Origin of the sequence: Enterobacter cloacae complex sp. SHL022, from assembly GCF_049237785.1 — a bacterium.
GTDB lineage: Bacteria > Pseudomonadota > Gammaproteobacteria > Enterobacterales > Enterobacteriaceae > Enterobacter > Enterobacter hormaechei_C.
Window position 1 is genome coordinate 50,979 of the sequence record NZ_JBMKJH010000008.1, and the last position, 57,671, is coordinate 108,649.

The 57,671-nt window shown below is 56.7% G+C and carries 53 protein-coding genes and 1 other annotated feature (2 of these 54 cut by a window edge); of the genes, 28 read left to right on the plus strand and 25 right to left on the minus strand.

The genetic code is table 11. The annotated features are described in order from the left end of the window. The 3 genes from ACOTZD_RS16865 to fimZ all read left to right on the plus strand — a co-directional run. Positions 1-201: the 3' portion of an EAL domain-containing protein gene (locus tag ACOTZD_RS16865; protein ID WP_032608685.1), read on the plus strand. The gene continues 462 nt to the left of window position 1, outside the view; only the last 201 of its 663 coding nucleotides appear in the window; its start codon lies off the left edge, out of view; it ends in the stop codon at positions 199-201. A gap of 24 nt (positions 202-225) precedes the next feature. Next, the gene (locus ACOTZD_RS16870; protein WP_022650524.1) at positions 226-942 is read left to right on the plus strand and encodes a helix-turn-helix transcriptional regulator; all 717 of its coding nucleotides are present in this window, start codon (positions 226-228) and stop codon (positions 940-942) included. Positions 943-1,751: 809 nt separating this feature from the next. Further along, positions 1,752-2,384, plus strand: coding sequence for a fimbria biosynthesis transcriptional regulator FimZ (gene fimZ / locus ACOTZD_RS16875; RefSeq protein ID WP_003858901.1), 633 nt, complete (start codon positions 1,752-1,754; stop codon positions 2,382-2,384). A gap of 50 nt (positions 2,385-2,434) precedes the next feature. On the opposite strand, the gene sfmF is transcribed toward fimZ, so the two are convergent. The 6 genes from sfmF to fimA all read right to left on the minus strand — a co-directional run bounded on the left by sfmF (position 2,435) and on the right by fimA (position 8,441). Further along, a complete protein-coding gene (gene sfmF / locus ACOTZD_RS16880; protein ID WP_003858902.1) occupies positions 2,435-2,956 on the minus strand; it encodes a fimbria assembly protein in 522 nt (173 codons plus the stop codon). A 9-nt stretch (positions 2,957-2,965) separates the two neighbouring features. After that, complete coding sequence (fimH, locus tag ACOTZD_RS16885; RefSeq protein WP_003858903.1) at positions 2,966-3,973, minus strand: type 1 fimbria D-mannose specific adhesin FimH; 1,008 nt, start codon at positions 3,971-3,973, stop codon at positions 2,966-2,968. Then, a complete protein-coding gene (locus ACOTZD_RS16890; RefSeq protein ID WP_100397239.1) occupies positions 3,966-6,524 on the minus strand; it encodes a fimbrial biogenesis usher protein in 2,559 nt (852 codons plus the stop codon). The genes fimH and ACOTZD_RS16890 overlap by 8 nt, the downstream gene beginning before the upstream one ends. Positions 6,525-6,538: 14 nt before the next feature. Then, positions 6,539-7,231: a type 1 fimbria chaperone FimC gene (gene fimC / locus ACOTZD_RS16895; protein WP_022650522.1), complete on the minus strand. Its 693-nt coding sequence runs from the start codon at positions 7,229-7,231 to the stop codon at positions 6,539-6,541. Between the two features lie 34 nt (positions 7,232-7,265). Then, entirely contained in the window at positions 7,266-7,808 is a 543-nt protein-coding gene (gene fimI / locus ACOTZD_RS16900; protein ID WP_003858910.1) for a type 1 fimbrial protein subunit FimI, read from the minus strand. A gap of 69 nt (positions 7,809-7,877) precedes the next feature. Then, positions 7,878-8,441 carry a type 1 fimbrial major subunit FimA gene (gene fimA / locus ACOTZD_RS16905; protein ID WP_003858911.1) on the minus strand — a complete coding sequence of 188 codons (564 nt, stop codon included), beginning with the start codon at positions 8,439-8,441 and terminating at the stop codon, positions 7,878-7,880. 309 nt (positions 8,442-8,750) lie between these two features. On the opposite strand from fimA, the gene folD reads away from it, so the two are divergent. The 5 genes from folD to ACOTZD_RS16930 all read left to right on the plus strand — a co-directional run bounded on the left by folD (position 8,751) and on the right by ACOTZD_RS16930 (position 13,266). Further along, the gene (folD, locus tag ACOTZD_RS16910) at positions 8,751-9,617 is read left to right on the plus strand and encodes a bifunctional methylenetetrahydrofolate dehydrogenase/methenyltetrahydrofolate cyclohydrolase FolD (protein ID WP_006809817.1); all 867 of its coding nucleotides are present in this window, start codon (positions 8,751-8,753) and stop codon (positions 9,615-9,617) included. A 2-nt stretch (positions 9,618-9,619) separates the two neighbouring features. Then, positions 9,620-9,832, plus strand: a complete 213-nt coding sequence (gene ybcJ / locus ACOTZD_RS16915; RefSeq protein ID WP_022650521.1) for a ribosome-associated protein YbcJ — start codon at positions 9,620-9,622, stop codon at positions 9,830-9,832. Positions 9,833-10,065: 233 nt separating this feature from the next. Further along, the gene (locus tag ACOTZD_RS16920) at positions 10,066-11,565 is read left to right on the plus strand and encodes a PTS transporter subunit EIIC (RefSeq protein ID WP_003858916.1); all 1,500 of its coding nucleotides are present in this window, start codon (positions 10,066-10,068) and stop codon (positions 11,563-11,565) included. A gap of 83 nt (positions 11,566-11,648) precedes the next feature. Further along, the gene (malI, locus tag ACOTZD_RS16925) at positions 11,649-12,665 is read left to right on the plus strand and encodes a Mal regulon transcriptional regulator MalI (protein WP_022650520.1); all 1,017 of its coding nucleotides are present in this window, start codon (positions 11,649-11,651) and stop codon (positions 12,663-12,665) included. A 73-nt stretch (positions 12,666-12,738) separates the two neighbouring features. After that, the gene (locus ACOTZD_RS16930) at positions 12,739-13,266 is read left to right on the plus strand and encodes a metal-dependent hydrolase (protein ID WP_174402102.1); all 528 of its coding nucleotides are present in this window, start codon (positions 12,739-12,741) and stop codon (positions 13,264-13,266) included. Between the two features lie 89 nt (positions 13,267-13,355). On the opposite strand, the gene cysS is transcribed toward ACOTZD_RS16930, so the two are convergent. After that, positions 13,356-14,741 carry a cysteine--tRNA ligase gene (cysS, locus tag ACOTZD_RS16935; RefSeq protein WP_022650518.1) on the minus strand — a complete coding sequence of 462 codons (1,386 nt, stop codon included), beginning with the start codon at positions 14,739-14,741 and terminating at the stop codon, positions 13,356-13,358. 175 nt (positions 14,742-14,916) lie between these two features. On the opposite strand from cysS, the gene ppiB reads away from it, so the two are divergent. The 5 genes from ppiB (at position 14,917) to mnmH (ending at position 18,984) form a co-directional block, all read left to right on the plus strand. Next, complete coding sequence (ppiB, locus tag ACOTZD_RS16940) at positions 14,917-15,411, plus strand: peptidylprolyl isomerase B (protein WP_000256009.1); 495 nt, start codon at positions 14,917-14,919, stop codon at positions 15,409-15,411. 3 nt (positions 15,412-15,414) lie between these two features. Then, entirely contained in the window at positions 15,415-16,137 is a 723-nt protein-coding gene (lpxH, locus tag ACOTZD_RS16945) for a UDP-2,3-diacylglucosamine diphosphatase (protein ID WP_174402103.1), read from the plus strand. A 118-nt stretch (positions 16,138-16,255) separates the two neighbouring features. Further along, entirely contained in the window at positions 16,256-16,765 is a 510-nt protein-coding gene (gene purE / locus ACOTZD_RS16950) for a 5-(carboxyamino)imidazole ribonucleotide mutase (protein ID WP_174402104.1), read from the plus strand. Further along, a complete protein-coding gene (gene purK, locus ACOTZD_RS16955; RefSeq protein ID WP_003858922.1) occupies positions 16,762-17,829 on the plus strand; it encodes a 5-(carboxyamino)imidazole ribonucleotide synthase in 1,068 nt (355 codons plus the stop codon). Before purE ends, purK begins: the two co-directional genes overlap by 4 nt. Positions 17,830-17,913: 84 nt before the next feature. Beyond that, a complete protein-coding gene (gene mnmH, locus ACOTZD_RS16960) occupies positions 17,914-18,984 on the plus strand; it encodes a tRNA 2-selenouridine(34) synthase MnmH (RefSeq protein WP_032608677.1) in 1,071 nt (356 codons plus the stop codon). A 125-nt stretch (positions 18,985-19,109) separates the two neighbouring features. Here mnmH and ACOTZD_RS16965 read toward each other — a convergent pair whose 3' ends face one another. The 3 genes from ACOTZD_RS16965 to ybbA form a co-directional block, all read right to left on the minus strand. Further along, entirely contained in the window at positions 19,110-20,255 is a 1,146-nt protein-coding gene (locus ACOTZD_RS16965) for a porin (RefSeq protein ID WP_022650515.1), read from the minus strand. 182 nt (positions 20,256-20,437) lie between these two features. Then, on the minus strand, positions 20,438-22,852 hold the full coding sequence (gene ybbP, locus ACOTZD_RS16970; RefSeq protein WP_174402105.1) for a putative ABC transporter permease subunit YbbP: 2,415 nt from the start codon (positions 22,850-22,852) through the stop codon (positions 20,438-20,440). After that, positions 22,849-23,535, minus strand: coding sequence for a putative ABC transporter ATP-binding protein YbbA (gene ybbA, locus ACOTZD_RS16975; protein WP_003858931.1), 687 nt, complete (start codon positions 23,533-23,535; stop codon positions 22,849-22,851). The genes ybbP and ybbA overlap by 4 nt, the downstream gene beginning before the upstream one ends. On the opposite strand from ybbA, the gene tesA reads away from it, so the two are divergent. From tesA to ACOTZD_RS16990, 3 genes are read left to right on the plus strand one after another with little or no spacing between them, the layout of a single operon-like run. Continuing rightward, positions 23,506-24,138, plus strand: coding sequence for a multifunctional acyl-CoA thioesterase I/protease I/lysophospholipase L1 (gene tesA / locus ACOTZD_RS16980; protein WP_003858933.1), 633 nt, complete (start codon positions 23,506-23,508; stop codon positions 24,136-24,138). The two genes, ybbA and tesA, sit on opposite strands and share 30 nt — an antisense overlap. Beyond that, entirely contained in the window at positions 24,119-24,928 is an 810-nt protein-coding gene (locus ACOTZD_RS16985; protein WP_006809829.1) for an SDR family oxidoreductase, read from the plus strand. Before tesA ends, ACOTZD_RS16985 begins: the two co-directional genes overlap by 20 nt. 58 nt (positions 24,929-24,986) lie before the next feature. Then, entirely contained in the window at positions 24,987-25,841 is an 855-nt protein-coding gene (locus tag ACOTZD_RS16990; protein ID WP_003858935.1) for a co-chaperone YbbN, read from the plus strand. A 51-nt stretch (positions 25,842-25,892) separates the two neighbouring features. On the opposite strand, the gene fetB is transcribed toward ACOTZD_RS16990, so the two are convergent. Together fetB and fetA are read right to left on the minus strand one after the other, a co-directional pair. After that, on the minus strand, positions 25,893-26,675 hold the full coding sequence (fetB, locus tag ACOTZD_RS16995; RefSeq protein WP_017383223.1) for an iron efflux ABC transporter permease subunit FetB: 783 nt from the start codon (positions 26,673-26,675) through the stop codon (positions 25,893-25,895). Further along, positions 26,668-27,339, minus strand: a complete 672-nt coding sequence (gene fetA / locus ACOTZD_RS17000; protein WP_015571235.1) for an iron efflux ABC transporter ATP-binding subunit FetA — start codon at positions 27,337-27,339, stop codon at positions 26,668-26,670. The genes fetB and fetA overlap by 8 nt, the downstream gene beginning before the upstream one ends. 142 nt (positions 27,340-27,481) lie before the next feature. Between fetA and ACOTZD_RS17005 the strand changes: the two genes are divergently transcribed. The 3 genes from ACOTZD_RS17005 (at position 27,482) to ACOTZD_RS17015 (ending at position 29,853) form a co-directional block, all read left to right on the plus strand. Further along, complete coding sequence (locus tag ACOTZD_RS17005) at positions 27,482-28,336, plus strand: hypothetical protein (RefSeq protein ID WP_023324252.1); 855 nt, start codon at positions 27,482-27,484, stop codon at positions 28,334-28,336. A gap of 153 nt (positions 28,337-28,489) precedes the next feature. Further along, positions 28,490-29,404, plus strand: coding sequence for an SPFH domain-containing protein (locus tag ACOTZD_RS17010; RefSeq protein ID WP_003858941.1), 915 nt, complete (start codon positions 28,490-28,492; stop codon positions 29,402-29,404). Continuing rightward, entirely contained in the window at positions 29,401-29,853 is a 453-nt protein-coding gene (locus ACOTZD_RS17015) for an NfeD family protein (RefSeq protein ID WP_022650512.1), read from the plus strand. The genes ACOTZD_RS17010 and ACOTZD_RS17015 overlap by 4 nt, the downstream gene beginning before the upstream one ends. Here ACOTZD_RS17015 and cueR read toward each other — a convergent pair. Then, complete coding sequence (gene cueR / locus ACOTZD_RS17020; protein WP_017383222.1) at positions 29,850-30,260, minus strand: Cu(I)-responsive transcriptional regulator; 411 nt, start codon at positions 30,258-30,260, stop codon at positions 29,850-29,852. The two genes, ACOTZD_RS17015 and cueR, sit on opposite strands and share 4 nt — an antisense overlap. Before the next feature lie 108 nt (positions 30,261-30,368). Here cueR and copA point away from each other — a divergent pair, with 108 nt between their 5' ends. From copA to ybaK, 3 genes are all read left to right on the plus strand, one after another. Beyond that, positions 30,369-32,867 carry a copper-exporting P-type ATPase CopA gene (copA, locus tag ACOTZD_RS17025; protein WP_174402106.1) on the plus strand — a complete coding sequence of 833 codons (2,499 nt, stop codon included), beginning with the start codon at positions 30,369-30,371 and terminating at the stop codon, positions 32,865-32,867. Between the two features lie 50 nt (positions 32,868-32,917). Then, positions 32,918-33,712, plus strand: coding sequence for a TraB/GumN family protein (locus ACOTZD_RS17030; protein WP_174402107.1), 795 nt, complete (start codon positions 32,918-32,920; stop codon positions 33,710-33,712). 198 nt (positions 33,713-33,910) lie between these two features. Then, the gene (gene ybaK / locus ACOTZD_RS17035; RefSeq protein ID WP_003858950.1) at positions 33,911-34,390 is read left to right on the plus strand and encodes a Cys-tRNA(Pro)/Cys-tRNA(Cys) deacylase YbaK; all 480 of its coding nucleotides are present in this window, start codon (positions 33,911-33,913) and stop codon (positions 34,388-34,390) included. A gap of 120 nt (positions 34,391-34,510) precedes the next feature. Here ybaK and ushA read toward each other — a convergent pair whose 3' ends face one another. Beyond that, positions 34,511-36,163, minus strand: coding sequence for a bifunctional UDP-sugar hydrolase/5'-nucleotidase UshA (gene ushA / locus ACOTZD_RS17040; protein ID WP_048241276.1), 1,653 nt, complete (start codon positions 36,161-36,163; stop codon positions 34,511-34,513). Positions 36,164-36,327: 164 nt separating this feature from the next. On the opposite strand from ushA, the gene ACOTZD_RS17045 reads away from it, so the two are divergent. Both ACOTZD_RS17045 and ybaL read left to right on the plus strand, forming a co-directional pair. Then, positions 36,328-37,548, plus strand: a complete 1,221-nt coding sequence (locus ACOTZD_RS17045; RefSeq protein ID WP_015571242.1) for an MFS transporter — start codon at positions 36,328-36,330, stop codon at positions 37,546-37,548. A gap of 232 nt (positions 37,549-37,780) precedes the next feature. Continuing rightward, positions 37,781-39,457 (plus strand): YbaL family putative K(+) efflux transporter, encoded by a 1,677-nt coding sequence (ybaL, locus tag ACOTZD_RS17050; protein ID WP_022650507.1) that lies wholly within the window; start codon positions 37,781-37,783, stop codon positions 39,455-39,457. Positions 39,458-39,550: 93 nt separating this feature from the next. Here ybaL and ACOTZD_RS17055 read toward each other — a convergent pair whose 3' ends face one another. From ACOTZD_RS17055 to ACOTZD_RS17095, 9 genes are all read right to left on the minus strand, one after another. Next, complete coding sequence (locus ACOTZD_RS17055) at positions 39,551-40,855, minus strand: inosine/guanosine kinase (RefSeq protein WP_421636352.1); 1,305 nt, start codon at positions 40,853-40,855, stop codon at positions 39,551-39,553. Between the two features lie 62 nt (positions 40,856-40,917). After that, positions 40,918-41,880 (minus strand): ferrochelatase, encoded by a 963-nt coding sequence (gene hemH / locus ACOTZD_RS17060; RefSeq protein WP_003858963.1) that lies wholly within the window; start codon positions 41,878-41,880, stop codon positions 40,918-40,920. A gap of 124 nt (positions 41,881-42,004) precedes the next feature. Next, positions 42,005-42,649 carry an adenylate kinase gene (adk, locus tag ACOTZD_RS17065; protein WP_006809841.1) on the minus strand — a complete coding sequence of 215 codons (645 nt, stop codon included), beginning with the start codon at positions 42,647-42,649 and terminating at the stop codon, positions 42,005-42,007. A 195-nt stretch (positions 42,650-42,844) separates the two neighbouring features. Beyond that, the gene (gene htpG, locus ACOTZD_RS17070) at positions 42,845-44,719 is read right to left on the minus strand and encodes a molecular chaperone HtpG (protein WP_023315542.1); all 1,875 of its coding nucleotides are present in this window, start codon (positions 44,717-44,719) and stop codon (positions 42,845-42,847) included. A 110-nt stretch (positions 44,720-44,829) separates the two neighbouring features. Beyond that, positions 44,830-45,435, minus strand: coding sequence for a recombination mediator RecR (recR, locus tag ACOTZD_RS17075; protein ID WP_006809843.1), 606 nt, complete (start codon positions 45,433-45,435; stop codon positions 44,830-44,832). After that, entirely contained in the window at positions 45,435-45,767 is a 333-nt protein-coding gene (locus tag ACOTZD_RS17080) for a YbaB/EbfC family nucleoid-associated protein (RefSeq protein ID WP_003858972.1), read from the minus strand. Before ACOTZD_RS17080 ends, recR begins: the two co-directional genes overlap by 1 nt. 53 nt (positions 45,768-45,820) lie before the next feature. Continuing rightward, on the minus strand, positions 45,821-47,749 hold the full coding sequence (gene dnaX / locus ACOTZD_RS17085) for a DNA polymerase III subunit gamma/tau (RefSeq protein ID WP_045337213.1): 1,929 nt from the start codon (positions 47,747-47,749) through the stop codon (positions 45,821-45,823). Next, positions 46,427-46,491, minus strand: a sequence feature (DnaX frameshifting element). It overlaps the preceding gene by 65 nt. 88 nt (positions 47,750-47,837) lie before the next feature. Next, entirely contained in the window at positions 47,838-48,389 is a 552-nt protein-coding gene (apt, locus tag ACOTZD_RS17090; RefSeq protein WP_000127359.1) for an adenine phosphoribosyltransferase, read from the minus strand. Between the two features lie 151 nt (positions 48,390-48,540). Further along, positions 48,541-48,918 (minus strand): DUF454 family protein, encoded by a 378-nt coding sequence (locus tag ACOTZD_RS17095; RefSeq protein WP_022650503.1) that lies wholly within the window; start codon positions 48,916-48,918, stop codon positions 48,541-48,543. 50 nt (positions 48,919-48,968) lie between these two features. On the opposite strand from ACOTZD_RS17095, the gene priC reads away from it, so the two are divergent. Both priC and rsmS read left to right on the plus strand, forming a co-directional pair. Further along, positions 48,969-49,496: a primosomal replication protein N'' gene (priC, locus tag ACOTZD_RS17100; RefSeq protein WP_022650502.1), complete on the plus strand. Its 528-nt coding sequence runs from the start codon at positions 48,969-48,971 to the stop codon at positions 49,494-49,496. A gap of 12 nt (positions 49,497-49,508) precedes the next feature. Next, positions 49,509-49,685, plus strand: a complete 177-nt coding sequence (gene rsmS / locus ACOTZD_RS17105; protein WP_022650501.1) for a pleiotropic regulatory protein RsmS — start codon at positions 49,509-49,511, stop codon at positions 49,683-49,685. A 1-nt stretch (position 49,686) separates the two neighbouring features. Here the strand turns inward: rsmS and mscK are convergent, their stop codons facing one another. Next, positions 49,687-53,034, minus strand: coding sequence for a mechanosensitive channel MscK (gene mscK, locus ACOTZD_RS17110; protein WP_023324246.1), 3,348 nt, complete (start codon positions 53,032-53,034; stop codon positions 49,687-49,689). A gap of 113 nt (positions 53,035-53,147) precedes the next feature. After that, positions 53,148-53,801, minus strand: a complete 654-nt coding sequence (gene acrR, locus ACOTZD_RS17115; RefSeq protein ID WP_045337214.1) for a multidrug efflux transporter transcriptional repressor AcrR — start codon at positions 53,799-53,801, stop codon at positions 53,148-53,150. A gap of 141 nt (positions 53,802-53,942) precedes the next feature. Here acrR and acrA point away from each other — a divergent pair, with 141 nt between their 5' ends. Then, positions 53,943-55,136: a multidrug efflux RND transporter periplasmic adaptor subunit AcrA gene (gene acrA, locus ACOTZD_RS17120; RefSeq protein WP_022650498.1), complete on the plus strand. Its 1,194-nt coding sequence runs from the start codon at positions 53,943-53,945 to the stop codon at positions 55,134-55,136. 22 nt (positions 55,137-55,158) lie between these two features. Further along, on the plus strand, positions 55,159-57,671 hold the 5' portion of the coding sequence (gene acrB, locus ACOTZD_RS17125; protein WP_022650497.1) for a multidrug efflux RND transporter permease subunit AcrB. It continues 634 nt past the right edge of the window; the window shows 2,513 of its 3,147 coding nt (coding positions 1-2,513); its start codon is at positions 55,159-55,161; its stop codon lies beyond the right edge, outside the window.

The following is a 57,671-nucleotide window of genomic DNA, read 5'->3' on the forward strand; positions in this document are numbered from 1 at the left end:
ATAAAAATCGATAAGATCGCTTTCTGGCGTTTACGTGAAACGCCGGCGCTGACACAGCTGGTCACCCTTTGTTCAAAAATTGCTGCGAATGTGCTTATTGAAGGCATTGAAACAGAACGGGACCGTACATGCGCGCTTCATGCTGGCGCGCGCTTCGGTCAGGGATATTATTGGCCATCCTGGAGATGGCAGGAGGACTGAACGGTCATCGCCAAGAGGGAAGCTATGCGAATGACAGTACGCCGTTACCGGCGTCGTCGGACAGGAAGTGATTCACTGGGTTCTACGCACTCGCCTTTTGCTCTCCCATTTTTTGATCGTCTCGAATATTTGAGCCAGTCAATCAACCAGACCCGCAAAACCGATGCTCCCTTTATCATTCTGGTCACACAGGATAATTATTTCCGTTCCGGTTTTCTGAGCGGGCAGTCGCCCCTGAGCAATTGCTGCGACTATTCCACGCTGGATGCCGCTCTCAGTGATTTAAATCACTGGCCTTCATCGCGTCTGGTAGTTGACATTGAAAGCCGCGCCTCGCCGCTCATTGACCTGCTGGACCGATTACGCCGCCACAGCCTGTTCGCCCCCTACCTGACACCCTACCTGCTCGTCCGCGCCGATGATTATGATGCTCGCCTGTTTTGTAAAGCGGCTGGCCCTTTTCATGTGCTTGAACGCCAGCTTACGGCGTTAGCTATGCAACAAACCTTGCTGGAAGCACCGGCACCCGCCGGCAACCGCAAAGAGTGGTTTTCACGGGATGAATGGCCGATCTTACAGGCGCTGTCACAGGGTAGCTCCTTGCGTCAGATCGCGCAGTTACAGAACCGCCCATATAGCCGCATTATTTACCGTCTCAGCTGCATCCTGGCGAAACTTGGACTGAATCATCGTCATGAGTTGCTACATCTTCTCAACAACCTCTCAGATTTCACGTATTAACGTATTCAGTAACTTCTTAATTCCTAAAGACCTTTAGGAAATTACTTAGGAAACATGTTAAATTTTTGTGTTTTTTAACAAAACTTTCGATTTTATAACTATTCCTAATTCTTGACCTTAAACCATGCGAAATGCTGCTGGTACGCTCAACGAGAGTGATTTTATCCATGCGTTAAGGTTCTGGCGCTTCCGTTAACAGGATGATAATGGTGTAAAAACAAGCGATTTACCTGTAAAAGAATGCGATGAGAGGTGAAGAAAACAGCAGATAGTGCTGTTCTGTTGTTGGGAACGGCAATTTGCCAGGAGACGTTTGAAACGGAGAGATGACGCACGAAATGGCGGATTTCAGGGATGGCGGGCAGGCGGGATGCTGGTTGTCACAGCCCGCTCACTGTTAACATTCATTTAACATACAGTAAAATCGTTTATTTTTTGTTATTACATAAAGATGAAAGTGTGTGGTAAATGCAATATCAGGACATTTTTGCTAATTTTAAAAAGTTAGTGATTCAGATCCAGAACATAATAATCAGCAATATATGGATATTAATTTACAGGCTTTTCGGACAATACTTAAACGGTATAATAAGACGTGTTTGACACGCGAATAAGAAAAATCATTTTGCCATAACCAGCCTTATGAGATAACTGCGCTGAGGCATTGATATCACCACTACGTAAACAAGGATGCTTTCGCTCTTCCCAGGGACATTTACCGTACAAGGATCTGCGCAATTATCCTTCCGGCTTTTCGAGAGTTTTAACAAAACTCAGCATAACGCTTTTAACAATCTGAGGCATAAAAAATGAAACCGGCATCCGTTATCATTATGGACGAACACCCTATCGTCAGAATGTCGATAGAAGTCCTGCTACAGAAAAATAAAAACATCCAGGTCAAACTGAAGTCAGGCGACAGCCACGAAGTGCTTGACTGTATACGCAACCACCCCATTGACCTGGTCATTCTCGATATTGAAATGACGGGCACGGATGGGTTCGTATTACTGAAAAGAATCAGGAACTTAAATAAAGACATTAAGGTTCTTTTCCTCTCTTCAAAATCTGAAGCCTTCTACGCAGGACGCGCCATCCGCGCCGGGGCAAATGGTTTTGTCAGTAAGCGAAAAGATCTGGGGGAAATTTATAACGCGGTGGAAATGATACTGACGGGCTATTCTTTCTTCCCTTCAGAAACATTAAGTTTTATAAACCATCTGGGGTCGCGGACGGGCGCCGCTGTGGATATGCCATTATCGAATCGTGAAGTGACGGTTCTGAGATATCTGGCGAACGGATTATCTAATAAGGAGATTGCGGATCAATTATTACTTAGCAACAAAACAATTAGTGCCCATAAGTCTAATATCTTTTCCAAGCTGGGCGTGCAAAGTATCGTTGAATTAATTGATTACGCGAAAGCGCACGAATTACTGTAATCCCTCTCTCTCCCTGCAACATATAATCGTCACAGGGAGAGTGGATACGATTAATTATAATTGATCATGAACGTTGCATCGGCGTCAGCCCGGCCCGGCTGCGGATTATCCGCCGTGGCGATATAATTGGCATAAAACGACAGTTCTGCATTTCCCTGCGCATCCACCGCCACCGTCTGGCTGGCCTGCTGCAACGCGAGGCGCGTTTTATCCCGGTCAAGGATCTCCACGGCCACGTTGCTGGCCGCGCTGGCATCATTCAGCGCCAGCAGGCTGTTATCATGCCCGTCCATCTTCCCCGTAAATGTGACCGAAGCTGCCCCCGGCGGGCATCCGGTCAGCTTCATGGTGAACGGCACAGGCTGCGTCCGGCTCCCCGTTGTGCGGAGCTGTTTCGTGGGCCAGGTGCCGAGCGTGACGGTTTTATTGCTGTCGTCCCCCTCCGCCACGCAGGTAAAATCCACGATATTGCCGTAGAGCTGAATGTTAATTTCCCCAAGCGCCGTCTCTGCGTGTGCAGGGGAGCAAAGCGCAAAGAGCGCGACGGCTAAATACCGTATTCCGTTTCGCATATCTGCTCCTTAGTCGTAGTCGACGCGTAAATAGCCGCGAGAGGTAAAACGCCCCTCGGCAGGTTTTTTACCGGTCACGCTGACGGGCCACGCGCGGATCCCCACCTGTGCCTGAGCGCTGTCGTCCAGACGGAACGGGATTTTGCTGGTCAGGTTGTTGGGCGTCAGCGGCACGCCATTACTGTTGGCAATCACAAAACCCACATCCGCGTTATCGGAAACCAGCGTACTGCCTGAAACCTTCTCCGCTTCAACACGCATCGTGAGCATGGCGTTCGCCTCGACGTTGGTGCATTTTATGCCGATGGTTTTGCTTTGCGCTGAGATCCCCTCCGGCTTATTCCCGATGCCCGCTTTACTGAACAGGGAGGCGCCGATGTCTCCGAAATCGAACTCCACCACATTCCCGGCATTAATTTCACAGCTCTGAGGCACCTGAATGGTCCCGCTGTAGCTGATGGTATAAACCGGCGTGGTGAGCGGATCCGAGGAGGTCGTGGTGACGTAAACCCGGAACATGGTCGCCCGGGGGATCACCACCATATTAATAAAGCGTCGGGTCACCTTAAGCCGGAAGACGAGGCTGGAATCCTGTACACCAAACGGTTTGTTTTTAGACACGTTCGGATGGCTCCCCATCTGAATGTACTTTCTGGGTGGATAGAAGGTGCCAGCGTAGCTGTCGGTGATTTTCATCGCTCCGTCCAGATAGTCGTTAAGCTTCAGATACTGGTAGCCATCGCTGGTGCCCGTGACCGGGAAATCGGTAACATAGCTGCGCTTGGTGGTGTTCCCGGACGTTCCCTTAGGACAGACGGCGTTAACACCCACCCACTGAGACTTCTCGCTGAGTGTGACAATCTGCCCCACCTGGTTATTGGAGCTGTTGAATTTATCCGTCAGGTCGTAATACACCTCCGTCGGCACGCCATTTTCATTGACGCAGACGGTGGCGAACGCCTGAGATAGCGGCAAAAATGCCAGCAGGGATAGCCCCAGATAATGGATTTTATTCACAGCGGATCCCCTTAAGTGTGATCGCCTGTTGCAGGCTCTGTTCTGGCAGGCTGTAGGGCGCACGACACTGGGACTGCTTCCCGTCTCCCCACTGAATCAGCAGCTCCCCGCTCAGTGGCAGCCCGCTCAGGTAAATCTGACCGTCATCTCCCACCATGCTGGTTACGCCGCTCTGCGTCTCACGCACCACCGCCCCAAACGGCACAGGCTGGTTATCACGCTTAACGGTGAGCAACGCGCGCACGCCGATGCGGGTGTCAAAACTGGCGCGCACCAGCGCACCGTTCGTCGGCACGACGCTGGAAACGTTATTTTCAATGTCGGTGTTGTTGCTCATGGTGTTAGTGTCGAGCGCCACGCGGTTGTAACGGTACACCGTGGCGTACGGCATCACCGCATAGCCACGCCAGTCGGTTTTGACACCGGTCTGGTTTTCGACGCTCACGCCTGACGCGCCCGGCGCTTTGATCAAGACGTTGGTATCGCCCAGCGGCTGACTGAATGTGATGCCGTCTGAATGCCCTACCACACCGCCGGAAAGCTGCCAGTTGAGGTCGTGCTGATCCCGCGTGTAGTTGTAGCCCACGCCCAGCGTACCGTACGTTGCCTGCCAGTTAGCGCTGGCGCTGCCGCTGGCACCGTTATTGCTGGTGTGGCCCTGCGTAACGCTGTAGTTCAGGTTACGATCCTGGAGCAGCGTTCCGCTGATCCCGGTCTGCCAACTGGTATCACCGTCGCTGTTACGGCTGGCAGAGGCCGTGGCATAGGCCCGATCGATCGCGTTATCGCGACGGTAGCCGTGACGGGTGAACAGGCTGAACGGGACGGAGACGTTGAACGAGGCGATCCGGTCGGTTCCATCAATGCCGACGGCCTTGTTCCACGACCAGGATAAGGCGTAGCTGACCCCTTTCACCCCGCCCGCGTAGCCGAGCTGATACCAGACGTTGGATTCGCTGGTGCCCCAGTAATTTTGCTGACTGCCCGACACGTACACCGAGCCGTAATCGCCAAGAGACTGGGAGATATTGAGCTGGAAACGCCCTTTTTTATTCAGCGTCAGGTTGTGATAGCTCTGCACGTCCGGCACGCCGTCATCGTCCTGATCGTCGCCATACTGGTAGCCTTCCATTGTGCGCCAGGCCACATCGTCGAGGGTGTAGAAGCCTTTGGTCGAGTAGCGATAGCCCAGCAGCTGGAAGTTGGTGCCGAATCCGTTAAGGGATTTTGCGTACAGGAACCGCAGGGACTGCCCTTCATGGCGGCTATCATCGGCAAGCTGGCTGCGGGCATGGGTGAGATCAAGTGAAACCGCCCCCCAGTCACCGAGGTTTTTACCCGCGCCAATGGCGATGGCGGTATAGCGCGAGGCCAGCTGCGTTCCGCCGTACAGCGTGTAGCCGTCGGCAAGACCCGCAATCATCGTACCCTGAGTAAAGAACGGCGTGTCCTGCTCGCTGTTGCCGCTGCGATAGTCCCCTGCCACCAGATCGTATTTCCAGCGTCCTTCACGCTGGAGCAGAGGAACGGTGGAATACGGGACGGTGTAGCGCTGCTGGCTGCCGTCCTTCTCTTCCACCGTCACCTCCAGGTCACCGCTTGAGGAGGTCGGGTTAAGATCAGTTATCGCAAAAGCCCCCGGCTGCACATAGCTCTGGTAAATCACGTATCCGTTCTGGCGGATCACCACTTTGGCAGGGGTGCGGGCGATTCCGCGCACGGTAGGCGCGTAGCCTTGCAGACTGTCCGGGTACATACTGTCGGACGAATAGAGGCGACCACCGCGAAAACCGACGCTGTCGAAGACATCGTTACCGGTGTTGCTGTCGCCAAGCACCAGCTCGCTTTTCAGCGGGATGATCGTACGCTGCGCCCAGGTACCAATATTTTGCCAGCTGCTGTGCCGCTGGCCGTTGCTTTCGGTATAACGCCACGCGCCGTTATTGCGTAATCGCCAGGCGCCATAGTTCAACCCGCTTTGCAGGTTCAGATAGTAGCTGTCGTCGTCGCTGCCCCGGTTGCCGGTAAAGCTGTAGTTCAGCAGCGCGGCAGGGATGCCTTCATCCCACTGTTCAGGCGGAATATATCCGCGGGCGCTGTTTTGCATCGCCACCTGAGGCAGGCTGACGTTCAGGCGCAACGAGGCGAAGTTGAACGCCGCTTCGCTGCCCGGAATAGCCGTTGTGAGCGGAACGCAGGTATCGCCCTGCACGTTGCTCAGTTCCGGGAAGGCGGCGATATTGACGCCAAAGCGATCGAGCATCGCGCGCGTAATGCACGGCGACAAACCGCCTGCGACCGGCGGCGTGTTGTCAGCTTGCTCAAACCGCACGTCCTGCGTGCCGATAAACTCATCGTTACGCCAGATATCGACGCGATAGACGCCCGGTGCCTGCTGGTGGCCTTTTTCAAAACGCGACAAATCCGCGACGTTCGCCGTGTCATCGGAGAGAAACGCCGGGTTAAAGTAGCTTTCGCCCCAGCCAGCGAGTGGCCAGAGCGTTGCCATCAGTGCCAGCGCAACCGGGCAGTAACGCCATTGAGTGTTCATCGCCCTGTCTCTGCTCACAGGCTGACGCTACGCGCCGGCGTAATGGCGCCATAGTCATTCACACTCTGCCAGGAGAGCGTGCCGCTCGTAGCGGCAGGCAGCACCTGCTGCGCCGAGCTTTTAGGAGCAACCATCAGGTTATCCAGCGTCTGTCCGCCGAGCTTCAGATTGACCAGCGTGACGTAATACGGTGAGGCATTGCTCACCTTAAGATGGTTGCCGACGCGCTCAAAGCGCAGCTGTGAGAGCGCCTCTTCCGGCGGCATCGCCAGGTTAGCCGGGCGAACAAACAGCTTGATACGTGACAGAATAGCCAGTTGCAGGACGTTGTTGCCGTCCTGATGTTTTTTGCTGACGGAGGGAATCGCTTTGACGTTCATGTAAAAGAGCGATTCGCGATCGGCAGGCAGCGCCGGGCCTGCGTAGATAATGCGCAGGGTGTTTTCGCTGGCCGGCTCGCTGACAAACAGCGGCGGCGTGACGGCAAAGGTTTTTTCCTTTTGCCCGTTGGCATTTTCTATCCACGCGTTAATTAAATAGCGCTCTTGTTTATTGCTGTTGGTGATCGCCAGCGACGTTTGTTTGGCATCGGCCGGATAAATAACGCGCGTCGCGCCCAGCGCAATTCCGCCGGACGCATTCGCGCTGGCAGAAACCATCATCAAAATAAAAGATAAAAACAGTCCAGGTTTAATCAGGGTGTTCATCACAACCGTACCTTTAATAATTAGTTCGCAGGCGTCAGGGATAAATCAACGTAAACCAGACATTCGACTGAATAGTGCCTGGTACAAGGTGTTCGGAAATTGCCCGGTAGCGGGCGCTGAAATGAAATACCAGCTCGCGGGTGTTAATGGGTAACCAGCTCACCGCCGTCGCGTTCGGGATGATCTGACGTTGCTGTTCGTCAAAAAGCGCCAGCCCGACACCACTGCTGACCGCATTTTCCCCCGGCCGCGATGTCGCCAGGAAAACCTGCGGGTCTTCTGCCGGTGTCACTCCCTGGAACTGGATCCCCACGGTGCGGGAGACGTCCACGCTGCAATCCAGCAGACGTACGGTGAACGGCACATTAACCGTGGAAAAGCTGCCGACGCCGGAAAAGGCGTTTGTGCGGTATTGCCCCATATCCACGCGCATATTCTGGCTGTCCGGAGCCACGGCGCAGCCGCCGTTAACCAGCTCTCCCCTGAGGTGTACTTTGCCGCCGTCAATAACCACGGTATGTGCGTTTACCGCTGGGGCAATCGCAAGGGCGCACAGCAGTATCCCAGTCCTTGTCATCCTTCGCTCCCGGTATAGGCGATCAAAAGACCTCTTCCCTGAGGCCAGCCACATCCCTGTACTCAGGCATTACTCGTATTTCATTACGAATGTTGCGTCCGCGTTTGCCTGGCCTGGCTCGGTGGTCGCCGCCGTGGCTTTATAGCGCGCGGTGAAGTTCAGGGTGTTAGTCCCTTCAATCAGGTTCTGCGCCGCAGAGAAGGTTGCACCGTCCGGGGTCAGCGTGGAGGATTTGCTGTCGAGGATCTCAATACCTACGCCCTTCGCGGAGTTGTCGTTGTTACCGGAGCTTACCGCCAGCAGCGTTTTGTCGGTGGCGTCGATCTGGCCGGTAAACGCGACAGCAGCGGTTTTCGCTACCGCAGGATCGCAGTCGTTCAGTTCGATGGTGAACGGAATATTGGAGGTGGTGTCACCCACTTTAGTGAATTTCGCGGTACGGTACTGGCCAAGATTAACCGTCTGCTCTGAAGAGTCAGTATTCACTGAACACGCGGCATTCACTAATTCACCTTTAAAATGCACCGTACCACCGTTTACAGATACAGGCGCTACCGGATCTTCTGCGTGAGCGGCACCCGCGACCAGGGCCAGAGTTGCAATAACAGTAGAAGCAATGTTGCTGAGTTTCATGTCTATTCCTTTAAAATGTAAATAACCCTTCCCGCGCATATTCGGGAATAAGAAATACGTTCAATTAAAAAATTGAAGGCTTATTTCGGAGAGGACAAAGTAGCTCAGGAATCTATTTTGTAATATGTCAAAACGCTGCCATTTAGCCAGGTCACATCCTAATCACCTCTAAGAAATTGACCATGCCCTGAGAAGGGATTTTGCGGGACATCGATGAAATCTCGTAAAGGGTGACTGACAGCGGCGCTCGCTTCTGACAAAATACAGGCAATCCCCCCTTTCTAACGTTACAGACGGAATTTCTCTCTGATGGCAGCAAAGATTATTGACGGTAAAACGATTGCGCAGCAGGTGCGCTCTGAGGTTGCGGAAAAAGTGAAGGCGCGTAAAGCCGCCGGATTTCGCGCCCCCGGGCTGGCCGTTGTGCTGGTTGGCAGCAACCCGGCTTCGCAAATTTATGTCGGCAGCAAACGCAAAGCGTGTGAAGAGGTGGGGTTCGTCTCCCGCTCTTACGATCTGCCGGAAACCACCAGCGAAGCGGAACTGCTGGAACTGATCGACACCCTGAATGCCGATAAAGAGATCGACGGTATCCTGGTTCAGCTGCCGCTGCCTGCGGGCATCGACAACGTGAAGGTGCTGGAGCGTATCGCGCCGGACAAAGACGTTGACGGTTTCCATCCGTATAACGTAGGCCGCCTGTGCCAGCGCGCGCCGCGCCTGCGTCCATGCACCCCGCGCGGCATCGTGACGCTGCTGGAGCGTTATAACATCGATACCTATGGCCTGAACGCCGTGGTGATTGGCGCCTCCAACATCGTGGGCCGTCCGATGAGCATGGAGCTGCTGCTGGCGGGCTGCACCACCACCGTCACCCACCGCTTCACCAAAAACCTGCGTCATCACGTCGAAAACGCCGATCTGCTGATCGTTGCGGTCGGCAAGCCGGGCTTTATTCCGGGCGAGTGGATCAAAGAGGGCGCAATCGTCGTGGACGTGGGTATTAACCGCCTGGAAAACGGCAAAGTGGTTGGCGACGTGGTGTATGAAGATGCCGCAGCGCGCGCATCCTATATTACTCCGGTCCCGGGCGGCGTTGGCCCGATGACGGTAGCAACACTGATTCAGAATACCTTGCAGGCGTGCGAGGAGTATCACGACGTAGAGGACGCGTAATCATGGCAACTTTTTCTTTAGGTAAACACCCGCACGTTGAGCTGTGCGATCTACTGAAGCTGGAAGGCTGGAGCGAAAGCGGCGCGCAGGCGAAAATCGTCATCGCCGACGGGCAGGTAACAGTAGACGGCGCGGTGGAAACCCGCAAGCGCTGCAAAATTGTCGCGGGTCAGACCGTGAGCTTCGCAGGTCAGAGCGTGACCGTGACGGCCTGAGCTGTCTGATGCCCTCACCCTAACCCTCTCCCACAGGGAGAGGGGATAAACATCCCCTCACACCCATCACGGTTAATTATCGATCAACTTCAAATAATCACTATTCCCTCTGGCGAAATGTGAAATTTAAGTTGCGCGATTTTCAGACTTTCCCCACGATAAGTAGAACGTTCTACTAAAACGTTCTACTTACAATAACAGCGCAAAAAAAGCGCTACTCGGGGGAAATCAGCATGAGCCTGATATCAGGGTTTGTTAAATCGCTGTCTAAGTTATCGATGATTGGTCGCGCCTTAATGCTGCCAATTTCACTGCTTCCCGCTGCGGGCCTGTTGCTGGCCTTCGGCGATAAGTTCCACTTGCCGCTGATGATGAACGCAGGCGGGGTTATCTTTGATAACCTGCCAATGCTCTTCGCCATCGGCTCTGCCGTCGGACTGGCTTCGGAATCCGGCATTGCCGCTCTCTCTGCGGCGGTCTCCGTGTTTGTCACTAACATCACCATCAGCACCGTGCTGAGCATTACGCCGGAAATGGCCTCCCAGGGCGGGAAATACGCCATGGTCGTCGGCATTCCGACGTTACAGATGGGCGTCTTTGGCGGCCTGATCTGCGGTATTCTTGCGGCCTGGTGTTACAACCGCTTCCACACCATGCAGCTGCCGGAATTCCTCGGCTTCTTCTCCGGCAAGCGCTTTGTGGCGATTGCGACGGCGTTTCTGTCGTTCCTGCTCGGCCTGCTGCTGCCGTACGTCTGGCAGCATATTCAGTCCGGCATCGACGCCCTGTCCGTGGTGGTGAACGGCGATAACCAGGCGGCCTCGACCTTTATCTTCGGGCTGGTGGAGCGCGCGCTGATCCCGCTCGGCCTGCACCACATCTGGTATCCCTCCTTCTGGTATTCGTTCGGGGATTACACTACCCAGGCGGGTCAGGTGATCCACGGCGACCAGACCATCTGGTTCAAGATGCTGGAAGAGGGAGTGAAATCCTTCAGCAGCGACACCTACCAGAACGCCGGGAAATTCATGCAGGGCGAGTTCCCGCTGATGCTGTTCGCACTGCCCGCGGCGTGTCTGGCGATGTACCACGAAGCGCACACGAAGAATAAGAAAATCGCGGCCGGTATTCTCTTCTCCGCCGCCCTCACCTGCTTCCTGACGGGCATCACCGAGCCGGTAGAGTTCACCTTTATCTTCGTGGCGCCGATCCTTTACGTCTTCAACGCCATCATGGCAGGCCTGGCGTACATGACCATGTACCTGCTGCATGCGCATATCGCCAAGTCGTTCTCGGCGGGCTTTATCGACTACCTGTCGTTCGGGATCCTGCCGTCGTTTAACGGCTATCAGACCAACTTCCTGAGCGCCATTATCATCGGCATTCCGATGGCATTAATCTACTACTTCACCTTCCGCTTCGTGATCCGCCGTTTCGACGTGAAAACGCCGGGCCGCACCGAAGTGACCGCCAGCGCGAATGACAAGTCCGATTCCGAACTTGCCACCGAAATCATCGGCCTGCTGGGCGGTGCGCAGAACATTGATTCCGTCGGCTCCTGCATCACGCGTCTGCGTCTGGAAGTGGCGAAGAGCGAAGCAGTGGACCGGGACGGGCTGAATGGGCTTGGCGCGCGCGGCGTGGTGTTCGTGGGCGATAACGGGATACAGGTGATTTTCGGGGCCAGAGCACAGTTTATCGCCCAGACGATGTCCACGATGATTGGCAAATAATAAGATGCCTGAAGGAGGCGTCTCCTGTACGCTGGGGGTCGCCTCTTATCTGGCTGATAATCGGTAAATTTCAGGGAGCGGTTTTGAAGAAAGTCAGCATCATTGATGTCGCAAAGCATGCGGGCGTGTCGGTTTCTACCGTTTCGCTGGTGCTGCGCCAGAAAGGGAAGATCTCAGAGGCGACGATCGGGAAGGTCAATGCCGCCATCACAACGCTGGGCTATGTTCATAACGTCGCCGCTGCCAATCTTCGCGCCAACACCTCCAACTTAATCGGCCTGATCCTGCGCGACTTCAGCGACAGCTTTTCCATCAAGGTGATGGCGAGCATCGTTCAGGAGCTGGAGAAGCAGGGTTATATGGTGTTTCTCGGTCAGCCGCTGAATGACGGCGAACATCTTGAGCGTACCCTGCTCTCGTTTAAGCAGCAGGGCGTGGCGGGCGTCATCTACCTGGCGTCGGACACCCGCACCGCCTCTCTCCCGGAACACATTCGCCACTGCCCGCTGCCGCTTGTGGCGGTTTCGCAGTCGTTGCTGGAAGAGAAATGCAATCTGGTGATGCGCGATAACCGCCAGGCGGCGAACCTGGCCGCGCGTTATCTTATCGAGCGCGGGCACCGCACCATCGCCTACATTGGCGGGCGCGACGGGTGCCGTATCCGCGAGCAGCGCCTGCTTGGTTTTCGCAGCGCGATGACGCAGAACGGTCTGATCTGGCGTGAGGAATATTCTCCAGCCTGCACCGATGACACGCAGGCGGCGGCCATGGCGACTCGCCAGCTGCTGGAGAAGAACAACACGATTACCGCCCTGCTCTGCCATTCACCGGACGCGATGATCGGTTCGATCTCAGGTATTCACCAGGTGGGGCGCACGGTGGGTAAAGACGTGTTTTTAACCCAGCAGGTGGCGCTGATTGGTTTTGAAGATATGCTCCACGTTAATCTCACGTCGCCGTCACTGACTTACGTTTCGTCTGCCAGCGAAGAGACCGGCCGCCAGGCGGCAGGGCTGATGATCCGCAGGCTGAAAGAGCCGGACCTGCAAACGCAGCGCATAACCCTCTCCGGGCAGCTTATCGCGCGGGAATCGGCGTAAAATCAGAATTTAGCACAGGTTTGCTGCGGCGGATCTGCTGCTATATTCCCATGATTTGCCATGGATAAATGCAATGCCTACCGTTATCACCCACGCTGCCGTACCTCTGTGTCTGGGCTTAGGGCTCAGAACTAAAGTCATCCCACCCCGCCTGCTGTTTGCCGGGATCGTCCTCGCCATGCTGCCCGATGCCGACGTGCTGGCGTTTAAATTCGGTGTTGCCTACGGGAATATTTTCGGCCATCGCGGTTTCACTCATTCGCTACTGTTTGCCCTGGTGGTGCCGATACTCTGCGTGCTGGCAGGCCGACGATGGTTCAGGGCCAGCCTGACGCGCTGCTGGCTGTTTTTAACCGTGTCGCTGCTGTCGCACAGCCTGCTGGATTCGATCACCACCGGCGGGAAAGGCGTCGGCTGGCTGTGGCCCTGGTCAGATGAGCGCTTCTTTGCGCCGTGGCAGGTGATCAAAGTCGCGCCGTTTGCGCTGTCGCGCTATACCACGCCATACGGGCATGAGGTCATTATCTCGGAACTGCTGTGGGTGTGGCTGCCGGGGATGGTGCTGATGGGGATGTTATGGTGGAGAAAACGTGCGCGCTGATGCCCTCACCCCGGCCCTCTCCCACGTAGAGAGGGAGAAAACCTAACAATTCCCTCTCCCTGTGGGAGAGGGTTAGAGTGAGGAGAAAATTACTTACGACGCCAGGTAGTTCCCTGCGGGCCATCTTCCAGAATAATGCCCATCTCGGTCAGACGGTTACGCGCCGCATCCGCCGCCGCCCAGTCTTTCGCCTGACGCGCTTCCAGACGCGCTTTAATCAGTGCTTCAATTTCCGCCACTTCGCCGTCGTCCGCCTGCGCGCCGCTTTGCAGGAACACATCCGGCTCCTGCTCCAGCAGGCCGAGCACGGAAGAGAGCTTACGCAGATGAGACGCCAGCGCATTGGCCGCCGCCATATCTTCTGACTTCAGGCGATTCACCTCACGCGCCATGTCGAACAGCACGGAATAGGCTTCAGGGGTGTTGAAGTCGTCGTTCATGACCTCAACGAAGCGGGCTTCGAACGCCTCGCCGCCTGCGGCTGGAACAGACTTGTCGGTGCCGCGCAGTGCGGTATACAGACGCTCCAGCGCAGCGCGCGCCTGCTTCAGGTTCTCTTCGCTGTAGTTCAGCTGGCTGCGATAGTGGCCAGACATCAGGAAGTAGCGCACGGTTTCCGCGTCGTAATACTTCAGCACGTCGCGCACGGTGAAGAAGTTACCCAGCGATTTCGACATCTTCTCGCGGTCAACCATCACCATCCCGGAGTGCATCCAGTAGTTCACGTACTCGCCGCCGTGAGCACAGGTGGACTGCGCGATTTCGTTTTCGTGGTGCGGGAACATCAGATCCGAACCGCCGCCGTGGATGTCGAAATGGTTGCCCAGCTGCTTGCAGTTCATCGCGGAACATTCAATGTGCCAGCCCGGACGCCCTTCGCCCCACGGTGATGGCCAGCTCGGTTCGCCCGCTTTGGACATCTTCCACAGCACGAAGTCCATCGGATTACGCTTCACGTCAACCACGTCCACGCGCGCACCGGCCTGGAGCTGGTCCAGATCCTGGCGGGAAAGCGCACCGTAGGTTGGGTCCGTCGGCACCGAGAACATCACATCGCCGTTGTCCGCCACATAGGCGTGACCGCGCTCGATCAGCTTTTGGGTGATATCAATGATTTCATGGATATGGTGGGTCGCACGCGGCTCGCTGTCCGGGCGCAGAATATTTAAGGCGTCAAAATCCTTGTGCATTTCGGCGATCATGCGATCCACCAGCGCGACAAAGCTTTCGCCATTTTCATTAGCACGTTTAATGATTTTGTCGTCGATGTCGGTGATATTGCGCACATACTTCAGGTTGTAGCCCAGGAAGCGCAGGTAGCGTGACACCACGTCGAACGCGACAAAGGTACGGCCATGGCCGATGTGACAGAGATCGTAAACCGTAATACCACACACGTACATGCCGACTTCCCCGGCATGGATAGGTTTAAATTCCTCTTTTTGGCGCGTCATTGTATTAAAGATTTTTAACATCGAAGATTCCATGTAAACACGTGTGTGGATTGTTTGTTCCTTATAATACCCATAATTCGGAGTACGGTCAGCACACAATGCAAGGTGATCGTGTCCTGTGGTTATGCTATAACAAGCCCCTATATGTGACCCGAGCACGGGTCGACGCACCACAATAACGGAACAGGATGCAAAAATGGTTACTTTCCACACTAATCATGGCGATATCGTAATCAAAACCTTTGATGACAAAGCGCCTGAAACAGTTAAAAACTTCCTGGACTACTGCCGCGAAGGTTTCTACAACAACACTATTTTCCACCGTGTGATCAACGGCTTTATGATCCAGGGCGGCGGTTTCGAGCCTGGCATGCGCCAGAAAGAGACGAAAGAAGCGATCAAAAACGAAGCGAACAACGGCCTGAAAAACACCCGTGGTACGCTGGCAATGGCCCGTACTCAGGCGCCACACTCTGCAACCGCACAGTTCTTCATCAACGTAGCGGACAACGACTTCCTGAACTTCTCTGGCGAAAGTCTGCAAGGCTGGGGCTACTGCGTATTCGCAGAAGTGGTTGAAGGGATGGACGTGGTCGACAAGATCAAAGCCGTTTCTACTGGCCGCAGCGGTATGCACCAGGACGTTCCTAAAGAAGACGTTGTGATCACAAGCGTGACCGTCAGCGAGTAATTCGTGGCGACACTCTTTATTGCGGATCTGCATCTGCAAACAGAAGAACCGGCGATAACCGCCGGTTTTCTGCGTTTTTTACGCGGTGAAGCGAAAAACGCCGACGCGCTGTACATTCTGGGCGACCTGTTTGAGGCCTGGATTGGCGACGACGATCCGAACCCGCTGCACCGTGAGATGGCTGCGGCCATTAAAACGCTGGTAGATTCCGGCGTCCCCTGCTATTTCATTCACGGCAACCGTGATTTCCTGATCGGCCAGCGCTACGCCCGCGAGAGCGGCATGACGCTGCTGCCGGAAGAGCAGGTGCTAACCCTCTATGGCCGCAATATTCTGATCATGCACGGCGACACGCTCTGCACTGACGATACTGGCTACCTGGCGTTTCGCGCCAAAGTTCACACCCCGTGGATCCAGAAAGTGTTCCTCGCCCTGCCGCTGTTTATTCGCAACCGCATCGCCGCCAGAATGCGCGCGGGCAGCAAGGCCGCCAACAGCAGCAAATCGATGACCATCATGGACGTCAACCCGCAGGCGGTGGTGAAGGTGATGGAGAAGCATCGCGTTCAGTGGCTGATCCATGGCCATACCCATCGTCCCGATGTGCATTCCCTTATCGCCAACGGCGAGCCCGCCCATCGCGTGGTTTTAGGGGCCTGGCACAGCGAAGGATCGATGGTCAAAGTCACGCCGGAAGGTGTTGAACTGATCGCCTTCCCGTTTTAACCCTCCCCGTCTTTTCGCCCATTTCCCGACCACGCAACCGTTTTCCTTGCCGGTATTACATGCTATTCTCTGTGCCCTCGAAAGCAGTGTGTTCCGCACCACAGGAGTTTTAAGACGCATGTCTTCCCGCAATAATCCGGCGCGTGTCGCCATCGTGATGGGGTCCAAAAGCGACTGGGCTACCATGCAGTTCGCCGCCGAAATCTTTGAAATCCTGAATGTTCCGCACCACGTCGAAGTGGTTTCCGCGCACCGTACGCCGGATAAACTGTTCAGCTTCGCCGAAAGCGTCGAAGAGAACGGTTACGAGGTGATCATTGCCGGCGCGGGCGGCGCAGCACATCTGCCGGGCATGATTGCCGCCAAAACGCTGGTGCCGGTACTGGGTGTTCCTGTGCAAAGCGCCGCGTTAAGCGGGGTTGATAGCCTTTACTCTATCGTCCAGATGCCGCGCGGTATTCCTGTCGGTACGCTGGCGATTGGTAAGGCGGGTGCCGCAAATGCCGCCCTGCTGGCCGCGCAGATCCTGGCGACGCATGATAAAGAGTTACATCAGCGTCTGGCGGAGTGGCGTAAAGCCCAGACCGACGAGGTGCTGGATAACCCGGATCCGCGGGGTGCAGCATGAAGCAGGTTTGCGTTCTTGGTAATGGTCAGCTTGGCCGGATGCTGCGTCAGGCCGGTGAGCCGCTGGGTATTGCCGTCTGGCCCGTCGGACTGGATGCCGAGCCGGAAGCCGTGCCGTTCCACCAGAGCGTGATCACCGCCGAAATTGAACGCTGGCCGGAAACCGCCCTGACCCGCGAGTTGGCGCGTCATAACGCCTTTGTAAACCGCGACGTGTTTCCGATCATTGCCGACCGCCTGACGCAAAAGCAGCTGTTCGACAAGCTCGGCCTCGCGACCGCGCCGTGGCAGCTGCTTTCCGATAAGCGCGAGTGGGATGACGTTTTTGCGATGCTGGGAGACCTGGCGATTGTGAAGCGTCGCGTCGGCGGCTACGACGGCCGCGGGCAGTGGCGCCTGCGCGCGAACGACACCGCCGAGCTGCCGGATGACTGCTACGGCGAGTGCATCGTTGAGCAGGGCATTAACTTTAGCGGTGAAGTGTCGCTGGTTGGCGCGCGCGGGCATGACGGGCACACCGTTTTTTACCCGCTAACGCATAACCTGCATCAGGACGGGATTCTGCGCACCAGCGTCGCCTTCCCGCAGGCCAATGCTGACCAGCAGGCGCAGGCGGAAGAAATGCTCTCTGCCATCATGCATGAGCTGGGCTATGTGGGCGTAATGGCGATGGAGTGTTTCGTCACGCCGTCGGGTCTGCTGATCAACGAACTTGCGCCGCGCGTGCACAACAGCGGTCACTGGACGCAAAACGGCGCCTCCATCAGCCAGTTCGAGCTGCACCTGCGCGCCATCACTGACCTGCCGCTGCCGCAGCCGGTGGTGACCAGCCCGTCGGTGATGATCAACCTGATCGGCACCGATCTGAACTACAACTGGCTGAAGCTGCCGCTGGTGCACCTGCACTGGTACGACAAAGAGGTACGTCCGGGGCGTAAGGTCGGCCACCTGAACCTGAACGATACCGACACGGACCGCCTGAGCGCTACGCTGGAAGCGATTGTTCCCCTGCTGCCGCCAGAATACGCGAGCGGCATTGTCTGGGCGCAGTCAAAACTGAAGTAAGTATCCCCCGCCGGGGAGTTGACCTTCCCCTTCCCCGGCGTACAATTCCCGCCCATTGCTGCTCAGTTTTCTTCTGGAATCACCATGAACGATGGAACGGACTATCGCGCGCTCCTCGCGTCCGATACCCCTTTAATCGACGTTCGCGCGCCGATCGAATTTGCCCAGGGTGCGATGCCCGCCGCACTCAACCTGCCCTTAATGAACGACGACGAGCGTGCCGCCGTCGGCACCTGCTATAAACGCCAGGGTCCGGACGCCGCGCTGGCGCTCGGCCATAGCCTGGTCAACGGCGAGACGCGAGAGGCGCGCATCAACGCCTGGCGGGAAGCCAGCCTGGCCCATCCTGAGGGCTACCTTTGCTGCGCGCGCGGTGGCCAGCGCTCACACATCTCCCAGGCCTGGCTGAAAGAGGCGGGAATCGATTATCCGCTGATCCGCGGCGGCTATAAGGCCCTGCGTCAGACGGCGATTCAGGTGACCATTGAGCAGTCACAAAAACCGATGGTGCTTATCGGCGGCTGTACCGGAAACGGTAAAACGCTGCTGGTTAAGCAGCATGCGCAGGGCATCGATCTGGAAGGGCTGGCGCACCATCGCGGCTCATCATTTGGTCGCACGCTCACCCCGCAGCTTTCCCAGGCCAGTTTTGAAAATCACCTTGCCGTCGAACTGCTAAAAAAAGACGCCGCGCGCTGGGTGCTGGAAGATGAAGGCCGGATGATTGGTTCTAACCACCTGCCGGAATGCCTGCGCGACCGCATGGTTGACGCCCCTGTCGTTGTCGTCGAAGACCCCTTTGAAGTCCGCCTGGAGCGCCTGCGCGAAGAGTATTTCGACCATATGTGGGCCGATTTTTCTGCTGCCTACGGCGAGAAAGCGGGCTGGAAAGCGTATAGCGAATATCTGCATCACGGCCTGTACGCCATTCGTCGCCGTCTGGGGCTGCAACGCTTCGCGGAATTTACCGCCCTGCTGGATGCCGCGCTTGTCGAGCAACAGCGTACTGGCAGCACTGACGCGCACTTCAGCTGGCTTGTGCCGCTGCTGAAGGATTATTACGACCCGATGTACGGCTATCAGCTGGAGAAAAAGGCGGAGAAGATTGTGTATCGCGGGACGTACGAAGAAATTGCTGAGTGGCTCGATCGCTGAAAAATAAAGCCGGGTGGCGAGGTAAAAGCAAAACGGCAACCTGGGTTGCCGTTTTTAATGTTTTTTCCCTCTCCCCGTGGGAGAGGGTCAGGGTGAGGGCATCAGGCCGCACCCTACATGACAACTTAGAAGTCGTAACGCAGACGCACCAGGTTCATGTCGCCCAGGTTGTCGGTGCTGGAGGTGAACACGTGTTCGTAATCCACGCGGAAACCGTAATCCAGCTGGAAGCTGATACCCACACCGTTGTCGATGCGCTGGTAGTTACGGCCATTCACGTACTCGATACGGTCGCCCATGAAGTACGGCTGGATGGATTTCACCGCATACTGACCAACAGGGAACTTGTAACCCGCAAAGTATTCAATACCCCATGCATCACCGGCGAAGTAGTCGTTAACGGACACTTTTTTGGTGGTCAGGAAGTTTTGATACCAGCCGCCGCCTGCGGAGAAGGTCCAGTTATCCGGCGTCCAGCTCAGGGCGGTACCAAGGATGTTCTGGTCGTAGGATTTGCTGTCGCCGTTGTCCGGGTTACGCATGTCCGCGCGGGTGTAGTTCCACGCTGCGCCCCAGGTCAGATCGGTGGTCAGGTGATAATCGATACCCAGTGAACCGCCGCCTTTACGCTTGTAGCGCAGGCCGTTGCCCGGCAGGTATTCGCTGTCTTCAAACAGGTAAGAGGCGTAGATGTCAGCATCGCCCACGGTTTTCTTGTACTTCAGCATCTGGCGTGAACGGTAAGAGCCGTCGTAGTCGCCATTAATCCCGTTACCTGGCGCCTGACCAATCATGTCGTAGTCCCAGATATCGGTTTTTGCGCCCACCACGTCATAGTACACGCTGTTCTGCTGGCCGAAGGTCAGCGTACCCCAGGTGTCGCTCTTCAGACCGGTGTAGAGCATACGGCGTGAAGTATCGTGCGCGCCGTCGGCGTAGTGGTTATCCCAGTTAAACTGCGCCGGAATGTTCACACCCAGCTCGTAGTAAGTGATCCAGCTGATGTCATCGAACAGGTAGTAGTCTGCCGCGAAACGGAAGCGGGTACCGCCGTCAAAGCCGTTGCGCTTGTAGCCGTTTTTGCCGTCATCGCCGGTCATGTTCTGGAACTGAGGACGAATACTACCGCCAACGGTGAAGTTCAGGCGGCTCAGCGGGTTACCCGCCTGCGGATCCTGTTTCAGAAGAGTGATTTCCGCCTGGGATGCGAAAGAAGCCAATGCCACTGCTGCGCCGATCGTTGTCGCCAGCGCTGTTTTTCTTATAGTCATTCTTTTTCCTTGATAGACACGCTACTAAATATTTAGCTGGTGAATATTAACCGGAAAAATTCGGGCTGTGTGGGCGGGTTTTTAATGTTTTGTGCTACTAAATGCAGGGACATTAACGATTTGTGCCGTTAAGCAATGACGCACCAGCAGAAATGCCGGTGCGTCATCATCACGTCAGTAAACTAGCTGACAAACTGGCGGAATAGCGCTTTACCTTTCAACAGCCGGGATCCGAGCCAGCCGCCGCACAGGGACAGCAGCACGGCGCCGCAGACGGGCAGCGTGAGCCACAGCCGCCAGTCGGGCTCCCACGGGAAGTCGAAGACTTTGCTCTGGAGTACCGCCAGCGCCGTTTCCGCCCCGATGGCCGCCACCAGGCCCGCCACCAGCCCGAGCAGGGCAAATTCGCTCCACAGCGTGGCGCGCAGCAGCCGTTTACTGGCCCCCAGCGTGCGGTAGACAACCAGCTCCTGATGACGCTGACGCATGCCGACCTGCACCTGCGCCAGCAGCAGCAATATGCCACAGATCGTCACCAGCACCACCATCACCTCCAGCGCGCGGCTTACCTGCTCCAGCACCTGCCCGACCTGTTTAAGGATCGCGCCGATATCCAGCAGGCTCACCGTCGGAAATTCCCGGTTAAGCTGCGTCAGCATGCCGTTGCCGTTTTCCCAGCGGAAGCTGGTGAGCCAGCTCTGGGGCTGTCCGTCCAGCGCACCCGGCGGGAAGATGAAGAAGAAGTTTGGCCGCAGGCTTTCCCAGTCCACTTTACGCAGGCTGGTAACTTTGGCGGTGAAATCCTGGGTATCACCGGTGAAGGTCACGCTGTCGCCGAGGTTCACGTTCAGGCGTGTCGCCAGCCCCTCCTCCATCGACACTTCCCCCGCTTTCGGCGGCCAGGTGCCAGCAACGATCGGGTTATGGTCCGGACGTTTCGCCTGCCAGGTCAGGTTGAGTTCGCGGTTGAGCGATTCATCCTTATTTCCCTCCGTCGACTGGCCGTTGATCTGCGTCAGTCGGGCGCGCACGATCGGATAGAACGACTCGGGAATAATGTGATGCTCGGACAGGAAGCCCTTCAGCGGCGTCACCTGCTCGGGCGCGATGTTGATCAGGAAATAGTTCGGGCTTTCTGGCGGAAGCTGCTGCTGCCAGCGATCCAGCAGATCCCCGCGCAGCACCAGCAGAAGCGCCAGCAGCATAAACGACAGCGAAAATGCCGAGAGCTGGCTGAGGGTAGACCACGGCTGGTGCAGCAGTCGGTTAACCGCTAACCGTATGGAAAGTGATTTAACTGTCAGCTTTCTCAGCACATTAAGCAGTATCCAGCCCACTACGCCGCACAGCAGCGCCAGCACCACCGCGCCCGCCAGCACCGCCCACAGCAGCGTACTGCCGCCCATCAGCCAGGCCAGCAGCCCGACCGCTACCGCAATAATCACCGGCAGGTAGAACTTCAGCGGCCAAACGCTGGCCACCACATCGCGGCGCAGCACGCGCAGCGGCTGGGTGGCGAGTAGCAGCCGGTACGGGCGTAACCCCACCAGCAGGGAGATCGTCGTCATCGCGCCGATTGCCCACAGCCACGGCCAGAGGCTGGCAGGCGGTAATGCGGCGGGCAGTACCGGTTTGAGCAGCACCATCAGAAGCTTTTCAAACAGCAGCCCTATCGCCCCGCCGGTCAGAGCCGACAGCGCCAGCACCATCAGCCACTGGCCGACAATCAGCTTGCGCAGTTGCGCGCGGCCCGCGCCGAGGGTTTTGAGGATCGCCACCAGATCGTAACGGCTGCGGCAGTAGTGCCCCATCGCCACGGCAACCGCCGCAATGGCAAGCAGCAGGGTTAACAGCGCCGACAGCAGCAGGAACTGCTGAGAACGCTCAAGAGATTTGCCGAACGCCCCGTCATCCTGCTCCAGTCCGTACCAGCGGTGTTCCGGCTTGAGCTGCGGCAGGAGCCATTTTTCGTACGCCTCCAGCTGAGCTGGCGTTCCGCCAAACTTATACCGCCAGGTGACACGGCTTCCCGGCTGGACGGCGTGGGTTTTCGCCACATCCGCGGTGTTCATCAGCAGGCGCGGCGCAAGCTGGAACGGATTAAATCCGGAGTCGGGCTCCTGCACCACTTCCCCGGCAATTTTGAGTGTCGCGTCGCCGACGTCGATACTGTCGCCGGGCTTCAGGTTCAGCAGCGCCATCAGTCGCGATGCCAGCAGGACCGTACCGGCCGTCGGTTTTAGCCCCGGCGGGCTGGTTTGTAAGTCACCGTACATCGGGTAGATGTCATCCACGGCTTTTACGCTGGCAAGCTGCGGCGTGTCGCCCGCAAAGGTCATGGTCTGAAAGGTGATCTGCTCCCCTACTTTCAGCCCCTCTTTGCGCGCTTCCTCAATCCAGCCCGGCGGCACGGGGCGAGAACTTTGCAGAGCCCGGTCCCCGGCCATAAATTCCCGACTCTGCTGGCTAAGCCCTTTCTCCATACGATCGCTGACGCTACCGAGCGCCAGCACGCAGGCCACCGCCAGGCTCAACGCCAGCCAGACAATCAGCAGCGAGGGCGAGCGCCACTCGCGCCAGAACCAGCGGGCAATCATGCTTCCTCCTGAAGAATACCGTTCACCAGCCGCAGGCGGCGGTCGCAGCGGGCGGCCAGCTGCGGGTCGTGGGTAACCAGAATCAGCGTGGTGCCGTGCTCGCGGTTGAGGGAAAACAGCAGATCGGCAATTCTGTCCCCGGTTTTACGGTCGAGATTGCCCGTTGGCTCATCGGCAAACAGCACTTCCGGGCGCCCGTTAAACGCCCTGGCCAGCGCCACGCGCTGCTGCTCACCGCCGGAAAGCTGTGCCGGAAGGTGGTCGAGACGTTTTCCCAGCCCCAGCTGTTCCAGCAACGCCTTCGCGTGATCGCGGCTTTCACGGGTATTTTCACCGCGCAGCAGGCCAGGTAGCTCAACGTTTTCCAGCGCGTTCAGCGTCGGGATCAGCATGAATGACTGAAAGACAAACCCGATATGCCGGGCTCGCAGCGCGGCGCGGGCCTCTTCATCAAGCGCGTGGAGGGGCTGGCCGACCAGGTTCACTTCCCCACTGCTGCCATCGTCCAGACCGGCGAGAATGGCCAGCAGCGTGGACTTACCGGAACCGGATTCACCAATCAGGGCGATGGTTTCGGCACGTTTGACAACGAGTTCAACTCCGGTGAGGATGGAAAGCTCGTGTTCCCCCTGACCGACGGACTTCTTAAGACGATGAACTTCAACAATGTTTTCCGCTGGCATTTGCCCTTCCTGTTTTTGATGCTGATGACCTTCCGCGCGGCGGCTGCGGACACGTTATTGATTCTGGGCGACAGCCTGAGCGCGGGCTATCGTATGGCCGCCAGTGCGGCCTGGCCCGCCCTGCTCAATGATAAATGGCAGTCCCGGGCCTCTGTCGTGAACGGCAGCATCAGCGGCGATACGTCGCAGCAAGGCTTATCGCGCCTGCCTGCCCTGCTTAAGCAGCATCAACCGCGTTGGGTGCTGGTCGAACTGGGCGGTAATGATGGTTTGCGCGGCTTCCAGCCTCAGCAAACGGAGCAAACGCTGCGGACCATTTTGCAGACCATTAAGGCCGCCAATGCCCAGCCGCTGCTGATGCAAATTCGCCTGCCCGCTAACTACGGCCGTCGGTATAATGAGGCGTTTAGCGCGATCTATCCTAAGCTTGCCAAAGAGTTTGATATTCCGCTGCTGCCATTTTTCATGGAAGAGGTCTATCTGAAACCCCAGTGGATGCAGGATGATGGCATTCACCCCAATCGCGATGCCCAGCCGTTTATTGCCGACTGGATGGCAACCCGGCTGGCTCCTTTAGTAAAACATGACTCGTCAAACAGCTGAGAACCTGACAGGTAAAGTTATGCAAAAATCGGTCTTAATAACAGGATGTTCCAGCGGAATTGGCCTTGAAAGCGCCCTTGAACTGAAACGTCAGGGGTTTTGGGTGCTGGCAGCCTGCCGCAAACCCGAGGATGTCGAACGCATGCGAGGGCTGGGATTTACCGGCATTCTGCTGGATCTCGATTCGCCAGAGAGCGTAGAGCAGGCCGCCGATGAGGTTATCGCCCTGACCAACAACCGTCTTTACGGTCTGTTCAACAATGCGGGCTACGGCGTGTACGGCCCGCTACAGACTCTCTCACGGGAACAGCTGGAGCAGCAGTTCTCCGCAAACTTTTTCGGGGCGCATCAGCTTACCATGCGCCTTCTCCCGGCCATGCTGCCGCACGGCGAAGGGCGGATTGTCATGACCTCCTCGGTGATGGGCCTGATCTCCACGCCGGGCCGCGGGGCTTACGCTGCCAGTAAATATGCGCTTGAAGCCTGGTCCGATGCGTTGCGCATGGAGCTGCGCCACAGCGGTATTAAGGTCAGCCTGATTGAACCCGGCCCGATCCGCACCCGCTTTACGGAAAACGTTAACCAGACGCAGGCGGACAAACCGGTCGAAAATCCCGGCATCGCGGCGCGTTTTACGCTTGGGCCAGAAGCCGTCGTTGCCAAAGTGCGCCACGCGTTTGAGAGCGATACCCCTAAAATGCGCTATCCGGTCACGCTGGTGACCCATGCCGTCGGCTGGTTGAAACGCCTGCTGCCGGGGCGGATGATGGACAAAATTTTGCAGGGTTGAGTTGAAGCGACCACGCTTACCCCCATGTAAAGAGTAAACCGATAAAAGAGAATGCCGCATGTCCGTACAGAATATCGTCAACATAACTGAAGCTAACCTGCAACAGACGCTCGAACAGTCAATGACTAAACCGGTGCTGTTCTACTTCTGGTCTGAACGCAGCCAACACTGCCTGCAACTGACGCCGGTCCTGGAAAGCCTTGCCGCGCAGTACAATGGTCAGTTCATTCTGGCGAAGCTGGATTGTGACGCCGAACCGATGGTGGCTTCCCAGTTTGGCCTGCGTGCGATCCCAACCGTCTACCTGTTCCAGAACGGTCAGCCGGTGGATGGCTTCCAGGGGCCGCAGCCCGAAGAGGCGATCCGCGCCCTGCTGGATAAAGTCCTGCCGCGCGAAGAAGAGCTGAAAGCGCAGGAAGCCATGGCGCTAATGCAGGAAGGCAAGTACGACGAGGCGCTGCCGCTGTTAAAAGACGCCTGGCAGCTGTCGAACCAGAACAGCCAGATTGGTCTGCTGCTGGCAGAGACCCAGATTGCACTGCACCGCCCTGAAGACGCGGAAGCCGTGCTGAAAACGGTGCCGATGCAGGATCAGGATACCCGTTATCAGGGTCTGGTGGCGCAGATTGACCTGCTGAAACAGGCGGCGGATACCCCTGAAATTCAACAGCTTCAGCAGCAGGTTGCGGACAACCCGCAGGATGCCGCGCTGGCAAGCCAGCTGGCGCTTCAGCTTCATCAGGTGGGGCGTAACGAAGAGGCGCTGGAGCTGCTGTTTAGCCATCTTCAGAAGGACCTGGGCGCCGCAGACGGACAGGCTCGGAAGATGTTCCAGGAGATCCTGGCCGCGCTGGGTACCGGTGACGCGCTGGCGTCGAAATATCGTCGTCAGCTGTACGCGTTGCTCTACTAGCAAAAAAATGCCCGGTGGCGCTAACGCTTACCGGGCTTACAAAAGCAGATATTACCCCGTCTTTTTCAACTGCGTCACCACCAGCTGGTGGCGAGCGTTGTAAAACTTCCGATAGGTCAGGTAGCAGGCAATGATGGTGGACAGGCTCGCCGTAGAGAGCAGCATAAACGTCACCATAATCTGGTATTTAATGGCTTTTACCGGATCGATACCGGCAAAAATCAGCCCCGACATCATGCCCGGCAGGCTCACCAGACCCACCGTTTTGGCGGAATCCACCGTTGGGATTAGCGAAGAGCGAATGCTGTCGCGGATCAACCTCGCCGAGGCCACCTTCGGCGTCGCGCCAAGGCTTAGCTTCTCCTGAAGCTGCTGCTGTTCACTGCTGAACCGTTGCCCCAGATTGTTGTAGCACAACCCGACCGCCACCATCGCATTGCCCGCAATCATCCCGGAAATGGGGATCACCTGCATCGGCGTAAATTCTATCGAGCCGGAAAGCACCAGCACAGCCAGCGTTAACGCGGTCCCGGTAGTGATGGCGATCAACGACGAAATGAACGCTTTATCGATGTATTTACTGCGTTTCTGCGCGTTCCATGCCGCGTTAAAGCAGATAAACAGCACCATCAACAGGGTCAGCACGGCATGATTGACGTTGAAGATGTATTTCAGCACATAGCCGACGATGATGAGCTGAATGACCGCGCGGGCGATACTCCAAAGAATATCTTTTTCCAGCCCCAGCTTTTCCCGGTAGCTGACCACAATCGCCACCAGCACCAGGACCATTGACAGCGCCAGCGATTCGTTAGTTATGTTATGTTCACCCACGGTGAGCCTCCTCCATTTTCCCGCCCTGCGGCCTGAGCGTGATGACATCATCCGCATGGGTAATTTCATTTGAATCATGCGTCACCCACAGCACGGCAATATTCTGCTCCCGGGCGTAGCGATGGATAATGTCATTGACGTTGCGCTTGTTAGCGTCATCCAGCGCGCTGGTGATTTCGTCCAGCAACAGCGCCTTCGGCAAGAATTGCAGGTTACGGATCAGCGAGACGCGCTGCTTTTCCCCGCCCGACAGTTCGGCGATCGATTTGGTCAGCGTCTCCGGCGAAAGCCCGAACCGGGTCAGATCGTCGGTAAACTTTTTCGGATCAGGCGTTTGGTTGCGGATGTGCCAGGGGAAAACCAGATTGTCGTACACCGTGTCGCCAAACAGGGACGGCGTTTGCACGCAGTATGACACCTGCTGGCGATAGCTTTCCGGTGAAAGCGTGGCGATATCTTTTCCTGCAAACAGGATGGTTCCCTCCGTTGGGCTCAGTAGCGAAGCCACGATTTTCAGGAGGGTGCTTTTGCCGCAGCCGGAGGGACCGGTTATCAGTTTAAATTCGCCCGGAGAGAGACAAAAATCGACGTGCTGAAGGATGGTGTTATCACCCACACGAAAGCCAACATCCCTGATATCCAGAAGATTTTTTTTATTATTCATTCCGATTCCATTAACCGCTGTGATAAGAAGAGCCTTAAGCATAATCCTTTCCGCTACGCAGCGCGAATAGCCTTAACCTATAGCAAGTGTTAAACTTTTTGCCTGTTTATTGTCACCTCTATCACTACAGGAAGTCAGCAACATGACACATATCTTTTATGAGTTCTCCTCCCTGAAGCCTGGTGTTCCTGATGTGGAAACATTAATGGAAGTCATCAATTCTTCTGAACTCACGCGTTTTGTCATGGGTGCAGAGGTGGTCGATTTTGTTAAGAAGGCGCTCATCGTTAACACCACAATCGGTAGCTTTAAAAACTGCTATTTTGCTTTTGATGATGGGGCTTACTTTCTCGAGTTTGACGGCAAGGGTAAATCCAGACGCTTTACTGAGGTGCCTGACTGGTTCGTTTCCCCTGCGGAATTTGCCCGCTCGCAATGGCTGATTAACCATGACCTGGCCGATGTGAAGGCGACGGCGTTTATTGACGTGCTGATGTCCTACCCGCTTAAAGAGCGCCGGGCGCACTGCAATCTGCTGTTTGGTCTGGATCTGCATAAGGTCAATGTGGTTCCGGCACCTACAGCCCCTGCCGGAAAAATGGGCAATAAAAACGGAAAAACTACCAAGCCTCGCGTTACGGATCTCGGCTCTTTTGAGCTTTTTACCGCGTTCTTTGCGCGTATGAAAACCGCCGTCAATGCTAATGAATTCCCTACCCTACAGGTGCTGACCGGCCAGGAGGATCTTACAAAAGCGCCGCACAACTTAAAGCAAGGGATCAGAACCTGGTTTAAAGCGATTACTGGCGATCTGCCGCCGAACAACAAACGTGTCGGGGCGGGCAATGCGGTATTGTTCTGCGCTCCCGTTCGCGAGCAGATCCAGCAGATAGAGGCCATCGGCCTGGAAAAATACTATCAGGGCTTATCAAAAGCCATCGCTGACGCCGGGGATGGGTTTATCACTGACTTCAGCTATACCTGGTCTGAAAAGTAACGCTTTGCGCCCCGCATCCCGAACGGGGCGTTTTATTTCTGCCAGTCCGGTTCCCACCTCTTTACAGGGGCGAAATCCTGTTCGTTAGCCGATATACTTACGTTCAACAAATACGCAGTTTTCTCGTTACGGCATGCAAAACAGGAGGTTTTTATGCTCATCGTTGTTCCTGTCCTTATTTTCGTTGCGCTGGTTATCGTGGGCGCAGGCGTCAAAATTGTCCCGCAGGGTTACCAGTGGACCGTCGAACGCTTCGGTCGCTACACCAATACCCTTCAGCCGGGTTTAAGCCTGATCGTCCCGTTCATGGACAGAATTGGGCGCAAGATCAACATGATGGAGCAGGTGCTGGATATCCCTTCTCAGGAAGTCATCTCCAAGGATAACGCCAACGTCACCATCGATGCGGTGTGCTTTATTCAGGTGATTGATGCGCCAAAAGCGGCCTATGAGGTGAGCAACCTGGAGCTGGCGATCGTCAACCTGACCATGACCAACATCCGTACCGTGCTTGGCTCGATGGAGCTGGATGAAATGCTCTCCCAGCGCGACAGCATTAATACCCGCCTGCTGCACATTGTGGATGAAGCCACCAATCCGTGGGGGATCAAAGTGACACGCATTGAGATCCGCGACGTGCGCCCACCGGCAGAGCTGATTGCTTCCATGAACGCGCAGATGAAGGCCGAGCGTACCAAGCGTGCCTATATTCTTGAAGCCGAAGGGGTGCGTCAGGCTGAAATCCTGAAAGCGGAAGGGGAAAAACAGTCGCAGATCCTGAAAGCCGAGGGCGACCGTCAGTCTGCCTTCCTCCAGGCGGAAGCGCGTGAACGTTCGGCAGAAGCGGAAGCCCGCGCGACGCAAATGGTCTCCGAGGCGATTGCCGCCGGGGATATCCAGGCCGTGAACTACTTCGTCGCACAAAAATATACCGATGCGCTGAAGGAGATCGGCTCCGCGAACAACAGCAAAGTGGTGATGATGCCGCTGGATGCCAGCAGCCTGATGGGGTCTATCGCCGGAATTGCCGAACTGATCAAAGACGGCGGAAACGAGCGTAAAAAATGATTGAGCTCATCGTTGCACATCCTCATGCGTTCTGGCTAAGCCTTGGCGGACTGCTGCTGGCCGCCGAGATGCTTGGCGGCAACGGTTATCTGCTGTGGAGCGGGGTTGCCGCGGTGATTACCGGGCTGGTCGTCTGGCTGCTGCCTGTCGGCTGGGAGTGGCAGGGCGCGCTGTTTGCCGTGCTGACGCTGCTGGCCGCCTGGCTGTGGTGGCGCTGGCTGAACAAACGGGTGAAGGCGCAGAAGCCGGTCGACGCGCATCTCAACCAGCGTGGGCAGCAGATCGTGGGTAAACGCTTTACGCTTGATAACACGCTAATAAACGGACGCGGTCATATGCGCGTGGGGGACAGTTCGTGGCCGGTGGTGGCCGATGATGACCTCAGCGCCGGCACGCGGGTTGAGGTCATCGCGGTGGAAGGTATTACCCTGCGGGTTAAAGCCTGTTAGGCGTGGGTTTTACGGTGGCAGCAGCCGGAAAGATTGTCGATAATCGGGCACTCGGCACTGTCATCTCCCGGGCAGGATTCTGCCAGCTGTAACAGTTGCTCACGCATCGCCTGTAATTCGATGATATGGCGTTCGATCTCCGCCACTTTTTCCAGCGTACGTTTTTTCACGTCGGCACTGTGGCGTTTCGGATCGTTAAACAGGTTAACCAGCTCGCCGCACTCTTCAAGGTTAAATCCTACCTGTCTTGCCTGGCGCAGTAACGTCAGTTCATCAAGATGCAGCTGCGTATAGCTGCGGTAGCCGTTCTCACTGCGCAACGGTGGCGTCACCAGCCCTTTTTCCTCATAAAAGCGAATCGCTTTGCTGGTTAAGCCGGTTTTTTTCGCAACATCGCTGATATTCACATTTCCCCCTTGACCTTCCCCTTGATGGAAGGTTTAACCTTCATAACAGTTAGCGAAAAGCAGAGTGAAGGTCAACAATTGACCAGAACATTATACGGGAGTTTTGTTATGTCTCACACTATTGACCTGACACTGGAAGGCCTCTCCTGCGGCCACTGTGTCAAACGCGTTAAAGAAAGCCTGGAGCAGCGTCCTGACGTGGAAAGCGCTGAGGTGACTATCGATCATGCCGCCGTGACCGGCAGCGCCAGCGCCGACGCGCTGATTGATACCATTAAACAGGCCGGTTACGGGGCGGAGTTAAGCCACCCAAAGGCTAAACCGCTGGCAGAGTCATCATCCCCGTCGGAAGCACTGACAGCGGCCACTCCTGAGCTTCCGGTAGCTGATGACATTGATGACAGCCAACAACTGCTGATCAACGGCATGAGCTGCGCCAGCTGCGTTTCCCGGGTACAAAACGCCTTACTGGCGGTACCGGGTGTAGCACAGGCACGGGTAAACCTGGCGGAGCGTACTGCGCTGGTGATGGGCAGCGCCTCCGCCGCAGAGTTAGTGCAGGCCGTGGAGAAAGCGGGCTACGGGGCGGAGGCCATCGAAGATGATGCCGAGCGCCGCGAGCGCCAGCAGGAAACGGCTGTCGCCACCATGAAGCGCTTCCGCTGGCAGGCGATTGTCGCCCTGCTGGTCGGTATTCCGGTGATGGTGTGGGGCATGATGGGTGACAACATGATGGTCACCGCTGACAACCGCACCCTGTGGCTGGTGATTGGTCTGATTACCCTTGCGGTGATGGTGTTTGCAGGCGGGCATTTCTATACCAGCGCCTGGAAGAGCCTGAAAAACCGCACCGCGACGATGGATACCCTGGTCGCCCTCGGGACCGGCGCGGCGTGGCTCTATTCGATGAGCGTTAACGTCTGGCCGCAGTGGTTCCCGATGGAGGCGCGCCATCTCTATTATGAAGCGAGTGCGATGATTATCGGCCTGATCAACTTAGGCCATATGCTGGAAGCCCGCGCCCGTCAGCGTTCCTCGAAAGCGCTGGAAAGATTACTCGATTTAACCCCGCCGACGGCCCGCGTGGTCACGGACGACGGGGAAAAAAGCGTTCCGCTCTCAGAGGTACAGCCGGGAATGACGCTGCGCCTGACCACCGGCGACCGCGTGCCCGTCGACGGTGAAATCACCCAGGGCGATGCCTGGCTGGATGAAGCGATGCTGACCGGCGAGCCGATTCCTCAGCAGAAATCTCAGGGCGACGCCGTGCATGCCGGTACGGTCGTGCAGGACGGCAGCGTGCTGTTCCGCGCCAGCGCGGTCGGGAGCCATACCACGCTGTCACGCATCATTCGCATGGTCCGCCAGGCGCAGAGCAGTAAGCCGGAGATTGGTCAGCTTGCCGATAAAATCTCCGCCATTTTTGTGCCGGTGGTCGTCGGTATTGCCCTGCTGAGCGCGGCGATCTGGTATTTCTTCGGCCCGGCGCCGCAGATTGTCTACACCCTGGTGATCGCCACCACGGTGCTGATCATCGCCTGCCCTTGTGCCCTTGGCCTGGCCACGCCGATGTCGATTATCTCTGGCGTCGGACGCGCCGCCGAATTTGGCGTACTGGTCCGTGATGCTGACGCCCTGCAACGGGCAAGCACGCTGGACACCCTTGTCTTTGATAAAACCGGCACGCTCACCGAGGGCAAACCGCAGGTGGTGGCCGTCAGTACCGTTGGCTGTACGGAGACGGATGCCCTGCGCCTGACCGCCGCGCTGGAACAAGGCTCCAGCCACCCGCTGGCGCGCGCCATCCTGGAGAAAGCCGGTGATGCCCGTCTGCCGCAGGTAAGTAACTTCCGCACCCTGCGCGGTTTAGGGGTCAGCGGTGAAGCCGAAGGCCATACGCTGCTGCTGGGAAACCAGGCACTGCTGACTGAACACGGCGTTGATACGTCCGCGCTGGACGCAGAGCTGAACGCGCAGGCCTCTCAGGGCGCGACGCCGGTTCTGCTGGCGAGGGATGGTCAGGTGGCGGCGCTACTGGCCGTGCGCGATCCGTTACGCCAGGACAGCGTAGATGCCTTACAGCGCCTGCACCGCGCGGGCTATCGTCTGGTGATGCTGACCGGGGACAATCCGACCACCGCCAACGCCATCGCCAAAGAAGCCGGTATTGATGAGGTGATCGCGGGCGTGCTGCCGGACGGCAAAGCGGACGCCATCAAGAACCTGCAAAGTCAGGGTCGCCAGGTGGCGATGGTGGGCGACGGCATCAACGACGCCCCGGCGCTGGCGCAGGCTGACGTAGGTATTGCGATGGGCGGCGGGAGCGATGTCGCCATTGAAACCGCGGCGATCACCCTGATGCGCCACAGCCTGATGGGCGTGGCGGACGCGCTGGCGATTTCGAAAGCCACGTTGCGCAACATGAAGCAGAACCTGCTGGGGGCGTTCGTCTATAACTCGCTCGGCATTCCGATTGCCGCCGGGATTTTGTGGCCGCTGACCGGTACCCTGCTGAACCCGGTTGTTGCGGGTGCGGCGATGGCGCTCTCGTCAATTACCGTGGTGAGCAACGCTAACCGTCTGCTGCGGTTTAAACCGAAAGATTGAACCTTGTACCCGTACGCGCTAGCATGAACCTTTCCGTTTATGGAGCGCGTATGGGTCTGTTTAATCGTATAAAAACATCGTTTCGCGCCCTTTTTCCCCGCCGTTATGCCTGGCCCGGTATGGATATTTCGCTTCCGGGCGGGCAGCATCTGCACCTGGTGGGAAGCATTCATATGGGCACGCAGGATATGTCCCCCCTGCCCTCCGGCCTGATTAAACTACTGAAGCGCGCCGACGCGCTGATCGTCGAAGCCGACATCTCCGGCCATGAATCGCCCTTTGCCGGGCTGGAAAGCGACCGCCCCCTGGCGGAACGTCTTAACGAGACGCAGCTGGCTGAGCTTACCCGTCTTGCGGATGAGACCGGCGTCTCGCTCTCAATGCTCGACACCCTGCCCCTGTGGCAAATTGCCATGGTGCTACAGGCAACCCAGGCGCAGCGCCTGGGGCTGCGCGGCGATTACGGTATCGATTATCAACTGCTGAATGCGGCAAGGGCGCGCAACCTGTCCGTTATTGAACTGGAAGGCACGGACAGCCAGATTGCGCTCCTTCGCCAGCTTCCCGATGACGGCCTGATGCTACTGGATGATACCCTGACCCACTGGCACACCAACGCGCGTCTGCTGCAAACGATGATTGGCTGGTGGCTGGATGCGCCGCCCGCAGACGGTAAGCTGGCGTTACCGTCGACGTTCAGTGAATCGTTGTATGATGTGCTGATGAACGCGCGCAACCAGGCGTGGCGGGAGACGCTATATGCCCTGCCTGCCGGTCGTTATGTTGTCGCGGTTGGCGCGTTGCATTTGTACGGAGAAGGGAATTTGCCGTCGCTGCTGAAATAAAAAAATGGCCAATATCTCTATTGGCCCGTCAAAGAGGAATTTCATCGTTTTTATTATACCGAAGTGACCTTCGGCTACGCCGATTGTCGCTCAAAGTAACCATCACTGCCAATACTATTGCGCAAGATGGTGCTATTTTTTAGACAAACGTCAGGCGTATGCTGCTGGCATGAATCGTCTGTCGTAAGAAGGATAGCCATGACTCCCGCCGTTAAATTACTCGAAAAAAACAAAATTTCTTTCCGGATCCACACCTACGATCACGATCCGAACGAAACCAACTTTGGTGATGAAGTGGTGCGCAAGCTGGGGCTGAACGCGGACCAGGTCTACAAAACGCTGCTGGTCGCGGTGAACGGCGATATGAAGCACCTCGCCGTAGCAGTAACGCCCGTCGCCGGACAGCTTGATCTGAAGAAAGTGGCCAAAGCGCTGGGAGCGAAAAAGGTCGATATGGCAGACCCGATGGTTGCGCAACGCACAACGGGTTATCTGGTCGGCGGGATCAGCCCGCTCGGCCAGAAAAAGCGTCTGCCCACACTGATCGATGCGCCTTCGCAAGAATTTGAAACGATCTATATTTCTGGCGGCAAACGCGGGCTGGATATCGAACTGTCCGCAGGCGATCTGGCGAAAATGCTGGACGCGAAATTTGCGGATATTGCGCGCCGGGATTGAGAAAATTGCCCGGTGGCGCTGCGAGGTAAAAGCAAAACGGTAACAGGCGTTACCGTTTTTTGTGTTCGCGCCCTCTCCCGGTGGGAGAGGGTTGGGGTGAGGGCATCAGGCCGCACAACACTACTGCCAGCTCACCTCACCTTTCGGCTCATACGCGTTCACGTCAATCGGTGAATTTTGCTGGATAAACTGCTTCAACACTTCCGCATCAATAAACCCGGTATTTACATAGCCCGGTTTGTTATCGATATGCGGATAGCCGTCGCCGCCGGTGGCGTTAAAGCTTAACGTTGCCAGGCGGTAGGTTTTCGCCGTATCAACCGGTTCGCCTTTGATTTTGAGATCGTTAAGCTTACCGTCCTTCGCGACGAAGCTGACGTTAGCAAACTGCGGATACGCCCCGGAATCTGGCTTCATCTGCGCCACGGCGGTCAGGTAGTCAATCACCTCCATCCCGCTCATGTCCGCATAGACCACCACGTTGCCAAACGGCTGCACTTTGAGCACGTCTTTATAGGTGATGTCTCCGCCTTCGATGGAGTCACGAATACCGCCGCCGCTCATCACGGCGAAATCCGCATTCGTGCGCGCCATCTGCGCGGCCAACACCAGACGCCCCATATTGGTCTGCACGAAGCGGACTTTGCTGCGGTCTCCTTCCAGTCGTCCGTTAAGCGTGCCAATCTTCACGTCCAGCTGCGCTTTCCCTTTGCTCTGGAACGGCGTCAGCAGAGAGAGCATCTGCTGGTTTTCAGCGATCTCTGGCGTGTAGAGTACCCGCTCGCTTTTGCCGTCCGGGTAGGTCACTTTCTTCTTCAGGTTGACCGGGATGAGCTGATAGTGCACCAGCTTCATCTCGCCGTTACGGAATTCGAAATCCGCGCGGCCAACGTATTTACCCCACTCGTGGGCCTGTACAATCCAGATCCCGTTCTGACGATCCGGCGCGCACGGCGTGCCGGGCACATAATCTACCTGCTTTTTATTCTCAGAAGCCATGCAGACCGGATCCTGCGAATGACCGCCCACAATCATCGCCAGCGAGCCCGCTGGAAGGCTGCGCGCCATCTCCACGTCGCCCGGCGCGTTAGAGCCGTGCTGACCGTTATCGTAATGTCCCATGTGGGTGGTCGCGATAATCACATCCGGTTTTTCATTCTGCTGCAACTCCTGGATCACCAGCTTCGCTTCGTCCGCCGGTTTACGGAATTCGATGTCGGTGAAAAATTCAGGGTTGCCAATTTTGGCCGTATCGTCGGTGGTTAAGCCGATGACCGCGATCTTCAGATCCTGACGCTTGAACAGCGCCCACGGTTTAAACAAGCGCTCGCCGGTGCTTTTCTGATAAATATTGGCGGAAAGGAACGGGAATTTGGACCACTTCTCCTGCTGGCGCAACACGCTCAGCGGATTATCAAACTCGTGGTTTCCGACCGCCATCGCATCGTAACCAATTAAATTCATGCCGCGGAAATCAGGCTCGGCATCCTGCAAATCAGATTCCGGTACGCCGGTATTAATATCCCCGCCCGACAGCAACAGCACGCTGCCGCCCTGGGCCGCGACCTCTTTACGAATGCCGTCCACCAGCGTTTTTTGCGCCGCCAGGCCATATTCACCGTATTCGCTGCGCCAGAAATGGCCGTGATGATCGTTAGTATGCAGAATGGTAATTTTATAGGTTTTATCTTTTTCATACGCCTGCGCGGGCAGGCTTGTTAGCCCCCATGCGGCGATGAGCGCCAGCGCGACGCCACGCTTCATTAACTTCATCTTCTCTCTCCCTGACCCATAGACAAACGCAAAAATTACAGTGACTCACAAGAATAGACAAATAAGTTTTCAGAATTGCGACTTTCTTCAAATGTCACGGACGGGTATGTTAGTCGGATAATAATTACTCCCTGCATCTCTAATAACAAATCGACGTGGTATTTATGGCAATCAGTGAATCAACCCAGCCCGTCCAGGGCGCTCCGGCGTCGCCGCCGAAATCGCGCACTTCCTTTAAAGTATTAGGCGCAATCAGTCTCTCTCATCTGCTCAACGACATGATCCAGTCGCTGATTCTGGCGATCTACCCGCTGTTGCAGTCTGAGTTCTCATTAACCTTCGTGCAGATCGGAATGATCACCCTGACCTTCCAGCTGGCCTCTTCGCTGCTACAGCCGGTGGTGGGCTACTGGACGGACAAATACCCGATGCCATGGTCGCTGCCCATTGGGATGTGCTTCACCCTGAGCGGGCTAGTGCTGCTGGCCATGGCGGGCAGCTTTGAGGCGGTACTGGTTGCCGCGGCGCTGGTGGGAACCGGTTCATCGGTGTTCCATCCGGAATCGTCCCGCGTGGCGCGTATGGCCTCCGGCGGACGCCACGGGCTGGCGCAGTCTCTGTTCCAGGTGGGGGGGAACTTTGGTAGCTCCCTCGGTCCTCTGCTGGCGGCGGTGATTATCGCGCCCTACGGTAAAGGCAACGTGGCGTGGTTTGTGCTGGCCGCGCTGCTGGCGATTGTCGTCCTGGCGCAAATCAGCCGCTGGTATGCCGCGCAGCATCGCGTAAATAAGGGAAAACCTGCCGCGAAGATAACCAACCCCCTTCCGCGCAATAAGGTGATCCTTGCCGTCAGTGTGCTGCTGGTGCTGATTTTCTCGAAATATTTTTATATGGCGAGCATCAGCAGCTATTACACCTTCTATCTGATGCAAAAATTCGGATTATCGGTACAAAACGCCCAGTTCCACCTCTTTGCCTTCCTGTTTGCGGTGGCGGCAGGCACGGTGATTGGCGGCCCTGTGGGGGATAAAATCGGACGTAAATATGTGATTTGGGGCTCTATCCTCGGCGTTGCACCGTTTACGCTTGTTTTACCCTACGCAACGCTGGAATGGACCGGAATATTGACGGTGATTATTGGTTTTATTCTCGCATCGGCATTTTCAGCCATCCTGGTCTACGCGCAGGAGCTGCTGCCGGGACGTATCGGTATGGTTTCCGGCCTCTTTTTCGGTTTTGCCTTTGGCATGGGCGGCCTTGGCGCAGCCGTGTTAGGGATGGTTGCCGACCACACCAGCATCTTCCTGGTCTATAAAATCTGCGCTTTCCTGCCACTTCTGGGGATGTTGACCATATTCCTGCCTGACAACCGTCATAAAGCGTAACTTCACGGCTGCCAAAGTTAAACTTTGGCAGCCGGATAACCTGATGCCATAAGGCTTTCCTCTCCCTCCCCTCAGCAAATTTATCAAAATCTGCCTTTTTTCATGCTTATTGTCTTTTTATTGTGTTTTCAACAATTATTCATAAACATAAGCGTAAAAATTGTCATAAACTATTAATCGGCTTTTTGGTATTTGCACCAAAAATGGATCACCCATCGCAAAAGGAGACGGAATGCACCACGCCACACCGCTTATCACCACCATTGTTGGTGGACTTGTGCTCGCTTTTATTCTCGGCATGATTGCCAATAAACTGCGTATTTCGCCCCTGGTAGGCTATTTGCTGGCGGGCGTGCTGGCAGGGCCCTTTACGCCGGGTTTTGTCGCAGATACCAAACTGGCGCCTGAGCTGGCGGAATTAGGCGTGATCCTGCTGATGTTTGGCGTCGGGCTGCATTTTTCCCTGAAGGATCTGATGGCGGTAAAGTCGATCGCCATACCGGGAGCGATCGCCCAGATAGGGGTGGCGACGCTGCTGGGCATGGCGCTTTCGGCGGTGCTGGGCTGGTCAATCATGACCGGTATCGTATTTGGGCTGTGTCTTTCAACCGCCAGTACCGTGGTGCTGCTGCGCGCGCTTGAAGAGAGGCAGCTGATAGACAGCCAGCGCGGGCAAATCGCGATAGGCTGGCTGATTGTTGAAGATCTGGTAATGGTGTTGACGCTGGTTCTGCTGCCCGCCGTCGCCGGGATGATGGAAAAAGAGAATATCGGCTTCGCCTCGCTGGCGCTGGATATGAGCATTACCATCGGTAAGGTTGTGGCGTTTATCGCCATCATGATGCTGGTGGGCCGCCGTCTGGTGCCGTGGATAATGTCCCGCAGCGCCGCCACGGGCTCGCGTGAACTGTTCACGCTTTCAGTCCTTGCGCTGGCGCTGGGCATTGCCTTTGGCGCCGTCGAGCTGTTTGACGTCTCCTTTGCGCTGGGCGCGTTCTTCGCCGGGATGGTGCTGAACGAGTCCGAGCTGAGCCACCGCGCCGCGCACGATACCCTGCCGCTGCGGGATGCATTCGCGGTGCTGTTCTTCGTCTCCGTCGGGATGCTGTTCGACCCGTTGATCCTCATCCAGCAGCCGCTGGCCGTGCTGGGTACGCTGGCAATCATCATCTTTGGTAAGTCCGTTGCCGCCTTCTTCCTGGTGCGGATGTTCGGTCACTCGCCGCGCACGGCGCTGACCATCGCCGCCAGCCTGGCGCAGATTGGCGAGTTCGCCTTTATTCTTGCCGGTCTGGGGATGGCCCTGAACCTGCTGCCACAGGCGGGGCAAAATCTGGTGCTGGCGGGGGCGATCCTCTCCATCATGTTGAACCCGGTATTGTTTGCCCTGCTGGAGAAATATCTCGAGAAGACCGAAACCCTCGAAGAGCTGACGCTGGAAGAGGCGACAGAAGAAGAGAAACAGATCCCGGTGGATATCTGCAACCACGCGCTGCTGGTCGGTTTTGGCCGCGTCGGCAGCCTGCTGGGTGAAAAACTGATGGCTCAGGGCATTCCACTTGTAGTGATTGAAACGTCACGCACCCGCGTCGACGAACTTCGCGAGCGCGGCATCCGCGCGGTGCTGGGCAACGCGGCTAACGAAGAGATTATGAATCTGGCGCATCTGGACTGCGCTCGCTGGCTGCTGCTCACTATCCCGAACGGTTACGAGGCTGGCGAGATTGTCGCCACAGCCCGTGAAAAATGCCCGCATATCGAAATCATTGCCCGCGCCCATTATGATGACGAAGTGGAGTACATCACCGAGCGCGGCGCGAATCAGGTGGTGATGGGTGAGCGTGAGATTGCGAATACGATGCTGACAATGCTGACGAAACCGCCGGTTGAAGAGGCAGTAACGGGGTAAGTTTTGTGCTGCCTGATGCCCTCACCCTGACCCTCTCCCGCAGGGAGAGGGAACAAACACTAAAAACGGCAACCACAGGTTGCCGTTTTACTTTTACCTGTCCCAATAAGCCTCTTCGAGGCTGTCTTCCCGTTCCGGCAGCCCCCGCGTTAAGCGCGGAGAATGCTGGTTCAGCACCTGATAACTCACGCGGTTCGCGTACTTACACACCTGCGCCAGCGAGGAATAGGTCAGCCAGTCGAAGGTATGTTTGCTGGAATTCGGCACGTTGGTTTTGTGGTAGGCGTTGGCGGTAATGTCGTGCAGCAGCGCGGCCAGCGCGCCGTCGCCCGCGCCGTTAGTGTTCATGATCTTCTCAGGGCCACCCATATACGGTGCGATGTGAGAGAAGATACGCAGCGGGTTGATGCAGTCTTTATGACGCATAGCGCGGCTGAACTCATACTGGTTAAATTCGGCGATTGCGCCCGGCAGCAGCGGGTGCTGGGTTTTACGCTTGCTCTCTTCTTCCGTGAAGCCCGCCATGTACAGCCCGACCGGCCCGGCGGTGCAGAGCACCAGGTCCACCCAGTCCAGCGCCTTATCAGACGCCAGCAGCGGATCGCTTTCGCCGGTCAGCGCTTCGGCTTCTTCTTCATTCATCGCCAGAATCGAGACGTGTTCTTTCAGGAAGGCCTGCCACCACTCCGGGTTGCCGGCAATGACGAATTTGGTGCCCAGCGTCAGAACCACAGGCACGTTGTATTTCTTCGCGTACTCAATTGCCTTCATGGTTGCGTCCGGCATTGGTTCGCCCGGCTTGCAGCGCACCAGATAGGAGGTCAGTACCAGCGCAGACGCGCCCGCGATCACCTCTTCCGGGATACTTTCAGCGCGCAGCTTATTCATATGGCCGGGGCTGATGGCAAAGGTACGCTCGCCGGAATCGCTTATCAGCGTAAAGCAGCGGCCAATCGGCCCGTCAACGCCCTGTAAATAGTTCAGATCGGTGCGGCTGGAGGTATTGCACAGGTAGCGGTAGGCGTAGCCACCGATTTCGATATTGCTGCACATCACGCCAAGCAGCACCGAGCGGTCGTCTGCCAGTACGGAGTAGTTGTGCATGGTGTTGCCGATAGTGCCGCCGGCAAACTGGTGGGTGATAAGATTTTCGCGCACCAGCTCCTGATACAGCGCTTCAGCAACGTCATCCTCAATCACCAGCGAGTGCCCGGCGCTCAGACCGTAACGTGCGACAAACGCATCATCCACTTTGGCTTCAATGTCCACCAGCGTCTGATCGATACCGACCACCCAGGCAGCGCTGGTTTCGCTTTCCTGCTGAATTTGCTGTAACAGCGGATCGCGGGCATCGACGGGGAAATAGTGTTTGGACTTACGTTTACCGGGAAATTTCATGGTCTGAACTGTGCAAAGAATACGGGCCGGGAATGGTAGCACAAACCCGGCCCGTAACGCGATCAGCGGCGGGTGGTGACCAGTGACACCATCATGTCGATGTGTTCAGGGGAGTCGTTAAGCGCAGGAATATATTCGTATTTCGTTCCGCCCGCCTCCATAAAGAACTCTTTGTTCTGGACGGCAATTTCTTCCAGCGTTTCCAGACAGTCCGCCGAGAAGCCCGGCGACATCACCTGAATGTGCTTCACGCCCTTCTCGCCCAGCATTTTTAGCGTTTCATCAGTATACGGGGTCAGCCAAGGTTCACGGCCGAAGCGCGACTGGAAGGTCATCATCACCTTCTCAGGCGGCAGGCCGAGGGCGGAGACCAGCTCGCGGGTGGTATCGCGGCAACGCTGGGGGTAATCGTCCCCTTCGTTCGCGAAACGCTGCGGAATACCGTGATAGGAGAGCAGCAGCAGATCCGGCTCGCCGTGTTTTTCAAACGACGCGCGCACGCTGCTGGCAAGCGCCTGAATGTACAGCTCGTTATCGGCGTAGTCGCGGATAAAGGTGATACCCGGTATACGGCGGCGGGTCGCCAGAATGCGCCCCAGTTCGTCCCAGACGGCAGCTACCGTGGAGCACGAATACTGCGGATATAGAGCCAGCACCACAATGTGTTCAACGCCCTGCGCCAGCAGAGAGTCAACGGCGCTTTCCAGGGACGGCTTACCGTAGCTCATGCCGAGCGCAACGGGCATGTCCGGCAGGCGGGCGGCCAGCGCCTTCTCCTGACGACGGCTGTACACCATCAGCGGCGAGCCCTCTTCCATCCACACGGACTGATAGAGCTTTGCCACACGCGGGGAACGAATCGGCAGAATGACGCCACGCAGCAGTGGCCACCACAGCAGTCTTGGGGTATCCACGACGCGCGTGTCGCTTAAAAATTGTCGCAGGTAGCGTTTTACCGCCGCTGGAGTAGGTGCTTCTGGGGTGCCCAGATTGGCAAGCAGGATGCCGGTTTTCGCCTGACTCATTCACGCCTCTTAACCATTTGATAGGCTGTCAATTGTAGCGGAAATGCGTTTAAACGAAACCCATTGCTGCAATAGGTAAGATGAGAATTTTTCTCACCCGGGGCTCCGGGTGAGAGAGGTGCGCTTAGCCGAGAATTTTTTCCAGCTCTGCACGTACGTCAGCCACGGCTTTGGTGCCGTCCACTTTCGCGTATTTGGTGTTACCCGCCTGCGCTTCTTTGGTGTAGTAGCCGATCAGCGGTGCGGTCATCTGATGGTATTCCACCAGGCGTTTACGCACGGTTTCTTCCTGATCGTCTTTACGGGTGGTCAGCTCTTCGCCGGTCACGTCGTCTTTGCCTTCAACCTTAGGTGGGTTGAATTTAATGTGGTAAACGCGGCCAGAAGCAGCGTGTACGCGACGGCCAACGATACGGTCAACGATCAGCTCGTCCGGTACGTCGAACTCCAGCACGTAATCCACGTTGATGCCCGCTTCTTTCATGGCGTCAGCCTGAGGAATGGTGCGCGGGAAGCCGTCCAGCAGGAAACCATTGCGGCAGTCTTCCTGAGCAATGCGCTCTTTTACCAGCGCGATAACCAGTTCGTCGGTCACCAGCTTGCCTGCGTCCATGATGTCTTTAGCTTGTTTGCCCAGCTCGGAGCCAGATTTAACAGCGGCACGCAGCATGTCACCAGTAGAGATTTGCGGAATACCGTATTTCTCCATGATGAACTGAGCCTGAGTTCCCTTACCCGCGCCCGGAGCGCCAAGCAGAATAATACGCATTGCGAAAATCCCCTCAAATGTCGATTCAATTTTTCAAAAGCGCTAAACAATACCACCAGAACGGGTATCGCTCAAGGAAGGCGGGGAGGCTGAAACGGTTAATGAGGGGAGATAATTTGGGAGAGTGCGGTCTGGTGCCCTCACCCCGGCCCTCTCCCACGGGGAGAGGGAGAAGACCAGGGGAGACGTGGTCAGTTACGCCAGCAGCAGCGCATTCACACGTTTAATGAACAGGTTAGGATCTTCCAGCGTACCGCGCTCGGCCAGCAGGGACTGATCCAGCAGCAGTTCAACCCACTCCGCAAAGCGGGCGTCGTCCTGGGTATCCGCCGCGCGTTTCACCAGCGGGTGATCCGGATTAAGCTCAAAGATATATTTCACATCCGGCACGGCCTGGCCCGCCGCAGCGAACAGTTTCGCCATCTGGGTGCTCATTTCGTCCGCATCGGTGGTGACAATGGCTGGCGTATCGGTCAGACGGTGCGTGAAGCGCACCTCTTTCACGCGGTCACCCAGCAGGGTTTTCACGCGCTCAATGAACGGCTCCAGCGCCTTCTCGGCTTCTTTCGCGCTTTCGTCCACTTCATCTGCCAGCTTGTCGATGGACTCGTCGGCTTTGGCAACGGACTGGAACGCCTTACCGTCGAACTCGGTCAGGTAGTTCATCATCCATTCGTCGATGCGGTCAGACAGCAGCAGCACTTCGATGCCTTTCTTACGCAGCAGCTCCAGGTGCGGGCTGCTCTTCGCTGCCGCATAGCTGTCGGCGGTGATGTAGTAGATCTTCTCCTGCCCTTCTTTCATGCGGGAGACGTACTCTTCCAGCGACACGGTCTGGGCGGAGGAGTCGTTGTGCGTAGAGGCGAAGCGCAGCAGTTTAGCGATAGCTTCCACATTCGCGGTGTCTTCCGCCGGACCTTCTTTCAGCACCAGGCCAAACTGTTTCCAGAAGGTCTGGTATTTTTCCGCATCGTCCTTCGCCAGTTTTTCCAGCATCTGCAACGCACGTTTGGTCAGGGCGTTACGCAGGTTACGGGTGACGGTGCTGTCCTGAAGGATTTCACGCGAGACGTTCAGCGGCAGATCGTTGGAATCGATCAGACCACGCACAAAGCGCAGGTAGTTCGGCATGAACTGCTCGGCGTCGTCCATAATGAACACGCGCTGCACGTACAACTTCAGGCCGTGCTTGTGATCGCGGTTCCACATGTCCCATGGTGCCTGCGCCGGAATGTACAGCAGGCTGGTGTACTCCTGCTTCCCTTCCACACGGTTGTGGCTCCAGGTCAGCGGATCGGTGAAGTCGTGGGCAATGTGCTTGTAGAACTCATTGTACTCGTCGTCTTTAATTTCAGCTTTGTTACGCGTCCACAGCGCCTGCGCCTTGTTGATTTTCTCCCAGGAAACCACGGTTTCGCCGTCTTTCTCTTCCTGTTTTTCAATCTCAACCGGCAGCGCGATGTGGTCGGAATACTTGCTGATGATGGAGCGTACGCGCCAGTCGTTCAGGAAATCGTCTTCGCCTTCACGCAGGTGCAGGGTGATTTCGGTGCCGCGATCCGCTTTGGTGATGTCATCAACGGTGTACTCGCCTTCCCCTTTGGATTCCCACAGCACGCCGTTCTCGGCGCTGTCGCCCGCGGCGCGAGTGCGCACGGTGACTTTGTCCGCCACGATGAACGCCGAGTAGAAGCCTACGCCGAACTGACCAATCAGCTGGCTGTCTTTCGCCTGGTCAGAGCCCATGGACTCAAGGAACGCTTTGGTGCCGGATTTGGCGATGGTCCCGAGGTGGTCGATCACCTCGTCGCGGTTCATCCCGATGCCGTTATCGGCAATCGTCAGGGTGCGGTTCTCTTTATTGAACGAGACGCGCACGCGCAGTTCGCCGTCGCCTTCATACAGATCCGGGTTAGACAGCGCGCGGAAGCGCAGCTTGTCCGCCGCATCGGAGGCGTTGGAAATCAGCTCACGCAGGAAAATTTCTTTGTTGGAATACAGGGAATGGATCATCAGGTGCAGAAGCTGTTTTACTTCTGACTGGAAACCACGGGTTTCTTGTCCTTTCATCTAAGTCGACCTCAACAATGCCATTTAATGGGGTTGTAAAACGTTGAGTGAGAGATGGGGATAAAGGGGGAAATTTTCAAGCGGAGGCCGCGCGCGCAGCCTCCGTTTGGTCAGAAAATAATCTTGTGACGTCCGGCCAGCGAGTGCGACAGCGTGGTGCCGTCGACCATCTCCAGCTCACCGCCGACCGGCACGCCGTGGGCGATGCGGCTGGCGTCAACGCCGTACTGCGCGCACAGTTCGGCGATGTAGTTGGCGGTTGCCTCCCCTTCCACCGTGGGGTTGGTGGCGAGGATCACCTCTTTGATGGTTTCCGACTCCAGGCGCTGCTCCAGACGATCGAGACCGATATCGTCCGGGCCGATGCCGTCCAGCGGGGAGAGATGCCCCATCAGCACAAAATAGCGGCCGGAAAACTGCCCGGTTTGTTCGATGGCGTAGATGTCCGCCGGACTCTCCACCACGCAAATCTGACCGTTTTCCTGACGACGCGGGTTCGTGCAGATGTTGCATACGTCCTGCTCGGTAAAGGTACGGCAATCCGCACAGTGACCAATTTCTGACATGGCGCGGGTCAGAGCCTGCGCCAGGCGCATCCCGCCGCTGCGGTCGCGCTGCAATAGCGTAAACGCCATACGCTGCGCCGACTTCGGGCCAACGCCCGGCAGGCAGCGCAGTGCTTCCATTAACTGCGTGAGCAGCGGACTGGTTTGCATCAGAATGGCATCTTAAAGCCCGGCGGCAGTTGCATACCGCTGGAAACAGAGGCCATTTTCTCTTTCTGGGTTTCGTCGATACGGCGAGCGGCATCGTTAAACGCGGCTGCAACCAGATCTTCCAGCATCTCTTTGTCGTCTTCGAGCAGGCTCGGGTCGATTTCCACGCGACGGCAGTTATGCGCACCGTTGATGGTCACCTTGACCAGACCGGCACCGGATTCACCCGTGACTTCCAGCTGAGCGATCTCTTCCTGCATCTTCTGCATTTTTTCCTGCATCTGCTGAGCCTGCTTCATCAGGCCACCCAGACCGCCTTTTCCACCAAACATAGGCTTCTCTCTTCTTTCACGTTAAGGATTACAACCGTAAGTCAGACTCACGATCAAATGGGGCGAATACTCTCTTCATCCAGATCGGCGTCGAAGAACCGGCGCAGGGTCTGGATGTTGTTATCCGCAATTATCGCCTCGCGCGCCTGCGCGAGCTTCTCTTCATAAATGGCCTGACGCCACTCGAGCGGCGTTTTCACCGCCGGATTATCATCTTCAATGATAGTCAATTCAACCGGCACACCCTGTAATGCGGTAAGCGCCTCGGCCAGCGCCTTTTGCGCGCCTGGGGAGTTGAGGTGCCGCTGGCCAGGGCGCAGGTGCAGACGCACCTGATTGCCTTCCTGCTCTTTCCAGGCATTCAGCGCGACCTGCTCCACCAGCTTCGGCAGCTGAAGTTTGCTGACCTCAGCGGCCCAGGCGTCGCGCTCGATGGACTCTTCCGCGAGCTTCGCGGACAGCTCCGGCGTTTTTTCATGCTCCAGCGCCTTTTTCAGCGCTTTTGGCGTGGCGACCACTTCCTTGACCGTTTCAACAACGGTAGTCGCCTTCCAGCGGTATGCCTCTTCTTTCGCCGGGGCTTTTTGCTCGAGCGCGGACGGTGCCGGACGCGACTGCACGCGCTCCGTTACCGAGGCCAGTCGTTCAAGCGCGGCGTTGTTCACCGGCCGCGCTCTTGCAGGCGCTGCCGGTTCACTCTTTTTTGGTTTGGTTGCTCCCTGCGCACGTTGCAACTGGCTTCGTGCGGCAAGCACCGAACTGGTGGCATCCGACAGCGGCACGTTTTGCGGCGGCGGAGATGCCGGTTGCGGTGGCACCTGCTGCGGTGACATTACCGCGGTCGGCGCAACCGGCGCAAAGGACTGCCGGGGCGTTTCCGGCTCCGGCAATGGCTTGCGCGGATGGAAGGCCAGTGCGCGCAGCATCGTCATTTCAACGCCCATCCGGCGATCCGGTGCAAACGGCAGCTCTTTGCGGCCGATCAGCAGCGTCTGATAATAAAGCTGAACGTCAGCCGGCGGCACGGTGCGCGCAAGTTCACGCATCCGCTGCTCAATGGTCGCCATGTCCGCGCCAATGGCCGACGGAGACAGTTGCAGCATCGCCACGCGGTGCAGCAGGCTGAGCATCTCGACCAGCAGCGCTTCCCATTCAATGCCACGGGCGGCGGCATCGTTGACGAGCGTCATCACCCGCTCACCGTTGGCGGCGATCATCGCTTCAATAAGCGACAGCGCCTGATCGTCATCCAGCGTGCCGAGCATGGTGCTGACCGCGTCGGTGGAGAGTTTACCGTCACCGCTGGCAATCGCCTGGTCGGTCAGGCTTAGCGCATCGCGCAGGCTGCCGTCCGCCGCACGGGCCAGCAGTTGCAGCGCGCGCGGTTCATGAACAATGTTCTCTTCATCGAGGATATGCTCAAGCTGAGCGCGGATCTGCTCAACGTCGAGCGCCTTCAGATGGAATTGCAGGCAGCGTGAGAGGATCGTGACCGGCAGCTTTTGCGGATCGGTGGTCGCCAGCAGGAATTTGACATGCGCAGGCGGCTCTTCCAGCGTTTTCAGCAGGGCGTTGAAGCTGTGGCGCGACAGCATGTGCACTTCATCGATCAGATAGACCTTGAAGCGGCCGCGCGCCGGGGCGTACTGCACGTTGTCGAGCAGATCGCGGGTGTCTTCCACTTTGGTGCGCGAGGCGGCGTCGATCTCAATCAGATCGACAAAACGCCCCTGCTCGATCTCACGACAGTTGTCGCACACGCCGCACGGGGTGGCGGTGATCCCGGTTTCGCAGTTCAGACCTTTTGCCAGCAGACGGGCAATAGAGGTTTTACCGACGCCGCGGGTGCCGGAAAAAAGATAGGCGTGATGGATGCGACCTAGCGACAAGCCGTTCGCCAGGGCCGTCAGCACATGTTCCTGACCGACAACGTCGGCAAAGGTTTGTGGTCGCCATTTACGGGCTAACACCTGATAACTCATGGGCAGGCTCTGCAACGCTGGAAGGTGAATTAATGGAGGGGAATGCTATCACAACCTCACCCATTGAGCGAGGTTGTGAGAAACGGGATTAATGACCCGGGAAAGGCACCAGGCTGTAGCTGGTAATACCCTGTTTTTCCAGGCGCTGTTCGCCGCCCAGATCGAACAGATTGATGATGAAGGCCGCGTCGGTCACTTCACCACCCAGGCGACGAATCAGCTTCACGGTCGCTTCGATAGTGCCACCGGTTGCCAGCAGATCGTCCACCACCAGCACTTTGTCGCCAGGCTTAATGGCATCAACGTGGATTTCCAGCTGATCGGTGCCGTATTCCAGCTCATAGCTCTCCGCGATGGTTTCACGCGGCAGTTTGCGCGGCTTACGCACCGGCACAAAACCCACGCCCATCGCCAGCGCAACCGGTGCGCCAAACAGGAAGCCACGGGCTTCAGTACCTACTACTTTGGTGATCCCGGCGTTTTTATAACGCTCAACCAGCAGTTCAATGCTGAGGGCGTACGCTTTCGGGTCTTCCAGCAAGCTGGTGACATCGCGGAAAAGAATGCCAGGTTTTGGATAGTCCTGGATACTTTTGATGCTATTTTTCAGATATTCAAGCTGCTGTGCAGTTGCGGTCATCGGTTTGTGCCTAAATGAAACAGTGTTACTCACGGCGCGCGACGAGTCGGTCAAAGTAACAGTTGTTTAACCTTTGACCAGGCGCACCTGTGCTCGAAAACGGTCGAATTTACTGGCTGTGCGCCATAATTGCAACCGCCATGATGAGGCTTCAGTGCTTTTGTTGCTTTTCATCAACCACGGGGATCCGCCACATAAAGATCAGCAGGCAGGCCAGGATCGCCAGCAGCAGAATGCGCACCCACATCATTTTCACCAGCCATAACGAGACGGCGAAGGTGATCAGGATGAAGGCAATGGCGCGCGGCTTGGCCCCGGGCGGCATAGCCCGGTGTTTTTGCCAGTGCCGCAGGTAGCCGCCGAACCACGAGCGGTACAGAAGCCAGTGGTGAAAACGCGGCGACGAGCGGGCGAAGCACCAGGCGGCCAACAGGATAAACGGGGTGGTCGGCAGCAAGGGCAAAACCACACCCAGCGTACCCAGCACTACCGCGAGCCAGCCAATGATGATTAAAATAGTACGCTGCATAATGCGAATCGTTATCAAACTGAACGGCTACTTTACCACTGGAGAGCGCCTTGAAAACAGCACTGCTTCTTGAGAGGCTGCAAAATCAGCTGATCGCGCTGCGGGCGCAGGCCACACCGCTGATGGGCCACGCCACGCTGAAACCGCGCTTTGACCGGCAGCTCTTCCGCACCCGCAGCACCGTCATTCAGGATTACCTTGCTGAAGCGCAGACCAACCTCGACGAGCTTCGCCACGCGGTTGAGAGTGAACAGCAGGAACAGGTCGCGTGGCTTGCGGAGCATCTTACCGAGCAGATCACCGCCCTGCACCGGGAAATCGCCGCCTGGCCGCTACGGGCGTGGGACAGCGCCTCGCCGGGACTGGGAAAATGGCAGCGCAAGCGGCTGGAGAACCAGGAGTTTGAGCGCCGTCTGTTTGAGATGAAGCGTGAGCGCGAAGCCCGCCTGAACACCAGCGAAACGCTGGAAGAGCAGCAGTTATTAATGCGTGAAATCAGCGCGCTGGAAGGCCGCATCGTTCGCTGCCGTCAGGCGCTGGATGAGATTGAACGCGTCATTGAACGCCTGACCCGTTAACAGGAGCCGCGGATGTCACTGGAAAATGCCCCCGATGAGGTCAAACTGGCCGTCGATTTAATTATGCTGCTGGAGAATCATGCGATCCCGGCTGAGACGGTGCTGAAAGCGCTGGAGATTGTGCGGCGGGATTTTGAGGGGAAACTTCCCCCTCACCCTGCCCTCTCCCCAGAGGGGAGAGGGAAATAATTCAGGCGGGAGTAGGGTCGTCCCCCTTAATCTCGCGCTTCACTTCCGTATGCTCGTCACCTTTCTCGTTACGCAGGTGCACTTCAAGCTGGTTGAAGGCGATATTAATGTTGTTTTCACGACACAGACGGTCAATGGTGCGGTTCAGCTCATCGACGGTGTAGCTGCGATCGCGCAGTTCACGTACGTACAGGCGCAGCTCATGATCCAGCGTGCTTGGCCCGAAGGTGGTGAAGAACACGTCAGGCGCAGGATCGTGCATCACTTTAGGATGTGATTTCGCGGCTTCCAGCAGGACCTCTTTCACTTTATCCAGATCTGAACCGTAGGCCACCCCGAGTCGGATCACCACGCGGGTGGTGGTATCCGAGAGCGACCAGTTGATCAGGCGCTCGGTCACAAAGGCTTTGTTCGGGATGATCACCTCTTTACGATCGAAGTCGGTAATGGTGGTCGCACGGATGCGGATCTTGCTGACGGTCCCGGAGAAGGTGCCGATGGTGACGGTATCGCCGATACGCACCGGACGTTCGAACAGGATAATCAGGCCAGAGACAAAGTTACCGAAGATCTCCTGCAAGCCGAAGCCGAGACCCACCGACAACGCTGCCGCCAGCCACTGGAGTTTATCCCACGAGACGCCCAGCGAACCGAATACCGTCATCGCCCCGACAATAATAATGACGTAGTTCAGGATGGTAGTAATGGCGTACGACGCCCCCTGACGCAGGTTCAGTCTTGAGAGAACCAGCACTTCCAGCAGACCCGGCAGGTTGCGGATCAACGCCCAGGCAACCACTGACGACACCAGCGCAAAGAGCAGGCTGCCCATGGTGACGCTTTTCATTACCGCAGCGCCCGCTTCGGTACCGTTGTATTGCCAGAGCGTGATACTGTCGAGGTAGGCGAAGACGGTAATTAAATCAGACCAGATGGCCCAGAACATCACCGCAAACAGGGCGATCATCACCAGCATGGTAATACGCATCGTTTGCTGGTTGACCTGCTCCAGGGCGATAGTCGGCTCTTCCTGCGGCTCTGCCCCTTCAGCCCCCTCTTTCACCTGATGCTGCCGACGGGCAACAGCACGACGATACGCAATGCGGCGCGCCGCTACGCTCAAACCACGCAGCACGGTCTGGAACAGCAGGTTCCACAAAATCACCAGATAAACCGTTTCGATCCAGCGGCCTGACAGACGCAGCGTGGTATAGAAGTAACCCGTCGCCGTCAGCACCATCAGCGCCAGCGGAATGATCGCCAGCACCGTTACGGTAACCAGACGAAGATTATGGGACTCTTTATCCCGCCAGCTGTCGCGGCACATCGGCCACATAAGGACGGCAATCAGCAGCAGGTTCAGCATAATCACCAGTTGCCCCAGTACGTCATCCATCAGATGCAGCGGCGAAAGCTCGGCCACAACTGACCAGAAGTGCAGCGGCAGCAGCGCGAGGCTGATGCGTACAATCTGGCGACGCCAGTGGCTGGTGAGTTTTTCCGGCATGTTGAAGTGGCGGACGGCGACGCCATCTTTTTCCAGCACTTTCCAGCACAGGCCAAACACCAGCCAGAACAGCGCCAGCTTCTTGCTGAACGCCCACAGCAGATCGCTGATATTCAACTGCATGGTCAGCAGGATCAGGCCCACGGCGAGTATCAACAGGCAGACCGGCAGAGCACGGATCAGATCGATCAGGATCGCTTTCGGGGTGTGCAGCTGGCTGTCGTTACGCAGTTGCCCCACTTCCGAGGCCAGCTTCGCCTGGTACTGTTTCAGCCATTTCAAACGCCAGCGTATTACGCCAGCGATGAGCAACAAAGGCAGTCCCGCCAGGAAGGCAATCATTACCGCAGGCCAGGCTTTCTCCCAGTTCACGGTAATTTTCATGCTTTTTATCTGGGATTTCAGCGTTTCCGGGAAAGATTTAAACCAGTCCCAGTCCATGGGTTTATTGCTGTTCACCCAGAAAATCTGCTGGGTCAGGATCTCCTGGAGGCTTTTAGAAACGCTCACCAGCTGCTGCTGGTTGATTTGCAGGTTAATCGCCATCATCAACTGGTTGCCCAGCTGCTTGTTGAGCTGATCGAGCAGTTCGCGGCGCATGTCCACCACCTGCAACAGCGCGTCGTGAACTTCAGCGTTCACTTCACCTGAATGGCCCTCTTCCACTTTGGCAACGAAGGTATCGCTCTGGAATAGCGCATCGCGCTGCTGGTTGACGTCAAACTGTTCAAGACGCAAATCCGCAATGCGATTGGTCATGTCTTCCAGCTCGTCGGCGGACGGCAGCGTCTGCTGTTGCTGGTAGAGAATGCGCGACAGCAGCAGGCTGCCCTTCAGGACGGCAATCTGCTCCTTGACATTACGCTCGGCCTGCAACGCGCGATCCAGCCAGTTTTTGACCTTGATATTCTGCTGTACCAGCGCGCTGCCGTTTTCAGTCGCCTGGATCAGACGTTCGCTCAGCTGGTGGTTAATCTCCAGCTCCTGCTTCACCAGCGGGTTGGCCTGAATACGTGCCGTCTCGTCTGGCGAGACCGCTTCCTGGGCCGTTTTTTCAGTCAGGGTCAGGCGCTTGCTGTTTACCGCTTCCTGCAACAGCTGAAGCTGATGCTCAAGCCGGTTGATATTCGCGGTCACGTAGTCACGCTGTTTTTGCAGCGCATCCTGTAGCACCGTGTTGCCTTCCAGGCTCTTACGCTGCTGTTCAATCTCCGCGTTTAGCAGCGTCTGCTGGATATTCAGCAGCGTTTGCTGGGTGGGGCGAAGCGCCCCTTCCCCAACGGTGACGCCATTCAGACGGTTACGTATCTGCTGTAGCTGTTGCGATGCGGAGTACATGGCGTTCTGCACGCGCTCAGGCTGGGTTTGCAGCGAAACCAGCTGGCTGTTATAGGTTGAGAGATCGGACTGCGCCGTTTGCAGATCGTCAAGCAGCTGCGCCACGCGCGACTCAAGCTGGCGCAACGACAGCGTGGCAAGCGTTTTTCGGGTTTCATCGTCGTTGTCGACGTCGCTGAGCGCATTCAGCGCCTCCGTAGCCTTACGCATGTTTTCCGGCGCCTGAGCGACCTTCTGCCTCAGCTGGGCCGTTTCGGCTTTGATGCGCTCTATCTTGTCCAGCGTTTCCAGGGTTTCCGTCAGGTCCTGCTGAACAAGTTTTTCCAGGGCGGACAGATCTTTCTGCTTATTCAGGGTGTCGAGTTGCGCCTGAACATCAGCACGCGTGGGAATGTCACTGCCGTTGTCTGCACGGGCCCAGGAAAGCGGCGCGGCTGCAAAGTAAAACAGCAGGATCAAAAACAGGGCCAGAACAGGATGTTGCGAGCGATTGGTGTGCAGCATAGTTGTGAATGTGATGTGAGAAATGACCGGAAATAGTCGGGCATGAAGGATATCACGCCCGGCTGAAGCAGAATAGTACGACGGAAAGGGTCTACGATTTTTCCCGTACCCGATCAGGCAGAACGGGGGTGATGCTTACTTTGAAGGGTCGGACAGAGCTGGCACATCTCAAGAAAAATGTCGACATAGCTGCGCGCCTCTGATCTGAGATCGAACGACTCCGGAGCAAAAAGCCAGTTTTCCATCAGGCCGGAAATATAGCTGCGCATCAGGATCGCCGCCCGGCGGGTGAGTAAGGTGGCAGGAAGCATTTTGGCCTGCATGCACTCCGTGAGGACCTGTTCGATGCGATCGTAGCTTTCCAGACACAGGTCGCGTTGCGCCTGCTGAACCACCGCCATTTCGCCAACGAACTCACATTTATGGAAGATGATTTCCATCATCAGACGGCGGCGCTCTTCAACAACTGTCGCTTCAAGGATATATACTAGAATTTCTCTTAACACAGAGAGTGGATCGTGAGGGAATTTTGCCCGATACTCACTCTCAAGATCGCTAATGCTGGACTCTGAAAGCTCCCAGATTTCACCAAACAGATCGGACTTGTCTTTGAAATGCCAGTAAATCGCTCCCCGCGTGACGCCCGCGGCCTGAGCAATCTGTGCCAGCGAGGTTGCCGAAACACCCTGCTGTGAGAACAAACGCATTGCCACATCCAGAATGTGTTGTCGGGTTTCCAGCGCTTGTTGTTTGGTTTTTCGTGCCATACGTTGATGAATTTACAGGAGTCAGATTTACATACATTTATGAATGTATGTACCATAGCATGACGATAATATAAACGCAGCAATGGGTTTTTAGACTCAGGACCCTTGATCAATTTGAAATCGGACACTCGAGGTTTACATATGAACAAAAACAGAGGGTTAACGCCTCTGGCGGTCGTTCTGATGCTCTCAGGCAGCTTAGCGCTTACAGGATGTGACGACAAAGAGGCTCAACAAGGAGCTCAGCAGGTGCCAGAAGTTGGCGTCGTGACGCTCAAATCCGAACCTCTCCAGATGACAACAGAACTACCGGGCCGCACCAGCGCCTATCGCATTGCGGAAGTGCGTCCGCAGGTAAGCGGTATCATCCTGAAACGTAACTTCACCGAAGGCGGTGATGTCAAGGCAGGTGAGTCTCTGTATCAGATTGATCCAGCAACCTACCAGGCGTCTTATGAGAGCGCTAAAGGCGATCTGGCGAAAGCAGAAGCGGCAGCCAAAATTTCGCAGCTGACGTTGAATCGTTACAAGAAGCTGCTCGGCACGCAGTACATCAGCCAACAGGATTATGATTCAGCCCTGGCCGATGCGCAGCAAGCCAACGCGGCCGTTGTGGCGGCGAAAGCGGCGGTAGAAACCGCGCGTATTAACCTGGCCTACACCAAAGTGACCTCCCCTATCAGCGGTCGCATTGGTAAATCTGCCGTCACCGAAGGTGCACTGGTGCAAAACGGTCAGACCAACGCACTGGCCACCGTGCAGCAGCTTGACCCGATCTATGTTGACGTTACCCAGTCCAGCAACGATTTCCTGCGTCTCAAACAGGAGCTGGCAAGCGGTCAACTGAAACAGGAAAACGGTAAAGCCAAGGTTGAACTGGTTACCAACGACGGTATCGAGTTCTCGCAGACCGGTACACTGGAATTTTCTGATGTGACCGTCGATCAGACCACCGGCTCAATCACCATCCGGGCCATTTTCCCGAATCCGGATAAAACCCTGCTGCCGGGTATGTTCGTACGCGCCCGTCTTGAGGAAGGGACTAACCCAAGCGCCATTCTGGTTCCTCAGCAGGGTGTGACCCGTACGCCACGCGGCGATGCGAGCGCGCTGGTTGTGGGTGCCGATAACAAAGTCGAAATGCGCAATATCACTGCAACGCAGGCGATTGGCGATAAGTGGCTGGTGACGGAAGGTCTGAAAGATGGCGATCGCGTGATTATTACTGGTTTGCAAAAAGTTCGTCCTGGCGCGCAGGTCAAAGCGCAGGAAGTGAAATCTGACGACAAACAACAAGCGTCGGCCGCTGGCCAGTCAGAACAAACCAAGTCTTAACTTAAACAGGAGCCGTTAAGACATGCCTAATTTCTTTATCGATCGCCCCATATTTGCGTGGGTGATCGCCATTATCATCATGCTGGCCGGGGGACTTGCGATCCTGAAGCTGCCTGTTGCGCAATATCCAACGATTGCGCCACCGGCAGTAACGATCTCCGCAACCTACCCGGGCGCTGATGCGAAAACGGTGCAGGATACCGTTACGCAGGTTATCGAACAGAACATGAACGGTATCGATAACCTGATGTACATGTCCTCAAACAGTGACTCAACCGGTACGGTTCAGATCACCCTGACCTTTGAATCCGGTACGGATGCGGACATTGCGCAGGTTCAGGTGCAGAACAAATTGCAGCTGGCGATGCCTCTGCTGCCGCAGGAAGTACAACAGCAGGGCGTGAGCGTCGAGAAATCGTCCAGTAGCTTCCTGATGGTTGTCGGCGTGATCAACACCAACGGCACCATGACGCAGGAGGATATTTCCGACTACGTGGGCGCCAACATGAAGGACGCCATCAGCCGTACGTCAGGTGTGGGTGACGTTCAGCTGTTTGGTTCCCAGTACGCCATGCGTATCTGGATGGATCCGAATAAACTGAACAACTTCCAGCTGACGCCGGTTGACGTGATTAACGCCATCAAAGCGCAGAACGCCCAGGTGGCAGCCGGTCAGTTAGGCGGTACGCCGCCGGTCAAGGGCCAGCAGCTTAACGCCTCGATCATCGCGCAAACCCGTCTGACCTCCGCGGATGAGTTCAGCAAAATTCTGCTGAAAGTGAATCAGGACGGTTCGCAGGTTCGCCTGCGTGACGTAGCGAAAGTGGAGCTGGGCGGCGAGAACTACGACGTTATCGCGAAGTTCAACGGCAAGCCGGCATCTGGTCTGGGTATCAAACTGGCGACCGGCGCTAACGCCCTGGACACCGCGACGGCTATTCGTGCAGAGCTGAAGAAGATGGAACCGTTCTTCCCGTCAGGTCTGAAAATCGTTTATCCGTATGACACTACGCCGTTCGTAAAAATTTCGATTCACGAAGTGGTAAAAACCCTGGTTGAGGCGATCATCCTCGTCTTCCTAGTAATGTACCTGTTCCTGCAAAACTTCCGCGCGACGCTGATCCCAACCATCGCCGTACCGGTTGTATTGCTTGGGACCTTCGCGGTTCTGGCGATATTTGGCTACTCGATAAACACCCTGACGATGTTCGGGATGGTGCTCGCCATCGGCCTGCTGGTGGATGACGCCATCGTGGTGGTCGAAAACGTCGAGCGTGTGATGGCGGAAGAAGGCCTGCCGCCGAAGGAAGCAACCCGTAAATCTATGGGCCAGATCCAGGGCGCGCTGGTCGGTATCGCGATGGTACTGTCCGCGGTATTTATCCCGATGGCCTTCTTTGGCGGCTCTACCGGTGCGATTTACCGTCAGTTCTCCATCACCATCGTTTCGGCGATGGCGCTGTCGGTACTGGTTGCGCTGATCCTGACGCCAGCCCTGTGCGCGACGATGCTGAAGCCGATTCAGAAAGGCGGACACGGCGAGCATAAAGGGTTCTTCGGCTGGTTCAACCGCATGTTTGATAAGAGCACGCACCACTACACCGACAGCGTGGGTAACATCCTGCGAAGCACCGGTCGTTACCTGCTGCTCTATATCATCATCGTGGTGGGGATGGCATTCCTGTTCGTTCGTCTGCCAAGCTCGTTCCTGCCAGATGAAGACCAGGGCGTGTTCCTGAGTATGGCGCAGCTTCCGGCCGGTGCGACGCAAGAGCGTACGCAGAAAGTGCTGGATGAGATGACCGACTACTTCCTGACCAAAGAGAAAGACAACGTCGAATCCGTGTTTGCGGTTAACGGCTTTGGCTTCGCGGGTCGTGGTCAGAACACCGGTATCGCCTTCGTTTCTCTGAAAGACTGGTCTGAACGTCCAGGTGCAGAGAACAAGGTAGAAGCCATTACCGGCCGCGCGATGGGCACCTTCTCACAGATTAAAGATGCGATGGTCTTCGCCTTTAACCTGCCAGCGATTGTTGAACTGGGTACGGCGACCGGCTTCGACTTCCAGCTGATTGACCAGGGCGGTCTGGGCCACGAAAAACTGACGCAGGCGCGTAACCAGCTGTTTGGCGAGGTGGCAAAACACCCTGACCTGCTGGTGGGCGTACGTCCTAACGGTCTGGAAGATACGCCGCAGTACAAGATCGATATCGACCAGGAAAAAGCGCAGGCGCTGGGTGTTTCCATCAGCGACATTAATACCACGCTGGGTGCCGCCTGGGGCGGCAGCTACGTCAACGACTTCATCGACCGTGGTCGCGTGAAGAAAGTGTACGTCATGTCCGAAGCGCAGTACCGCATGCTGCCGAACGATATCAACAACTGGTACGTTCGCGGTAGCGATGGCCAGATGGTGCCGTTCTCCGCCTTCTCAACCTCGCGCTGGGAATACGGTTCGCCGCGTCTGGAACGCTATAACGGTCTGCCATCGATGGAAATCCTCGGTCAGGCAGCGCCAGGCCGAAGCACCGGTGA

Coding starts and splice junctions, on each gene's coding strand:
- ACOTZD_RS16990 (WP_003858935.1), top strand. CDS start 24,987: ATGTCCGTACAGAATATCGTCAACATAACTGAAGCTAACCTGCAACAG.
- mscK (WP_023324246.1), bottom strand. CDS start 53,034: ATGCTGCACACCAATCGCTCGCAACATCCTGTTCTGGCCCTGTTTTTG.
- ybcJ (WP_022650521.1), top strand. CDS start 9,620: ATGGCAACTTTTTCTTTAGGTAAACACCCGCACGTTGAGCTGTGCGAT.
- acrA (WP_022650498.1), top strand. CDS start 53,943: ATGAACAAAAACAGAGGGTTAACGCCTCTGGCGGTCGTTCTGATGCTC.
- ACOTZD_RS16920 (WP_003858916.1), top strand. CDS start 10,066: ATGAGCCTGATATCAGGGTTTGTTAAATCGCTGTCTAAGTTATCGATG.
- ppiB (WP_000256009.1), top strand. CDS start 14,917: ATGGTTACTTTCCACACTAATCATGGCGATATCGTAATCAAAACCTTT.
- hemH (WP_003858963.1), bottom strand. CDS start 41,880: ATGAGTCAGGCGAAAACCGGCATCCTGCTTGCCAATCTGGGCACCCCA.
- fetA (WP_015571235.1), bottom strand. CDS start 27,339: ATGAATAATAAAAAAAATCTTCTGGATATCAGGGATGTTGGCTTTCGT.
- ACOTZD_RS17045 (WP_015571242.1), top strand. CDS start 36,328: ATGGCAATCAGTGAATCAACCCAGCCCGTCCAGGGCGCTCCGGCGTCG.
- recR (WP_006809843.1), bottom strand. CDS start 45,435: ATGCAAACCAGTCCGCTGCTCACGCAGTTAATGGAAGCACTGCGCTGC.
- fimC (WP_022650522.1), bottom strand. CDS start 7,231: ATGAACACCCTGATTAAACCTGGACTGTTTTTATCTTTTATTTTGATG.
- cysS (WP_022650518.1), bottom strand. CDS start 14,741: ATGTTAAAAATCTTTAATACAATGACGCGCCAAAAAGAGGAATTTAAA.
- rsmS (WP_022650501.1), top strand. CDS start 49,509: ATGTCACTGGAAAATGCCCCCGATGAGGTCAAACTGGCCGTCGATTTA.
- ybaK (WP_003858950.1), top strand. CDS start 33,911: ATGACTCCCGCCGTTAAATTACTCGAAAAAAACAAAATTTCTTTCCGG.
- ybbP (WP_174402105.1), bottom strand. CDS start 22,852: ATGATTGCCCGCTGGTTCTGGCGCGAGTGGCGCTCGCCCTCGCTGCTG.
- folD (WP_006809817.1), top strand. CDS start 8,751: ATGGCAGCAAAGATTATTGACGGTAAAACGATTGCGCAGCAGGTGCGC.
- copA (WP_174402106.1), top strand. CDS start 30,369: ATGTCTCACACTATTGACCTGACACTGGAAGGCCTCTCCTGCGGCCAC.
- ACOTZD_RS17005 (WP_023324252.1), top strand. CDS start 27,482: ATGACACATATCTTTTATGAGTTCTCCTCCCTGAAGCCTGGTGTTCCT.
- ybbA (WP_003858931.1), bottom strand. CDS start 23,535: ATGCCAGCGGAAAACATTGTTGAAGTTCATCGTCTTAAGAAGTCCGTC.
- ACOTZD_RS17010 (WP_003858941.1), top strand. CDS start 28,490: ATGCTCATCGTTGTTCCTGTCCTTATTTTCGTTGCGCTGGTTATCGTG.
- apt (WP_000127359.1), bottom strand. CDS start 48,389: ATGACCGCAACTGCACAGCAGCTTGAATATCTGAAAAATAGCATCAAA.
- ACOTZD_RS17095 (WP_022650503.1), bottom strand. CDS start 48,918: ATGCAGCGTACTATTTTAATCATCATTGGCTGGCTCGCGGTAGTGCTG.
- ACOTZD_RS17015 (WP_022650512.1), top strand. CDS start 29,401: ATGATTGAGCTCATCGTTGCACATCCTCATGCGTTCTGGCTAAGCCTT.
- fimZ (WP_003858901.1), top strand. CDS start 1,752: ATGAAACCGGCATCCGTTATCATTATGGACGAACACCCTATCGTCAGA.
- fimI (WP_003858910.1), bottom strand. CDS start 7,808: ATGACAAGGACTGGGATACTGCTGTGCGCCCTTGCGATTGCCCCAGCG.
- htpG (WP_023315542.1), bottom strand. CDS start 44,719: ATGAAAGGACAAGAAACCCGTGGTTTCCAGTCAGAAGTAAAACAGCTT.
- adk (WP_006809841.1), bottom strand. CDS start 42,649: ATGCGTATTATTCTGCTTGGCGCTCCGGGCGCGGGTAAGGGAACTCAG.
- tesA (WP_003858933.1), top strand. CDS start 23,506: ATGAACTTCAACAATGTTTTCCGCTGGCATTTGCCCTTCCTGTTTTTG.
- ACOTZD_RS17030 (WP_174402107.1), top strand. CDS start 32,918: ATGGGTCTGTTTAATCGTATAAAAACATCGTTTCGCGCCCTTTTTCCC.
- dnaX (WP_045337213.1), bottom strand. CDS start 47,749: ATGAGTTATCAGGTGTTAGCCCGTAAATGGCGACCACAAACCTTTGCC.
- ushA (WP_048241276.1), bottom strand. CDS start 36,163: ATGAAGTTAATGAAGCGTGGCGTCGCGCTGGCGCTCATCGCCGCATGG.
- acrR (WP_045337214.1), bottom strand. CDS start 53,801: ATGGCACGAAAAACCAAACAACAAGCGCTGGAAACCCGACAACACATT.
- ACOTZD_RS16930 (WP_174402102.1), top strand. CDS start 12,739: ATGCCTACCGTTATCACCCACGCTGCCGTACCTCTGTGTCTGGGCTTA.
- purE (WP_174402104.1), top strand. CDS start 16,256: ATGTCTTCCCGCAATAATCCGGCGCGTGTCGCCATCGTGATGGGGTCC.
- ACOTZD_RS16870 (WP_022650524.1), top strand. CDS start 226: ATGCGAATGACAGTACGCCGTTACCGGCGTCGTCGGACAGGAAGTGAT.
- ACOTZD_RS16985 (WP_006809829.1), top strand. CDS start 24,119: ATGACTCGTCAAACAGCTGAGAACCTGACAGGTAAAGTTATGCAAAAA.
- ACOTZD_RS17080 (WP_003858972.1), bottom strand. CDS start 45,767: ATGTTTGGTGGAAAAGGCGGTCTGGGTGGCCTGATGAAGCAGGCTCAG.
- sfmF (WP_003858902.1), bottom strand. CDS start 2,956: ATGCGAAACGGAATACGGTATTTAGCCGTCGCGCTCTTTGCGCTTTGC.
- ACOTZD_RS16965 (WP_022650515.1), bottom strand. CDS start 20,255: ATGACTATAAGAAAAACAGCGCTGGCGACAACGATCGGCGCAGCAGTG.
- ACOTZD_RS17055 (WP_421636352.1), bottom strand. CDS start 40,855: ATGAAATTTCCCGGTAAACGTAAGTCCAAACACTATTTCCCCGTCGAT.
- ybaL (WP_022650507.1), top strand. CDS start 37,781: ATGCACCACGCCACACCGCTTATCACCACCATTGTTGGTGGACTTGTG.
- mnmH (WP_032608677.1), top strand. CDS start 17,914: ATGAACGATGGAACGGACTATCGCGCGCTCCTCGCGTCCGATACCCCT.
- purK (WP_003858922.1), top strand. CDS start 16,762: ATGAAGCAGGTTTGCGTTCTTGGTAATGGTCAGCTTGGCCGGATGCTG.
- ACOTZD_RS16890 (WP_100397239.1), bottom strand. CDS start 6,524: ATGAACACTCAATGGCGTTACTGCCCGGTTGCGCTGGCACTGATGGCA.
- fimA (WP_003858911.1), bottom strand. CDS start 8,441: ATGAAACTCAGCAACATTGCTTCTACTGTTATTGCAACTCTGGCCCTG.